Here is a 57,286-nt window from a genome sequence, read left to right on the forward strand (position 1 = left end):
CTCCTCCGCCTTGCGATCCGTCCCCTCGGCCCTGGCGGGCCTGGGGAGACCCCATGCACCAGACCCCGCTCCCTGATCCGGCCTGATCCAAACGACAGACCCTAGAGCCAGCCGTTGCGCTTGAGGGTGCGGTGGATGGTGAAACAGATCGCCGTGATGCCGAGTAGCACCATCGGGTAGCCGTACCTCCAGTGCAGCTCGGGCATGTGGTCGAAGTTCATGCCGTACACCCCGCACACCGCCGTCGGGACGGCCACGATCGCCGCCCAGGAGGTGATCTTGCGCATGTCCTCGTTCTGCGCGACGGTCGCCTGCGCCAGGTTGGCCTGGAGGATGGAGTTCAGCAGCTCGTCGAAGCCGACGACCTGCTCCTGCACGCGCGCGAGGTGGTCGGCGACGTCCCGGAAGTACTTCTGGATGTCGGGGTCGACCAGCCGCATGGGGCGCTCGCTCAGCAGCTGCATCGGACGCAGCAGCGGGGAGACGGCCCGCTTGAACTCCAGTACCTCGCGCTTGAGCTGGTAGATCCGGCCGGTGTCCGCACCCCGCGTGGAGCCCTTGGCGGGCGGCGAGAAGACATCGATCTCGATCTGGTCGATGTCGAGCTCGACGGCGTCGGCGACCGCGATGTAGCCGTCGACGACATGGTCGGCGATGGCGTGCAGGACGGCCGAGGGGCCCTTGCGGAGCAGCTCCGGCTCGCCCTGGAGGCGGTGGCGGAGGTTGCGCAGCGAGCCCTGCCCGCCGTGCCGGACGGTGATGACGAAGTCGGGGCCGGTGAAGCACATCACCTCGCCGGTCTCGACGACCTCGCTGGTGGCGGTGAGTTCGGTGTGCTCCACGTAGTGGATGGTCTTGAAGACCGTGAAGAGGGTGTCGTCGTACCGCTCCAGCTTGGGCCGCTGGTGGGCGTGGACGGCGTCCTCGACGGCGAGCGGGTGGAGCCCGAACTCGGCCGCGATACCGGCGAATTCGTCCTCGGTCGGCTCGTGCAGGCCGATCCAGGCGAAGCCCCCGCCCTCCCGCACCTCACGCATCGCGCCGCGCGGGGTCAGACAGGTGAGGTCGTCCACGCGGCGGCCGTCGCGGTAGACGGCGCAGTCGACCACGGCGCTGGAGGCCGAGGGGTCGCGGGTCGAGTCGTACGCCGCGTAGGTGGTGCTGGGCTTGCGCAGGGAGGGCCGCAGGGAGGGGCGGACCGCGGCGCGCAGGTCACGGATCATCGACATGGCTTGCTCCTTCACGTCGGAGCCGCCGGCGAGGCGTGGCACAGCCCGGAATGGGGGCGTGGACCTGATGTCCTACGTCCGCAAAGCGGGCGGCACCGCGGGATCGCGGTGACGGCGTTCGCTACAGACAGGCAAAGGCGAAGTGCTCTTCCGTCGTGCGCGATGCCGGGTGACCGGGCCGCGGCAACGGGCCTCGAATCACCGGAAACGGGAGAAACGCACCGGGCTCGGGTGCGGGGCGGAAGAGCGGTTGGTACTGCCCGATCGACTTCGATCCACCGCAGCCCCACCTCCTCCGGCCGGTCCCCCGTGGGGGATGACGTGTGACGTGTAGTCGGGAGTCCCGACCAGCGGCCAAGACTATCAGCCGACTGAGGGTCAATCCCTTCCTCTGCCCGTCGTGTACGCGCTTTATGCTCGCAACATGGGAGAAGTTCTTGCTCTGGTCGAGGCCAGGTTGCGTACGGCGCTCGGGGAACCGGACGCGCGGGCCGCGGTGACGTTCCTCGGGACGGACCGCGTCGAGGTGCTGCGCTTCATCGACGGTGACGTGGTGCGGTACGCGACCCTCGGCATGTCCGCGCAGCCGATGGCCGACCCCACGGCCGCGCTCGCGGACCCGGTGAAGGGCCCGCGCGCGGAACTCGTCCTCTCGGTACGGGCAGGGGTCGCCGACACCGACAAGGTGCTGCGCCCGCTCGCGGTCCTCGCCTCCACCCCGCAGGTCGAAGGGGTGATCGTGGCCGCCGGCGCCTCGCTCGACGTCGGTGAACCCCTCTGGCCCGGCGCCCCGTTCAGCTCGGTGCTCGTGGCGGAGCCGGGCGGGCTGGTGGAGGACCTGGATCTGAACGAGGCGATGTCGCGAAGCGACTCCCTGAGGGGTGGCGGCCGGGCGACGGGCGGGAGTATGGACCCCGTGCGCTTCCTGCCGCTGCTGCCGATGACGCCGAACGAGGCCGCCTGGAAGCGGGTCCACGGGGCGAAGGCGCTGGAGGAGCGCTGGCTGACGCACGGCACGGACCTGCGCGACCCGCTGCGCAGGTCGGTACCGCTGGACTGACGTAGAAGTCCGGGCCCTTTCTCGGCGTGGCCGCCGGCCCGCCTCGCGGACCCGGCTCGCGCCCATGACCAGGGGTGAACCGGCCGGGCCGGACGGGTGATCGCCCTTGACGCGGGGTGAACCGGTCCAGCCGGACGGGTGATCGTCCTTGACGCGGGCGCGCAGGGGTAGGACCGTTGGGCCCTATGAGGGGCGAACCCAGTTGCCCGAAGTGCGGTGGCCGGGTCAGGGCGCCCGGACTTTTTGCCGACTCCTGGCAGTGCGACGTGCATGGCTTCGTGCACCCGCTGCAACCCGTGATCCCGCCCAGCGTCGAGGCCCTCGGTGTCGTCGTGCACCGGGCCGAGGTACCGGTGTGGATGCCGTGGCCCTTGCCGGTCGGCTGGCTCTTCACCGGGGTGGCGTACGCGGGTGACGACCGCAGCGGCGGACGCGCCACGGCGGTCGCCTGCTCCGGCCCCGGGCCGCTCGGCGGACTCGGGGAGCTGCTGCTGATCGCCGAGGAGCTCGGCGTCGGCCTCGGGGCCCGGTACGCCGGGATCGACGGGCCCGACCCCGGACCGGGCATGTCCATCGACAAACCGGCCCAGACGAAGGTCCTCGCCGCCGGCCGTCCGACCCCGCTGTGGCATGTGAACGGCGCCCCGCACGACCGCGCGGTCTTCGCCGGGGAGGCGCGCGGGCTGTGGCTGTGGGCGATCGTCTGGCCGGAGCAGTCGGGACTGCTGATGTACGACGAGCTGGTGCTCACGGACCTGCGGGACGCGGGCGCGGAGGTGGAGCTCCTGCCGTGCGGCGCGCTGACACCGAGGCTGCTCACGTAGCGGCGTACCAGGGGCGGCGGCCGAGGGCGGTGCGGGGGCCCGTCCGCGCACCTCGGCTTGGTGGAGCCAGGAAGGCCCGCGGGCCCGGGTGTTCGATTCGCCCGTTATGCTGAAGCGTCCCCCTCGTCCGCCCCGAGCCCTCCGGAGTACCGCGTCGTGCGCATCGACCTGCACACCCACTCCACGGCGTCGGACGGTACGGACACCCCCGCCGAGCTGGTCCGCCACGCGGCCGCCGCCGGGCTCGATGTCGTCGCTCTCACCGACCACGACACCACCCGCGGACACGCCGAGGCGATCGCCGCGCTCCCCGAGGGCCTGACCCTGATCACAGGCGCCGAGCTGTCGTGCCGGCTCGACGGTGTCGGTCTGCACATGCTGGCGTACCTCTTCGATCCCGACGAGCCCGAGCTGGCAGCAGAGCGGGAGCTCGTCCGCGACGACCGGGTGCCGCGCGCTCGGGCCATGGTCGGCAAGCTCCAGGACCTGGGCGTCCCCGTCACCTGGGAGCAGGTGGCCCGGATCGCCGGGGACGGCTCGGTCGGCCGCCCGCACGTCGCGGAGGCGCTGGTCGCGCTCGGCGTCGTACCGGACGTGTCCGGAGCGTTCACGCCGCAGTGGCTCGCCGACGGCGGACGGGCGTACGTCGAGAAGCACGAACTCGACCCGTTCAACGCGATCCGCCTGGTCAAGGCGGCCGGCGGCGTCACCGTCTTCGCCCACCCGCTCGCCGTCAAGCGCGGCGAGGTCGTGCCGGAGGCCGCGATAGCCCGGCTCGCGGAGGCGGGTCTCGACGGCATCGAGGTCGACCACATGGACCACGACGAGGCGACGCGGGCGCGGCTGCGCGGGCTGGCGAAGGAACTGGGACTGCTCACCACGGGCTCCAGCGACTACCACGGCACCCGCAAGACGTGCCGGCTCGGCGAGTACACCACCGACCCCGAGATCTACGGCGAGATCACCCGCCGTGCCACCGGAGCCTTCCCGGTCCCGGGCACGGGCGGACCCGCGTAGCGCCTGTCCCGCGGATCGCGGCCGGGGGCGCGCCCCCCGGCACGGCACCTCGCCGGGTCGCCAGGCGCGCTGCCGGCCCCGCACGGTCCGGCGCCCTTGTGACGCGTCCCCTCGGCCCCGCGGGCTGGGGAGACCCGCTGCGCCGGATGCCGCGTCCTCTCCGCTCCTGATCGGTCCGACAGACCTGGGCCGGTCCGGACAGAGGCGCGTGGAACCGTTCGGCGCCCGGACGACCCGCCGTGCCCGCCCGTCCTCCGCGGGGACATCGATTTCCCCCGCCCCGGGGGCGCCCCGCGAAGGCGCCCCACACCCCTACGTACACCCCATACGCAAGGCTCACCGTGTTCGACGTCGCCGTCTTCGGCTCGCTGTTTCTGACCCTTTTTGTGATCATGGATCCCCCCGGGATCACCCCGATCTTCCTCGCCCTCACCTCCGGACGCCCGGCCAAGGTCCAGCGCCGCATGGCCTGGCAGGCCGTCGCCGTCGCCTTCGGTGTCATCACCGTCTTCGGCATCCTGGGGCAGCAGATCCTCGCGTACCTCCATGTCTCCGTCCCCGCCCTGATGATCGCGGGCGGTCTCCTGCTGCTGCTCATCGCGCTCGATCTGCTCACCGGCAAGACCGACGAGCCCAAGCAGACCAAGGACGTCAACGTCGCCCTCGTCCCCCTCGGCATGCCGCTGCTCGCCGGGCCCGGAGCGATCGTGTCCGTGATCCTCGCCGTCCAGCACGCCGAAGGCGTCGGCGGGCAGGTCTCCGTCTGGTCGGCGATCGTCGCCATGCACGTCGTGCTGTGGCTGACCATGCGCTACTCGCTGCTGATCATCCGTGTCATCAAGGACGGCGGTGTCGTGCTCGTGACCCGGCTCGCCGGCATGATGCTGTCGGCCATCGCCGTGCAACAGATCATCAACGGCGTCACCCAGGTCATCCAGGGCGCCTGAGCCCACCCCCCGTACACCCGTACACCACTGCGCCCCCGTACGGATTCCGTTCCACGGAGTCCATGCGGGGGCGCGGTGCGTGAGTGAGTGCCCTACGGCATTACGAGGCCGAGGTCTCGGCCGGGCGGATCCAGATGCGCTGGCCGATCGACGCGGCCTGCTGCACGATCCGGTTGACGGAGGCGGCGTCCACAACGGTCCGGTCGACGGGCGTGCCGTCGATGTCGTCGAGTCGCAGGATTTCGAAGCGCATGGGCTTCTCCCTTCGTCTGAGTTGATCCTCCTGATGGAGAACTGGGGTGACGTACGGTTCAACGGCGATGCATCCTGCAAATATTCCCTACGCTAAGGAAATTTTTCGGATGCCTAACTACTGACGGGTAAGGGACAATGGCGGGTGACCGGTGACCGGCGGACAATGAGGCCCGTATGAACGACACAGACATCCCTCAGACGCCGCCGGACGAGCCGGTCCACGCACTCGGTGCCCGCCTGGAGCGCACCAATGAGCTCCTCGTGCGGATGCTGGCCGAAGTGGCCAAGACACCTTCTACCCACGCCATCTTCGTCGACGCGGGTTACGTCTATGCTTCGGCCGGGTTGCTGGTCGCGGGCACCGAGGACCGGCGCTCCTTCGACCTCGACGCCGAGGGCCTGATCGAGGCCTTCATCGACAAGGCCCGCACGATCTTCGCGGACAGCCGGCTGCTGCGCGTGTACTGGTACGACGGCGCCCGACGCCGCATCCACACGCCCGAGCAGCAGTCGATCGCCGAGCTTCCGGACGTCAAGGTCCGCCTCGGCAACCTCAACTCCAACAACCAGCAGAAGGGCGTCGACTCCCTCATCCGCTCCGACCTGGAGTCGCTGGCCCGCCACCGCGCCATCAGCGACGCCGCCCTCGTCGGCGGCGACGAGGACCTCGTCTCGGCCGTGGAGGCCGCCCAGGGCTACGGCGCCCGGGTCCACCTCTGGGGCATCGAGGCCGCCGAAGGACGCAACCAGGCTGAGCCGCTGCTCTGGGAGGTCGACAGCCGGCGCACCTTCGACCTGGATTTCTGCCGCCCCTACGTGACCCGCCGACCGGTCACGACGTACGAGAACGAGGGCGAGCCGCCGCCCTCACGCGACGAGGTCCGCTTCATCGGCGCGCAGATCGCCGCCACCTGGCTCGGCGAGCGGGGCCGCGACGCGATGGCCGAGCTGCTGCCCGGACAGCCGTACCTCCCCGGCCCCGTCGACCAGGACCTCCTGATCGAGGCGGAGAAGCTGCTCAGCCGCTCCCTGCGCGGGCACGCCGCCCTGCGCAGGGCGCTGCGCGACGGGTTCTGGCAGCACCTCCAGGGCCAGTACTGACCGCCGGGTCGCGTTCCTAGCCGCAGCGCTCCCAGAACGCGGTCAGCCGGTCGGCCAGCTCCTGGGGGTGCGACACGTTGGGGGAGTGGCCCGCGCCCACCACGACCGTGTGCTGGGCGCCGGTCGTGCGTGCGGCGGCCGCGAGTTCGGCCACCGACCAGACCATCTCCCCGTCGCCGTACGCGATGTGCAACGGGACCGTGAGCCGCGCCAGCTGGGCCGTACCGTCCCGCTCACGGCGCAACAGCCGCCCTGCCGACGAGAGTTGGATGATCCGCGTGCGCATCCAGCGGCGCCGCAGGAACAGCACGATCTCCGGGGGGTCGGTGAAGCCGGGCGCCTCACCGCGGCTGTCCAGCCACCGCGTGGCCAGCCACACCCGCTCCTTGGGCAGCAGCGCGAGCGCGCCCCGCAGCATCCGCACCCGGACGCGCTGGGGCCGGGCGACCCGGCCGGGCCCCGAGGAGAGCAGCGTGAGCGACCGGAACACCTCCGGCGCCAGCCAGGCCGCCGAGCGGGCGACCAGACCGCCGAACGAGTGCCCGAGCAGATGCACCGGACCGTCGCCGAGCGCCACCGCCTGAGCGACGGCGTCCAGCGCCAGCGCCCGCCTGCTGTACGCGGACCGGTGCCGCGGCCCGGGAGTCTCGTGCTGCCCCCGCCCGTCCACGGCCACCGCGCGGTAGCCGGCCTCGCTCAGCGGTCCCAGCAGCGCGAGGAAGTCCTCCTTGCTGCCGGTGTAGCCGGGCAGCAGCAGCACCGTCCCGCGCACTTCACCGGCGGGCGCGGTGTCCAGTACGGCGAAGCCGCCACGTGCCGTCACCAGCTGGTAGGCGCGGGTGCGGGGCGGCAGCTCCAGGGACCGGGGCTTGCTCATGGAAGGACTGTAACCGCAGATCGGGGCGGTCGGCCGGGCCCCCGGCGCCGTACGGAGAACGACGCGGCGGCCCGGTCCCTGGGGAGGGACCGGGCCGCCGCGTCACGGTACGGCGAAGCCGTCAGCTCTCGGGCTGGGCGGCCGCGGCCTTCTTCGTCGTGCGGCGGCGCGGGGCGGTCTTCGGCTCCGAGGCGTCGGGCGCCTCGGCGACGACGGCCTTCTTGGCCGCACGGCGACGCGGAGCCTTGGGGGCCTCCTCGACGGCTTCGGCGACCTCGGCGACCGCAGCGGTCTCGACCGGCGCGGCGGCCTTCCTCGTCACGCGGCGACGGGGGGCCTTGGGGGCCTCCTCGACGGCCTCGACGGCCACGGGGGCCGACTCGACGGTCTCCGCCGTCACCTCGGCGACGGCCTTCTTCGCCGTGCGACGGCGGGGAGCCTTCTTCGGCTCCTCGACCGGCTCGACCGTCTCGGCCACCGGGGCGGTGGCCGCAGCGGCAGCGGCGGCCGCCGCCGTCTCCACGGTCTGGAAGGTCACCGTCTCGGCCTCGGGCCTGGCGATGCGGGTGCGACGGCGACGCGGCTTGGGCGCCTCCTCGACCACGGGAGCCGCCGGAGCGGCCGTGGCCACGGGAGCGGCGGGGGCCGAGGGGGCCTCCGCCACGGCCTGCGCGGTCGGCGCGGCGCCCGTACGGGTGCGGCGACGGCGGCGCGGGGTGCGCGGCTCGGCCGCGGCGTCGGCCGGGGCCTCCTCCGCCACCGGCGCGGCGACGGCGGCCGTCTCCTCCAGCACGGCTCCACCGCGCGTACGACGACGCTGACGCGGCGTCCGCGTACGGGCCGGGCGCTCCTCGGCGGGGGCGGCGGCCGGGGCCGCCTTCTTCCGGCCGCGGCCACCGGGCTCGCCCAGGTCCTCCAGCTCCTCCGCGCCCAGACCCGCACGGGTCCGCTCGGCACGCGGCAGGACACCCTTGGTGCCGGCCGGGATGTCCAGCTCCTCGAAGAGGTGCGGGGACGTGGAGTACGTCTCCGGCGGGTCCGGGAAGCCGAGGTCCAGCGTCTTGTTGATCAGCTGCCAGCGCGGGATGTCGTCCCAGTCGACGAGGGTGACGGCGATGCCCTTCGCCCCCGCGCGGCCGGTGCGGCCGATGCGGTGGAGGTAGGTCTTCTCGTCCTCGGGCGACTGGTAGTTGATGACGTGCGTGACGCCCTCGACGTCGATGCCGCGCGCGGCGACGTCGGTGCAGACGAGCACGTCCACCTTGCCGTTGCGGAACGCCCGCAGGGCCTGCTCGCGCGCGCCCTGGCCGAGGTCGCCGTGGACCGCGCCCGAGGCGAAGCCGCGCTGGGCGAGCTGGTCGGCGATGTCGGCCGCCGTCCGCTTCGTACGGCAGAAGATCATCGCGAGCCCGCGGCCGTTGGCCTGCAGGATGCGGGAGACCATCTCCGGCTTGTCCATGGAGTGCGCGCGGTAGACGCGCTGCGTGGTGTTGCGCACGGTCGCGCCCTCGTCGTCCGGCGAGGTGGCGTTGATGTGCGTGGGCTGCGACATGTAGCGACGGGCCAGCCCGATGACCGCGCCCGGCATGGTCGCCGAGAACAGCATGGTCTGGCGCTTCGCCGGAAGCATGTTGATGATCTTCTCGACGTCGGGCAGGAAGCCCAGGTCGAGCATCTCGTCCGCCTCGTCCAGGACCAGCGCCTTGACGTGGGACAGGTCGAGCTTGCGCTGCCCTGCCAGGTCGAGCAGTCGGCCCGGGGTGCCGACGATCACGTCGACGCCCTTCTTCAGGGCCTCGACCTGCGGCTCGTAGGCCCGGCCGCCGTAGATGGCGAGCACGCGGACGTTACGGACCTTGCCGGCGGTCAACAGGTCGTTGGTGACCTGCGTGCACAGCTCACGGGTGGGCACGACCACCAAGGCCTGCGGCGCGTCGGTCAGCTGCTCGGGCCGCGCCCGGCCGGCCTCGACGTCCGCGGGGACGGTGACGCGCTGCAGGAGGGGCAGACCGAAGCCGAGCGTCTTGCCGGTGCCGGTCTTGGCCTGGCCGATGACGTCGCTGCCGGAGAGTGCGACCGGAAGGGTCATCTCCTGGATGGGGAAGGCGGTGACGATGCCGACGGCTTCGAGCGCCTCGGCCGTCTCGGGAAGGATCCCGAGCTCTCGGAAAGTCGTAGTCAGGGTGCTGCCTCTTCTGTGAGACGCGACATGAGGCGAACGAAGGGGGTCGTACCGTGCCAGATTCGCTTCCGGCCGGATCGGACACATCCCGGATCGGATCGATCCTGGATCGTGAAGACCACAACCGGGGTGGCGCGGGACCACTGCCGTCGCTCGAGCGTCATGCCGCTGAGGGACCCTTCCGCGGTGCGCGGGGAGGGCTGTCGGGTCGGAGCCAGTCGGGCCACCGACCGGGCATCCTCATTCATGAGATGGCCCACCGGGTACGTCCGAACACGCGAAAGCATGTCCGCATACTCAGCAGGCGCTTTATCACTGTACCCCGGAATCGCGCAGGTGTGTCGGGAGAATTCGTAATGAGTGCGCGGTCACAGTGACTGACCAGGGCCTTCCTCGTCCCGGCGAGCGGGCTATTGTGCGCTTCATGGAGACGCCTGACAACGCCACACCGGCCGAGGAAACCACCGGGATCGCCGCCCAGGACTGGGCCACGGCATCCGCAGAGCCGCAGTACCGCGCCGCGGTCGTCGACCTTCTGGGCGCCCTCGCCTACGGCGAACTGGCGGCGTTCGAGCGGCTCGCCGAGGACGCCAAGCTGGCGCCCACCCTCGCCGACAAGGCCGAGCTGGCGAAGATGGCCACCGCCGAGTTCCACCACTTCGAGCAGCTGCGGGACCGCCTCACCGCCGTGGACGCCGAGCCGACGGCCGCGATGGAGCCGTTCGCCAAGGCGCTCGACGACTTCCACCGCCAGACCGCACCTTCCGACTGGCTGGAGGGCCTGGTCAAGGCGTACGTCGGCGACTCGATCGCCAGCGACTTCTACCGCGAGGTGGCGGCCCGGCTGGACTCCGACACGCGTCGGCTGGTGCTCTCCGTGCTCGACGACACGGGTCACGGCAACTTCGCCGTGGAGAAGGTCCGCGCCGCGATCGACGCCGACCCGCGGGTCGGCGGACGGCTCGCGCTGTGGGCGCGCCGGCTGATGGGCGAGGCGCTCTCCCAGGCCCAGCGGGTGGTCGCCGAGCGCGACGCCCTGTCGACGATGCTGGTCGGCGGCGTGGCCGACGGCTTCGATCTGGCGGAGGTCGGCCGGATGTTCTCCCGCATCACCGAAGCCCACACCAAGCGCATGGCGGCCCTCGGCCTGGCCGCGTAGCCGAGCGCCCGGAGGCGGCGGCGGGGGCGGTGCGTGGTGCGGCGCTGCTCACGCCGCCGCTGATCGGCGCAGCCGGCGCGACGCCGGACGGATCAGCAGCGAGAGCAGTACGGCCGAGACGGCGAGCGCGCCAATCAGGGTGGCCAGGACATGGCCCGGCCCCAGCGCCCCATGGGTGACGAGGGCGCCGAACACGGCGCCGAGCGAGCCCGTGGTGAGGACGACCCCACGTGCGGGGAGGCGGTCGGGCAGCCGGTGCACGGCGGCCCAGGCCAGGGCGAGTCCGAGCAGAGCGGAGCCGAGGGCTTCCAGGAACACGGGATCACCTCGCGTGCGGAGCGTGGCCGGGCAATTCGGTCGTAGGCGGTCCTACCCGGGCCGCGCGGAAAACAACCCTCCCTCGCCCCCCTCACCAGCGCATTCGGCCCACACGCAACGGGACACGCCGATACCCGGCGAGACGGGGCACGGCGAGACGGGGCGCGGAGAGGCGCGGTGGGGCGGCGCGCGAAGAGGCGCGCGACCTTCTGTGGCATGGCAGACGAAAGGCCCGGCGGACCTGGTCCGCCGGGCCTTTCGTCGTATGGACGTACGTCTCAGAGCGCGCCGAAGCCCACCCGGCGCACCGCCGGCTCGCCGATCTCCACGTACGCGATCTTCTCGGCCGGGATCAGGACCCTGCGGCCCTTCTCGTCCGCGAGGCTGAGCAGCTGCGCCTTGCCGGCCAGCGCGTCGGCCACGGCGCGCTCGACCTCCTCGGCGGACTGCCCGCTCTCCAGAACGATCTCCCGGGGTGCGTGCTGCACGCCGATCTTGACCTCCACGGCTATGTCCCTCCGAACGGTCAGCGTTGCGCGTATCCCCGCGCCGTACGCTGCACACATTAGCCCGGTGAGGGGACACCCACGGCGCAGCCGCTCAACGCCAGGAGCGAACAGCGGCGACCCGGAGCGGCGGGCCGGACCGGAGCGTCAGTGGCCCTCGGCGCTCAGCTGGCCGTCCGCCGGGTGCAGCGGGAACCCGGCGATACCGCGCCAGGCCAGCGAGGTCAGCAGCGCCACCGCCTTGTCGCGCGGGATGGCCGACTCGCTGGAGAGCCAGTAGCGCGCGACGACCTGCGAGACCCCGCCGAGGCCCACGGCCAGCAGCATCGACTCGTCCTTGGACAGACCGGTGTCCTCCGCGATGACGTCGGAGATGGCCTCCGCGCACTGCAGGCTGACCCGGTCCACGCGCTCGCGCACGGCCGGTTCGTTGGTCAGGTCCGACTCGAAGACGAGCCGGAACGCGCCACCCTCGTCCTCGACGTACGCGAAGTACGCGTCCATGGTCGCCGCCACCCGGAGTTTGTTGTCCGTGGTGGACGCGAGGGCCGTGCGCACGGCCTGGAGGAGCGCCTCGCAGTGCTGGTCGAGAAGGGCGAGGTAGAGCTCCAGCTTGCCGGGGAAGTGCTGGTACAGCACCGGCTTGCTGACACCCGCGCGCTCGGCGATGTCGTCCATCGCGGCGGAGTGGTAGCCCTGTGCGACGAACACCTCCTGGGCTGCCCCGAGGAGCTGGTTCCGTCGGGCTCGGCGCGGCAGGCGCGTGCCCCGAGGGCGTGCTGCCTCTGTCTGCTCGATGGCTGTCACGCCGCCTCCCAAAAATCGATCCATGCGCGCTCTGGCGCCGCGCCCGCCATCGTACTTTTGGGTAACCCGGCTGTGCGCGGTGCGGACGCAGAATTTCACGGACCGGACGCCCGGAGCGATCGGCAATTCAACGTTAAACAGAACAAATCAGCGGTAGTCGTCTTCGTCCAGCGTGACCACGCGTGCCTGTTCCGAGGCGTCGGCCTCGTTCGCCGACTCCTGTTCCAGATGCGTGGGCGGCTCGTCCTCACGCTGCTGAAGTTCGGTGTGCTGCTCGGCCGCGTCGGCCTCGGGGGTCTCCTCGTCCAGCACGACGGCCTCTTCCTCGGCGAAAGTGTCCGGCTCATTGGGATCGACAGTCATACGGTTCCTCTCCGGCGCGCGGTTCCTCTCCGATGACCCTGTCCTTCGAGACTAGAAGCACACTCCGCTCGGCGCACCCGATCCTGTGACACCCCACACACACGCCACCGCGTGATCGTCTCGTAATATTGCGGCCATGTCGTCGACCGAGCTGCCGGAGACCCGGACCGCCGCCGCACCGCCCGCGTCGCGGAACCGCACCGTGCGGGTGGCCAACGGAGAGGAGCTGCGCTCCGTCGCGCTCCCCGGCCTCACGCTCACCGTGCGCGCCCGCCCGGGCAACCGCCCCGGCCTCGCGCCCGCGCTCTACGTCCACGGCCTCGGCGGCTCGTCCCAGAACTGGTCGGCCATGATGCCGCTGCTCGCGGACCACGTCGACGGCGAGGCGGTCGACCTTCCGGGCTTCGGCGACTCCCCGCCGCCCGACGACGGCAACTACTCGGTCACCGGGCACGCCCGCGCCGTCATCCGCCTGCTCGACGCGGGCGGCCGCGGCCCGGTCCACCTCATCGGCAACTCCCTCGGCGGCTCCGTCGCCACCCGGGTCGCCGCCGTCCGGCCCGACCTCGTGCGCACTCTGACCCTGATCTCCCCGGCGCTGCCCGAGCTGCGCGCCCAGCGCAACGCCTGGCCGACCGCGTTCCTCGCCCTGCCGGGCGTCGCCTCCCTCTTCTCCCGGCTGACCCGGGACTGGACGCCGGAGCAGCGGGTCCGCGGTGTCATGGCCCTCTGTTACGGAGACCCCGGCCGGGTCACCGACGAGGGCGTCCAGCACGCGGTGGAGGAGATGGAACGGCGCCTGGAGCTGCCGTACTTCTGGGACGCCATGGCCCGCTCCTCGCGCGGCATCGTCGACGCGTACACCCTCGGCGGCCAGCACGGACTCTGGCGGCAGGCGGAGCGGGTGCTCGCCCCGACGCTGCTCGTCTACGGCGGCCGCGACCAGCTCGTCTCCTTCCGGATGGCGCGCAAGGCGGCCGCGGCGTTCCGCGGCTCGCGGCTCCTGACCCTTCCGGACGCCGGACATGTGGCGATGATGGAGTACCCCGAAACGGTCGCGCAGGCCGTACGGGAACTCATCGAGGACAACCGGGAAAACGAAGCAGACGAAGAAGCCGGCACGACAGACGACAGCGGCGGGAGCTGATCCGGGGCGTGGGACGACATAGTCGGAGGGGCGCCGCGCCCTCTCCCGCCGCCGAAACGGGCCGGCAGGAGGCCGCGGGGCCCGGGGCGGGGACGGGACGCCGCAGGCGGGCGCCCGGCCCGGAGATGTACGAACAAGAGATGTACGGGCAGGACACGTACGGTCGCGAGACGTACGGACAAGCGGCGCGCGGCGAAGAGGCGCGCGGCGAAGAGGCGTACGGGCGCGGACGGCGTGGCCGCTCGCCCCAGGGGCAGACGCGCGGCCGGACGGCGACCGCCTACGGGCAGGGCGCCTGGGACACGCCGGCGCACGGCACCCCGGAGTACGCCACCCCCACCGATTCGCGCGTACGGGGAGGGCATCCCGATCGCGGTGACGGGACCCCCCGGGCCGAGCGGTACGGCGACCGGCAGGACGCTCCCCGTACCGCCCCACGACCGACGGGCCCGCAGGCGCCGTTCATCCCCGGCCAACGGCGTGAAGACCCCGCCGTGGCCCCGGTGGCGACGCCCGCCGAGGCGCCCACCGGCGACCGGCCCGGACCGCGCCCGGAGGAGGAGCCCCGGCCCGCCAGGAGCGGCGGTCTGGGACGCACCCTGACCGGTATCGCGGCCGCCGCCGTCACCACCGTCCTCGCCGTCGTCGTCGCCGGTCAGGTCGCCGAAGGGCAGTCCCGCAACCCCCTCGCCCGAGCGGCCGAAGACCCCGCCGGGCGGGCCGCCGACGGCACCGCCTCGCGCTCCGACGACCGCCTGACCCCCACCAGACCCGTACCGCGCGAACAGGCCCCGCCGGCCGCCCAGCCGACGTACGAGCAGTTGATGACCCGTCAGTTCCCCATCGACCCCCGACTCCGGGGATCGGGCGACTTCGAGGCCGTCCCCGGCTTCGACAAGGCCCCCGGCAAGGGGCGGAAGATCCGCTACCGGGTCGATGTCGAGAAGGGGCTTCCGCTCGACGCGAAGCTTTTCGCGAGGGCCGTGCAGACCACCCTCAACGACGAGCGGAGCTGGGCCGGAAAGGGTGCGATGACCTTCGAGCGGATCTCCAGCGGAGAACCGGAGTTCGTGGTCACCCTCGCCAGCCCCGGCACCACCGCCACCTGGTGCGCGAAGTCCGGTCTGGACACCACCGTCGACAACGTCTCCTGCGACTCCGCCTCCACCTCCCGCGTGATGATCAACGCCTTCCGCTGGGCGCGGGGCGCGGAGACCTTCGGGGACCGGGCGATGCCGGCCTACCGCCAGATGCTCATCAACCACGAGGTGGGCCACCGACTCGGCTACGGCCATGTGACCTGCCGTACGCCCGGCGCGCTCGCACCCGTGATGCAGCAGCAGACCAAGTCCCTGGAGATCGACGGCATCAAGTGCCGCCCCAACCCCTGGGTGCACCCCGGCGACTGACGGCGGATCTGAGGCGGGCCGCAGCCTGACCCAGCGTGACCCCGCCACCGCATAGCGCGACAGAACGCGCCCGTGGTGTGAAAGTTACGTGCATTCACCCCTTCCGGTGGCGCGATGGACAACCGTCCGTCGCGCCACCGGCATATCCGCTTACGTTCTTCCCGCTGAAGCGTCGCCGGACCGAAGGCGGCGGCCGTCAAGGGAGATCGGGGGTGTACTGATGCGGATCGGACTGCTCACGGAGGGTGGCTACCCGTACGCCACGGGTGATTACAGGCTCTGGTGCGACCGGCTCGTTCGCGGGCTCGCCCCGCACGAGTTCGACCTCTACGCCCTCAGCCGCAGCGCCCGCCAGGAGGACGGCGGCTGGGTCGACCTGCCCCCGCACGTCCGGCGCGTCCGCACGGCGCCCCTGTGGGCGCCCGAGGACGACGGCCACACCTACGGACGGCGCGACCGGCGGCTGTTCGCCGGACACTTCCGCGCCCTCGCCACCGGCCTCTGCGCCGAGCCGGACCGCGCGCACGGCGGCGGCGAGGAGAGCGCGGACGCCTTCGCCGAAGGGCTCTACGGCCTCGCCGGACTCGCCCGCGAGCGCGGCGGACTCCACGCCGCCCTCCGCTCCGAACTCGCCGTCCGCACCCTCGAGTCCGCCTGCCGAGCCCCCGGCGCACGCCGGGGCGTGGCCGCCGCCACCGTCCCCGACCACCTCGCCGTCGTCGACCAGCTGGAGCGCGCCCTGCGCCCGCTCTCGCTCGACTGGTACGACGACGACGGGCTCGGCGCCGTCGACCTCTGCCACGCCGCCTCCGGCGGTTCCGCGGCGCTGCCCGGCCTGTTGGCCAAACGCTTCTTCGGCACCCCGTTCCTGGTCACGGAGTACGGCGTACACCTGCGCGCCCACTACCTCACGGCCCCCGACGCGCCGCTCTCCGCGCCCGTACGCGCCCTGCTCGCCGCCTTCCAGGGCCGGCTCGCCTCCGAGATCTACCGCCAGGCCGCACTGCTCACCCCCGGCAACACCCACGCCCGCCGCTGGCAGGAGAGGTGCGGGGCGGACCGGGCCAGGATCCGCACGGTCTACCCCGGCATGGAGGCGGAGCGGTTCGCCGAGGTCGGCGAGGACGAGGAGAGCGGCGACCCGACCACGCTCGTCTGGGTCGGCCGGGTCGAACCCGCCAAGGACCTGATCGCGCTGCTGCACGCCTTCGCCGAGGTGCGCAGGGCGCAGCCGGACGCCCGGCTGAGGATCATCGCCGCTCCCGTGCGGGAAGCGGGCGCCGAGGCGTATCTCGCGCACTGCAGGGCGCTCGCGGCCCAGCTCTTCCCCGACGAGGCCGCCGGGGCGCACGCCGTCGGCGAGAACCCGGTCGCCTTCGAGGAGATCGGCGGCCCGGAGGCGCCCACGCTCGCCGAGGCGTACGGGGCGGGCGCGGTCGTGGTGCTCTCCAGCGTCGTCGAGGGCTTCCCGATCAGCCTGGTCGAGGCGATGTTCTGCGCCCGGGCCACGGTCTCGACGGACGTCGGCGCGGTCGTCGAGGTCATCGGCGGCACAGGGCTCGTCGTACCCCCGCGCAATCCGCGGGCGCTCGCCGACGCCTGCCTCGCGCTGCTGCGCGACCCGGAGCGCCGCTACCGCCTGGGCGCCGCCGCGCGCGCCCGCGCGCTCGAACTCTTCACGGTCGAGCAGAACCTGACGGCGTTCCGCGGCATGTACCTGGAACTCCTCTCCCGCGCGCCGGTGCGCCGCCGCGCCGACGAGGGCGTTCCCTTCGGCCACCCGGCGGAGGCCTACGTCCCCGGTGCCTGGGCGGATCAGCCGATGACCGCTACCGCCGGCGCGGGAGACCACGATGCCTGAAGGAGGCACCCCCATGCGCGGCCCCGCCGCCCCCACGAGCCCCGGACCCTGGGACTCCCACTCCGAGGCGCTGCTCCGGACGAAGGCCCTGACGACCGAGGAGCCCGCCGCCCCGCCGGCCGACGGGCTCTCCGGGGGCCCGGCGGACTCCGGTGCCCGCCCGCGGCCCGATGCCGCTCCCAGGCCCGTCCGGCGCGGGCCCGCCGACCCCGTCAAGGCGCTCATGCACCGGCACCGGGAGCTGTGCGAGCGGGCCGTCGACGCCCTGGAGATCGCGGCCGGGCTGGAGGCCCACGGAGTCACCGACCGGACCGCCGCGCGGTTCCGGCACCGGGACGTCTTCTCGCTCGCCGAGGAGCTGTACGCACGCGTGCCCCGGGGCGACGAGCCCCCCGCGCCCCCCGCGCGGGAGACGGGCGTGCGCGCCGGCTGGGCGGGGTGGACGCTGCGCGCCCTCGCGCCCGGGGCCGTCGCCGCCCTCGCCGCCGCAGGACTCGCTCTCACCGAAGGACCCGTGCGCCTCGCCGTCGGCGCGGCCGGGGTCCTCGGCCTGGCCGTCGCGCTCGCCGTCGCCGCCCGGCGCGGCCCCCTGCGCGCCGCCGGCCGCACCGTCCCCGCCGCCCGCGTCTGGACCCTCTGGCTCCTCGCGTACGCCGTCGGCGGGGACGGTCTTCTCCACGAGACGCTGACCGGCGGGCCCGACGAGACCTGGGAGCTCACCACCGGCCCGCTCGTCGGCCTCGCCCTCGCCGTCGCCCCCGCCGCCTGGTGCGCGCACCTCTTCGCCACGCGGGCCCGCCGCAGGCTCGCCGCTAGCCGGGGCCTGGAGGACTTCACCGCCGGCACCCGCCCGCTCCTGGTCGTCACCGTCGCGCTCCACACGGCCGTCGTGGCCGCCCTGCTGAGCCTGACCGGCTTCACCTACGGCGCCCTCGCCCTCGGCACCCTGCTGCTGCTCGCCCGGCTGCTCACCGTGCACGGCTTCCCCGAGACCGCGGCGAACGGTCTCGCCGCCGCCTGCGCCGCCGAGGCGCTCGCCGTCGCGACCGTCCTGGCCGCGCGGATCCCCGGCCTCGACATCCTCGCGGAGCCCGTCCGCACCCTCGTCGACCACGGGGGCCCCGGCGCCCTCCCCGCCCTCGTCTGCGGCGCCGCGGCCGCCGGCCTCCTGGCCCGCGCCACCGTCGCTCTCTCCCGGGCCTCGGCCCACGCCACCCCCTAGGGAGCGTCTGCCCCCGTACGCCGGTCCGCCCGATCGGCACGACCCCCGAACCCCGGCGCACCCGCGGAGCCGACGCCGCGGGCGCGCCCACCGCGCAGGACCCCCATCCCAAGGAGACGAAAGAGACATGACCTCCCTACACCCAGCAACGGCCGGTCGGCGCGAAGGGGCCGCACGATGAGGGTGCTGCTGCTCGGAGCCAATGGATTCATCGGCCGTTTCGTCGCCGACCGGCTGCTCGCCGACCCGGCCGTCCACCTCACCGCCCTCGGGCGCGGCGACGACGCCGACGTACGGTTCGACCTCGCCGGCGGCAGCCCCGGCGCCCTGACCCGGTTCCTGGACGCCGTCCACCCGGGCGTCGTCGTCAACTGCGCCGGTGCCACCCGCGGCGGCGCCCGCGACCTGACCCGGCACAACACCGTCGCCGTCGCCACCGTCTGCGAGGCCCTGCGCCGCAGCGGCTGCGGCGCCCGGCTGGTCCAGCTCGGCTGCGCCTCGGAGTACGGGCCCTCCCAGCCCGGCTCCTCCACCGCCGAGGACGCCGCGCCGCGCCCCGGCGGCCCGTACGGCGTCTCCAAGCTCGCCGCGACCGAGCTGGTCCTCGGTTCCGGACTCGACGCCGTGGTGCTGCGGGTGTTCTCCCCGGTGGGGCCGGGCACCCCCGCCGGCTCCCCGCTCGGCCGCCTCGCCGAGGCGATGCGCCGGGCCATGCAGGCGGGCGACGGCGAGCTCAAGCTCAGCGGCCTCGGCGTGCAGCGCGACTTCGTCGACGTACGGGACGTGGCCCGCGCCGTCCACGCCGCCTCGCTCTCCGCCGCCCAGGGCGTCGTCAACATCGGCACCGGACGGGCGGTCAAGCTCCGCGACGCCGCCGCCGTCCTCGCCCGGGTCGCCGGATACGCCGGGACCCTGCACGAACTGGACGGACCGCCGCAGCGGCCGGTCATCGGCGCGCCGCGCACCGAGACCATCGCCGAGCAGCTGGCCGCCGCGCCCCACCCGTACCCCGACGGCTGCGGCGGCTGGCAGCAGGCCGACGTCCGCACCGCTCGCGACCGGCTCGGCTGGCGGCCGCGGATCAACCTCGAGGAATCCCTCGCCGACATCTGGATGGAGGCGGCATGCCGCATCTGACGACGGGCACGACCGGGGCCGTCCAGGAGATGGGCTTCGGCGTCCCCGGCTACGCCCACCCCCTGGTGGCCCCCGTCGAGTGGGCCGAACTCACCCGTCCCGGGACCCCTCTGCACTGGGCGGTCCTCAACGTCGCCGAGGGCCCCGGGGCCCGCCCCGACCCGCACTGTCTGGAGGCGGCCGGAAAGCTGCGGAACGCCGGGGTCACGGTGCTCGGGCATCTGGACCTCCACCACGGCTCCCGGGCCTTCGGCGAGATCGTCTCGGACGCCCACCGCTTCCTCGAGTGGTACAAGGTCGACGGCTTCTTCCTGGACCGCTGTCCCACGGACCGGGCGGACCTGCCCGAGCTGCGGCGGATCGCGGCCACGCTGGAGACGGTGCTCGACGGAGAGGCCCATCTCGTCCTGGGCCATGGCGCCCACCCGTACCCCGGCTACGCCGAAGTCGCCGACCAGCTGGTCACCTTCTCCGGTCCCTGGACGGATTACCGCTGGTCACAGGTGGCCGAGTGGACCGCCGAGTATCCGCCGGAGAAGTTCGTCCATCTCGTCCACGGGGTGCCGCGCAGCCATCTCGACGAGGCGATGCGGATCGCCCGCTGGCAGGGCGCGGGGACGATCTTCTTCACCGACCGCGGAGGCCGGTCGGGACAAACCGACCCATTCCACACCCTGCCCGGCTACTGGGACGAAATCGTCTCGCGCATTGGACCAGGTGTCTCGGAATGAGAAGGGGCGTGGCAGTGTTACGGGGAGAACAACCGTACTGACATACCGACCAACGGAGCCCCCGTGTCGCTGCCACCCCTGGTCGAGCCGGCTGCCGAGCTCACCGTAGACGAGGTCCGCAGGTACTCCCGCCACCTGATCATCCCTGATGTCGGGATGGACGGGCAGAAGCGGCTGAAGAACGCCAAGGTGCTGTGTGTGGGCGCCGGTGGCCTCGGTTCGCCGGCCCTGATGTACCTCGCGGCGGCCGGCGTCGGCACGCTCGGCATCGTGGAGTTCGACGAGGTCGACGAGTCGAACCTGCAGCGTCAGATCATCCACAGCCAGGCGGACATCGGCCGCTCCAAGGCCGCGTCCGCGAAGGACTCGGTCCTCGGCATCAACCCGTACGTGAACGTGATCCTCCACGAAGAGCGGCTCGAGGCCGAGAACGTGATGGACATCTTCAGCCAGTACGACCTGATCGTCGACGGCACCGACAACTTCGCCACGCGCTACCTGGTCAACGACGCCTGCGTGCTGCTCAACAAGCCGTACGTCTGGGGTTCGATCTACCGCTTCGACGGCCAGGCCTCCGTCTTCTGGTCCGAGTACGGCCCCTGCTACCGCTGCCTCTACCCCGAGCCCCCGCCGCCGGGCATGGTCCCGTCCTGCGCCGAGGGCGGCGTCCTGGGCGTGCTCTGCGCGTCCATCGGCTCCATCCAGGTCACCGAGGCCATCAAGGTCCTCGCCGGTGTCGGCGACCCGCTGGTCGGCCGGCTGATGATCTACGACGCCCTGGAGATGCAGTACCGCCAGGTCAAGGTCCGCAAGGACCCGAACTGCGCGGTCTGCGGCGAGAACCCGACCGTCACCGAGCTCATCGACTACGAAGCCTTCTGCGGCGTCGTGTCCGAGGAGGCCCAGGAGGCGGCGCTCGGCTCGACGATCACTCCCAAGCAGCTCAAGGAGTGGATCGACGAGGGCGAGAACATCGACATCATCGATGTCCGCGAGGTCAACGAGTACGAGATCGTCTCGATCCCCGGCGCGCGTCTGATCCCGAAGAACGAGTTCCTGATGGGCACCGCCCTCCAGGACCTGCCGCAGGACAAGCGGATCGTCCTGCATTGCAAGACGGGTGTCCGCAGTGCGGAAGTCCTCGCGGTGCTCAAGTCCGCGGGCTTCGCCGACGCGGTGCACGTCGGCGGCGGCGTGATCGGCTGGGTCCACCAGATCGAGCCCGAGAAGCCGGTCTACTAGACCCGGAGACGTCCACTGGACCTGGAGACGGGTCTGCTGGACCCCGAGATGTGAGAAGGGCCCGGACCTCAGGTCCGGGCCCTTCTTTCCGTCCATCGGTACGCGCGTCTCCTACGAGCAGGTCTTGCCGTACGCCGGGACCTTGCCGTCCAGCAGATACGCGTCGATCGTCTTCGTCACGCAGGACGCCGTGCCGTAGGCCCCGTGCCCCTCGCCCTTGTTGGTGACGAGGACGCCCACGCCCTTCCCCAGCTCCTTCGCCATCCGCTCGGCCCCCTCGTACGGCGTCGCCGGGTCACCGGTCGTACCGACCACGAGGATCGGGCCCGCGCCGGGCGCGCTCACGTCCATGTCGGCCACCTCGCCCTTCACCGGCCAGTTCGCGCACCAGCCGGCCGTGTCCCAGGCCAGGAGCGGTCCGAACACCGGCGACACCTCGCGGAACTCCGGAAGCAGCGCCCGCGCCTGTGCGGCGGTCGGCCGCGCGGAGGAGTCGGCGCACGAGATCGCGCGCTGGGAGTGCGACTGGGTGGAGTAGTGCCCGGACTCGTCGCGGTCGTTGTACCAGTCCGCGAGCTGGAGGAGTTCGCCGCCCGAGCCCTTCTCCGCCTGCTTCAGCGCCGACGTGAGCATGGGCCAGTTGCCTTTGGAGTACAGCGTGATCGCGATGCCGGTGACCGCGAGCCCCTCGGTCAGCTTGCGCTCACCGACCGGCAGCGGGCGGGCGTCGAGCCTCTTCAGCAGAGCGGCGATCCGCCGGGTGCCGGCCTTCGGGTCCTCACCCGTGCTCTTCAGGTAGTTGTTCAGCGCCCGCTGGAAGCCCATCGCCTGGTTGCGCGCGTGGCCCGCGGTGTCGGCGGTCGGGTCGACGACGGCGTCCAGGACGGTCCGGCCAACGTTCGACGGGAACAGGTGCGCGTAGGCGCCGCCGAGCTGCGTCCCGTACGAGATGCCGAAGTAGTGGAGCTTGTCGTCCCCCAGGACCTGCCGGATCAGATCGAGGTCGCGGGCCGTGTTGGAGGTCGTGGTGTGCCCGATGACCTTGCCCGAGCGGCGGGCACAGCCGGCCCCGAAGTCGGCGCCGTCCCGCAGGTAGGCGGCCTCCTCGGCCCCGGTGTCCGGAGACGGGTCCCATCGGGTCTCCGCCTCGGCCTGCTCCTTGTCGTCCCGGCACACGACACCGGCGCTGCGCCCGACGCCGCGCGGGTCGAAGCCGACCAGGTCGTACCTCCGGTTGAGCCCGCCGTACTCGGCGGCCGCCCGGGGGAGGATGTCGACCCCGGAGGCCCCCGGACCGCCGAAGTTGAAGAGGAGCGAGCCGATCCGGTCGCCCTTGGAGCGGGCCTCCTTGCGGATCAGCGCGATGGGGATCGTCTCGCCGGAGGGCTTCGCGTAGTCGAGCGGGACCTTCACGGTCGCGCAGCGCCAGTCGGAGCCGGGCCTCTCGCCGCCCTCGGGGGCGGCGCAGCTCTTCCAGTCGGGGCGCTGGGAGGTGAGCGAGGCGGGCAGGGCGGAGGACGAGTCCGGGGACGTGGCGCCGTCGGCGGACGGGGTCGTACCGGGGGTGTCGGTGGCGGCGCCGGGGCTCGTGCAGCCGGCGACCAGCAGCCCGGCGACGGCGAGGACCGCCACCCGTATCCGAATGGACATGATCAACAACCCCCGCGATCCGGACCGGAAAACCGCCATCCTAGGCGGCGGTCCGTGGGCTACTTGCAGACGGTCCCCGAGGCCGGGACCTTGCCCCGAAGGAAGTACGCGTCGACGGCGGCCTGCACGCACTTGTTGCCGCTGTTGTAGGCGCCGTGGCGGGTGCCCTCGTACGTCAGCTCCACGCCGACGCCCTTGCCCAGCGCGTCCACCATCGCGCGGGCGCCCGCGTACGGCGTCGCCGGGTCGCCGGTGGTGCCCAGCACCAGGATGGGGGCCGAGCCGGGGGCGGAGACGTCCGGGTGGTCCCAGGTGCCGGGGACCGGCCACTGCGAGCAGCTCGCCAGGGCCCAGCCCATGGAATCGCCGAAGACGGGCGAAGCCTCGCGGAACTCCGGGAGCCGCTCCTTGGCCTGCCCCAGGGTGTAGCGCTCCTTGAAGTCCACGCAGTTGATGGCCGTGTTCGCCGCCTGGATGTTGCTGTAGCGGCCGTTCTGGTCCCGCCCGTTCATCGAGTCGGCGAGAGCGAGCAGCAGGCCGCCGTCGCCGCCGTCGGCCGCGTCCAGACCCTGTTCCAGGTACTGCCAGTACTCCTCGGTGTACAGCGCCTGCACGATGCCGCCGGTGGCGAGGGTCTGGGTGAGCTTGCGCTCCCCGATGCCCCGGATCGGCTTCTTGTCGAGTTCGGCGAGGAGCCCGGTGATGAACGACTGGATCTCGGCCACGTTCGAGCCGGGCAGGGTGCACGCGTCGCCGCGGTCCACGCAGTCCTTCGCGAAGTTGTCGAGCGCGAGCTGGAAGCCTTCGGCCTGGGCGAGGGCGCCTTCCTCGGTGCCGGCGCCGGGGTCGACGACGGCGTCGAACAGGGCGCGGCCGACGTTCCCGGGGAACAGATGGGCGTACACCCCGCCCAGTTCCGTTCCGTAGGAGATGCCGAAGTAGTGGAGCTTGTCGTCGCCGAGCACCTGGCGCATGAGGTCCATGTCCCGGGCGGCGTTCGCGGTGCCGACATGGGGGAGCAGGGCGCCGGACTCCCGCTCGCAGCCGCTCGCGTACTTCTTCTGCGCGTCGGAGAGGACCCGTTCCTCGGCTGTGTCGTCGGGCGTGAAGTCCAGGGAGTAGTAGGTGTCCAGCTCCCGGTCGGTCGCGCACTCGACGCCCTCGCTCCGGCCGACGCCCCGGGGGTCGAAGGAGACCAGGTCGTAGCGGGAGCGGAGGTTCTCGTAGGCCGGGGCGAAGGACGGCAGACCGGTGAGGCCGGAGCCGCCGGGGCCGCCGAAGTTGTAGACGAGCGAGCCGATCCGGTTGCTCCGGTCGCGCGCCCGGGCGCGGATCAGGGCGAGCTCGATGGTCTCGCCGTCGGGCTCGGCGTAGTCGAGGGGCGCGTCCATGAACGCGCACTCCCAGGAGGCGCCCCCGGGGAGCGGCGAGGGGCTGGCGGCGCCGCCCGCGGTGGGAGGTCGGCAGGGCCCCCACTCCAGCTGCTGCGAGGCGAACCTGGCGAGCCCGGTGGCGGTGGGCGTCTCCGGCGCGGCGGCCTCGTCCCCGCCGTCCGTGCAGCCGGCGGCGAGCAGCACGGCGGAGACGGTGAACAGGGCGGCACGCTGCGCGGCGGAGATCGGCATAGAGCCATCGTGTGCCGGGCTCGTCCGCCCCGCGCGGGCGCATGGGCCACGCGGGTGGCGGTACGGCAGGGGGCGGCGGCTCCCGGACGGGGCGGCGGTTCCGGGGCCGAACCAGCCGCCCCTAGAGCGCGCCCTGCTTCGTCAGCCAGTTGAAGCAGAGCCAGCCCGGCAGGACGGGCAGCCACAGCGTCAGCAGGCGGTAGAGCAGCACCGCGGGGGTCGCGACCTCCAGCGGGAGGCCGACCGCCACCAGGCCGAACGTCAGCGCGCCCTCGACGGCGCCGACACCGCCCGGCGTCGGCGCCGCCGAACCGAGCGCGTTGCCGGCGAGGAAGACGACAGCCACGCTCGCGTAGCTGATCCCCTGGCTGTCGTGACCGAACGCGCGGATCGAGGCGTCGAGGCAGAGCACGAAGAAACCGGTCAGGAGCAGCATGCCGCCGATGCCCGTGATCAGCTTCATCGGCCGCTGGAGCACGTCCAGCATGCGCGGCACCACACCCGCGAAGAGCGACCGCAGCCGGGTCGACACGAACTTGCGCATGAACGGGATCGCGGTGACCACGAGGACCAGCACCGCCACCGTCAGCAGACCGGCGATGACCGTCCTCGACGGGGTGAAGGACTGCGACTTCTCCGTACCGGTCAGATAGCCGAAGGCGAGCAGCAGCATGATGTGCGCGCCCAGCCCGAACAGCTGCGAGGCGCCGACACTCGCCACCGCGAGCCCCGGCCGCACTCCCGAGCGCTGGAGGAACCGGGTGTTCAGCGCGACACCGCCCACCGCCGCCGGGGCGACGATCTTCACGAACGACCCGGCGACCTGCGCGACCACCGTCCGCCAGAACCCGACCCGCTCCGGTACGAAGCCGAGCAGGCTCATCGCCGCCGCCACATAGCTCAGCGCCGAGAACAGCACCGCCGCCGCCACCCAGCGCCAGTCGGCCTGGCTGATGGTGGACAGCGGTGTGCGGGCGATCTGCGAGAGCAGGAAGTACGCCGCGACGGCGCCGGCGATCAGGCTCACCAGGGTGCGCGGCTTGATCCGCTCCAGGCGGACCGGCTCGACGGGTGCCTGCGGCCGGATCAGCAGCACCTGCTGGCGGATCTGGGCGAGGAGGTCCTCGTCGCGGGCCTCGTCGAGCGCCTCGTCGAGGGCCCGCTTCTCGGCCTGCTTCTCGGCCTTCTCGATCCTCCGGTCCGACCTGCGGTCGAGTTTCGCCTCGCCCTCGGCGGTGGCGGCCTCCACCCTGGCCCGCTTCGCCGCCTCCGAGGCTTCGAGGACGGCCTCGCGCTCCCGCTTCGACCGCTCCCTGGCCATTTTCCGGAGCGTCGCGCGCGTGGAGCGGCTCAGCGCGATCGGCTGGAGGAGGGGGAGACAGTCGGCGATGGCGTCCGGACCGAGAACCTCCACGGCGGCGGCCACCGCCCGCTCGGCGCCGACCCGCAGACCGAGGGTGGTGAGCAGCTGGGCGATGTCCATCCGCAGCACCAGGTCGCCCGCGGCGATCTCACCGCCCCGCAGATCCGTCAGGATCACCTTGCCGGAACGATCCACCAGGATCGCGTCCCCCGTGAGCCTCCGGTGCGCGATCCGGCGCGACTGCAGGGCCCGCACCTGATGCCAGGCGCTGCGCACCAGCTCGTCGGTGATCTCCTTGTCCTCCAGCGAGTCCAGGGTCCGGCCGCCCAGGTGCTCGTACACGAGCATCACGGCGTCGGGTCCCAGCTCGGAGGTGGCGATCAGCTTCGGCGCGTTGGCGCCGGCGGCGATCGCCGCGTACGCGAGGAGGGCCTCCTGCTCCAGCGCCTGGCGCAGCGAGACGATCGAGCGGCGGGTGGTGATCGCGCGCAGGGTCAGCCGGCGCCACGCGCGGTAGAAGAAGCCGTGCGCCTGCTGCTCCCGGTCGACGACCGTGACGTCGAGGGGCGGCCCGTCCTCCAGCGTCACGATGTAGCGGCGGCCCCGGTCGCCGGTGTCAGCGGAGTCCGGCACGCCCTCCGCGCGCATGGCCGTGACCGGCCGGAAGCCGACCCTGCGCAGGCCGGCGAGGAGTGTCTGCCCGGTGGGCCGGACGTTGGGGGAGCCGACCGCGTACAGCGTTCCGTACGCCACGGTCCAGCCGATGAGGACGGTCAGGATGACGGAGAAGGCGGTGGTGTAGCCGGCCACCAGCATCGTGAACGCGTCGAGCAGCAGGACCGCCCAGAGCACCACCCGCCAGCGGGGCCTGCGGGCCATGCCGACGGCCGTCATGTACGCGATGACGGGCGCAAGGTAGTTGTGCACCGGGTCGGTGAGACCGCCACCGGCCTGCGGCTGGGTCAGCGCGTCCTGGATGGTGCCGGGCGCGGCCTTGGCGACCCAGAGGTCCGTGGCGAGGGTGACACCGTGGGCGAGGACGGCGGCGAGGACGCCGTCGGCGATCCGCAGCCCGTCGCGTTTGATCAGCCGCTCGATGGCGAAGGCGACCGGTACGAGCAGCACGGCGATGCTGGAGACCAGGCCGGCGATATTGACGAAGAGGTCGGGGGCGCCGCCCGCGCCCTTGTTGATGTCCTGCTCGAGGCCGGAGGTGGTGCCGTGGGCGAAGGCGGCGATGGCGATGACGACGGCGATCGCGAGGACACCGACGAGGAGCCGCATGAGGTCGGAGGGCCGGTGCACACGGGCGGCGAGCAGGGGCTCGTCGACGGAGACGCGTTCGCTGGGTTCCCCGTCGGAGGCGGGCACGCCGGGGTGAGCCCCCTCCTCCGGAGGCTGAGCGTCGTGCCCCATCACCATGTCCGTCTCTGCTTGTGCCACTTTTACCACTTGCGTGGATTGTCCGTCTTGTTCGTTCCAGGCGTCTTGTTCGAAGTGCTCGACCCGGTGCTCCGGTCGCCCTCGGTCTCGTCTCACCCGTCACCGCCCGCACGATGGTGGCACGAAGCGGGGCCCGACGGAGGCATCAGGGGGTTGTCGGTGCGGTGAGGCAGGATGGTCCGGATGAGCGCCGAGGAACCTGAGGATCTTCCCGCCGAGCCTCCCGCGGAACCCGCCGATGATTCCGCGGCGGATCCCGCCGCGGAGCTTCCCCCGTACGCGGAGCGGGTGCTGGACGTCGCCGAGCTGATCCCGCCGGGCCGCGTGATGACCTACGGCGACGTGGCCGAATGGCTGGACGAGGGCGGGCCGCGCCAGGTCGGCCGTGTGATGGCCCTGTACGGCGGCGCGGTGCCGTGGTGGCGCGTGGTGCGCGCCGACGGCACGCTGCTGCCCGGCCACGAGCTGCGCGCGCTTCGCCACTACCGCGCGGAGGGCACGCCGCTGCGCGAGGCCGGGCGCGCCGCCGAAGGACATCTGCCGAAGCTCGACATGCGGCGGGCACGGTGGGATGGCGGACCTCACACGTGACAGCTTCCGCCATGGCACGACGGGGCGGGCGGTCGCAGCACCGTACGGAGTACGACTCGGACGCCGTTCGTATCCCGTAACGTCGTCGTTCGTCCCGTACGGGTCTCCCCTCAGCACCAGCACACCATCCACCAGGACCGGCGATCCACGTGAGTACCTCCTCCACCACCCGACGTACGCGGCGGGCCCCCGGCGCGTACCGGCTGGTGCGTACCGCGCCGGCCCCGGTGGATCCCCCTCTGCTGGACGCAGCACAACGTGAAGTGGTTGACCACGCCGGCGGACCACTGCTCGTCCTGGCCGGACCGGGCACCGGAAAGACGACGACCCTCGTGGAGGCGGTCGCGGCCCGTATCGAGAAGGGGGCGGACCCGGAGCGGATCCTGGTCCTCACCTTCAGCCGCAAGGCGGCGGTGGAACTGCGCGACCGGATGGCGGCGCGACTCGGCGGCGCGAGGCCGCCACAGGCGACGACCTTCCACTCGTACTGCTACGCCCTGATCCGCGCCCACCAGGACGCCGACCTGTTCGCGGAGCCGCTGCGCCTGCTGTCGGGACCCGAGCAGGACCTCGCGGTCCGCGAGCTGCTCGCGGGCCAGATCGACCTGGAGAAGGCGGGCCTGGGCCGGGTCCGGTGGCCCGACGAACTGCGGGCCTGCCTGACGACACGCGGTTTCGCCGACGAGGTACGGGCCGTCCTCGCGCGCTCCCGGGAGCTGGGGCTCTCCCCCGGGGCGCTCGCCGAGTTCGCCCAGCGGGTGGGGCGGCCGGACTGGAAGGCGGCGGCCGGGTTCCTCGCGGAGTACCTGGACGTCCTGGACCTGCAGGGGGTTCTCGACTACACGGAGCTGGTGCACCGGGCGGTCCTCCTCGCGGAGCGCGTGACGCTGCCCGAGTACGACGCGGTCTTCGTCGACGAGTACCAGGACACGGATCCGGCACAGGTCCGTCTCCTCGCGGCCCTGACGGGCAATGCGACAGGGACCGCCGGGAGGACGTCCGTGCGGGGCGGTGGCCGGGCGACCGGCGGGCGCACGGTGGTCGCCTTCGGCGACCCCGACCAGTCGATCTACGCGTTCCGGGGGGCCGACGTCAACGGCATCCTGGACTTCCCCGACACCTTCCGCGGCCCGGACGGCCGACCCGCGGCCGTCCGGGTCCTGACGACCTCCCGCCGCTCGGGCGCGGGCCTGCTGGCGGCGACCCGGCTCCTCACCCAGCGCATGCCCCTGCCCCGGCTGCCCGCCGACAAGGTGCGCGCCCACCGCGACCTGGCGGCGGTGCGGGGCGGGGGGCGCGTGGAGGCGTACACCTACCCGACCGCCTCCACCGAACTCGACAACATCGCCGACCTCCTGCGCCGGGCCCACCTCGAAGACGGCGTCCCCTGGCACGCCATGGCCGTCCTGGTCCGCGCCCGTACGCCGATCCCGGCACTGCGCCGCGCCCTGACGTCGGCGGGCGTCCCCCTCGAAACCGACACCGCCGACACTCCGCTCCGCCACGAACCGGCGGTCGCCCCCCTCCTCCTCGCCCTTCGCGCGGCGGCGGCGGCGACCCCGCCGGAGCAGACGAGGCCGGACGGTGTCCCCGAAGGGGACGGGGAGGCCGAGTCGGGCTCGCAGAGCGGTGCGGGCGCCGAGGCGGGCGATGGGCGTGGGGCGGCCGGGGCATCCGGGGCTGCCGCGACCGGTGGGGTCACCGAGACCCGCGAGGCAGCCCAGGCCGACCGTGGCGGGCCGGGTGCCACCGGTTGGCTCGACACCGAGACCGCGCTCGCCCTGCTCGCGTCGCCCCTCGCGGGGATGGACCCCGCCGACCTCCGGCGGCTCGGGCGGGCCCTGCGCGACGAGGAGCGGGCCGGCGGCAACAACGTGCCGCCCCCCTCCGACGTGCTGCTCACCCGCGCCCTCGCCGAGCCCGAACGCCTCGTCGCCCACGACCAGTCCTACGCCCGGGGCGCCAAGCGCCTCGGTGACCTCCTGCGGCAGACCCGCGACCGCCTCGCCACCGGCGGCACCGCCGAAGAGGCCCTCTGGATCCTGTGGAACGGTACGCCCTGGCCCGGCCGCCTGGAGCGCGCCGCCCTGCGCGGCGGCGCCGCCGGGCGCAACGCCGACCGCGACCTCGACGCCGTCTGCGCCCTCTTCGAGACCGCCGCACGCGCCGAGGACCGCGTCGGCGGCCGCGGCGCCCTCAACTTCCTCGAAGAGCTCGACGCCCAGGACATCGCCGCCGACACGCTCTCCAAGCGCCAGGCCCGCCCCGACGCCGTCCGTCTCATGACCGCCCACCGCTCCAAGGGCCTGGAGTGGAGCCTGGTCGTCGTCCCGGGCGTCCAGGAGGGCCTCTGGCCCGACCTGCGCCGCCGCGGCTCCCTCCTGGAAGCCGACCGCATCGGCCGCGACGGCCTCGCCGAGCCCCTCACCCCCGGCGCCCTCCTCGCCGAGGAGCGCCGCCTCTTCTACGTCGCCGCGACCCGCGCCCGCGACCGCCTCGTCGTCACTGCCGTCAAGGCCCCCGCCGAGGACGGCGACCAGCCCTCCCGCTTCCTCACCGAACTCGGCACCGAACCCAAGGACGTCCCCGGCCGCCCCCGCCGCCCCCTCGCCGTCGCCGCCCTCGTCGCCGAACTGCGCGCCACCACCGTCGACCCGGCCGCCTCCGACGCGCTCCGCGCCGCCGCCGCCGAACGCCTCGCCCACCTCGCCGCCCTCACCGACGACGACGGGCAGCCCCTGGTGCCGGCCGCGCACCCGGACCGCTGGTGGGGCCTGTTCGAGCCGACGCACAGCACCGTCCCGCTCCGCGACCGGGACCGCCCCGTCACTCTCTCCGGTTCCGCCCTCGACCAGCTCGCCAACACCTGCTCCCTCCAGTGGTTCCTCGGCCGGGAGGTCAAGGCGGACGCACCCGCCACCGCCGCCCAGGGCTTCGGCAACGTCGTCCACGTCCTCGCCGACGAGGTCGCCTCCGGCCGCACCCCCGCCGACCTCGACGTCCTGATGGCCCGCCTCGACTCCGTCTGGGACGGCCTCGCCTTCGACGCCCCCTGGAAGTCCGCCCAGGAGAAGGAGCACGCGCGCGTGGCGCTGGAAAGGTTCCTGCGCTGGCACGTCATGGACCGCGGCGGCCGCACCCCGGCCGCCACCGAGCACGACTTCGACGTCACCCTCGAAGCCGGTGAGTACGAGGTCCGGATCCGCGGCTCCATGGACCGTGTCGAGGCCGACGAGCACGGCCGCGCCTACGTCGTCGACTTCAAGACCGGCAAGTCCGCCCCCACCCGCGACGAGGTGGCCCACCACCCCCAGCTCGCCGTCTACCAGCTCGCGGTACGCGAAGGAGCCGTCGACGAGGTCTTCGGCGGCCGTCGCCCGGACCCGGGAGGCGCCGAACTCGTACAGCTGCGCCAGCCGGCCCCCAAGAAGGAGGGCGGGGACGCGCTCCCGAAGGTCCAGGCGCAGGAGCCTCTGGCGGGGGAGTGGGTCGGCGACCTGCTGGCCACCGCGGCCGGCCGCGTCCTGGACGAGCGCTTCACCCCCTCCACCGGCCAGCACTGCACCCACTGCGCCTTCCGCGCCTCGTGCAGCGCCCAGCCGGAGGGCCGCCACATCGTCGAATGAGCCACGGCACGGCACCACCCCGCGGACCGGCGGACCGGCAGACCGGCGGACATGGCCTGAGCGGAGTCTCCAAGCTGAACCCGAACGCCCCCAGCTGACCCGCGCCTGAGCCCGACCACTGACAGCCCGGGCGGGGCTGTCAGTGGTCCCCGTTAGCCTCTCTGGGGTGACCGCACGCATCACCGACCCCGAGCAGCTCAAGGAGCTCCTCGGCATCCCGTTCACCCCGGAGCAGACGGCCTGCATCATCGCGCCGCCCGCCCCGCAGGTCATCGTGGCCGGAGCCGGTTCCGGCAAGACGACGGTGATGGCCGCCCGGGTGGTCTGGCTGGTCGGCACGGGCCAGGTCGCCCCCGAACAGGTCCTCGGGCTCACCTTCACCAACAAGGCCGCCGGCGAACTCGCCGAACGCGTCCGCACCGCCCTCGTCCGCGCCGGCGTCACCGACCCGGACGTCATCTCCCTGTCCCACCTGTCGCCCGACCACCACCCCTCAACGACGGCGGTGCCCGCCGACCCCTACTATTCGCCCGGCGAGCCCCGCATCTCCACGTACCACGCCTTCGCCGGGCAGCTGCTGACCGACCACGGTCTCCGGCTCGGCCTGGAGCCCACCTCCCGGCTGCTCGCCGACGCCACCCGCTACCAGCTCGCCGCGCGCGTACTGCGCGAAGCCCCCGGCCCGTACCCCGCCCTGACCAAGTCGTTCCCGACCCTCGTCAGCGATCTCCTCGCCCTCGACGCCGAGCTGTCCGAGCACCTCGTCCGTCCGCAGGACCTGGAGGCGTACGACTCCGAGCTCCTCGACGACCTCGCCCGCGCCAAGCTCTCCAACGCCGACCTGCGCAAGGTCCCGGAGACCGCCGCCGCCCGCCGCGAACTGCTCGACCTCGTCGTCCGCTACCGCACCGCCAAACGCTCCCGCGACCTGCTCGACTTCGGCGACCAGATCGCCCTCTCCGCCCAGCTCGCCACCACCCGCCCCGAGGTCGGCGCCATCCTCCGGGACGAGTTCCGGGTGGTGCTCCTCGACGAGTACCAGGACACCTCCGTCGCCCAGCGGCTGCTGCTCTCCGGCCTCTTCGGCGGAGGCACCGGACACGCCGTGACCGCCGTCGGCGACCCCTGCCAGGCGATCTACGGCTGGCGCGGAGCGTCCGTCGCCAACCTCGACGACTTCCCCGCCCACTTCCCGTACGCGGACGGCACCCCCGCCACCCGCCACGCCCTCTCCGAGAACCGGCGCAGCGGCGGCCGTCTGCTCGACCTCGCCAACAGGCTCGCCGCGCCCCTGCGCGCCCTGCACGCGGGCGTGGAGGCGCTGCGCCCGGCACCCGGCGCGGAGGGCGACGGCACGGTGCGCGTCGCGCTGCTGCCCACGCACGCCGAGGAGATCGACTGGCTCGCCGACTCGCTCGCCCACCTCGTCCGCACCGGCAGGGAACCGGGCGAGATCGCCGTCCTGTGCCGTACGGCGACCGACTTCCCTGCCATCCAGGCCGCCCTGGTCGCCCGCGACGTCCCCGTCGAGGTCGTCGGCCTCTCCGGGCTCCTGCACCTGCCCGAGATCGCAGACCTGGTCGCCGTGTGCGAAGTCCTCCAGGACCCGGGCGCCAACGCCTCCCTCGTCCGCCTCCTCACCGGCCCCCGCTGGCGCATCGGCCCGCGCGACCTGGCCCTCCTCGGCCGCCGCGCCCGGCTCCTCGTGCACCGCGAACGCGCCGGCGCCGCCGCCGACGACGACCGGCGGCTCGCCGCCGCCGTCGAGGGCGTCGACCCGGCCGAGGTCATCTCGCTCGCCGACGCGCTCGACACCTTCCTGGACTCCGGTGGCGAGGACGACGGCCTGCCGTTCTCCGCCGAGGCCCGGGTGCGCTTCGCCCGCCTCGCCACCGAGCTGCGCCAGCTGCGCTCCTCGCTCGCCGACCCCCTGATGGACGTCCTGCACCGGATCCTCGCCACCACCGGCCTGGAGGTGGAACTCTCCGCCTCCCCGCACGCGCTCGCCGCCCGCCGCCGAGAGACCCTCTCCAACTTCCTCGACATAGCGGCGGGCTTCGCCTCCCTGGACGGCGAGGCGACCCTGCTGGCCTTCCTCGGCTTCCTGCGTACCGCCGCGCAGTACGAGAAGGGCCTCGACAACGCCCTCCCGGGTGGCGAGAACACGGTCAAGGTCCTCACGGCGCACAAGTCGAAGGGCCTCGAATGGGACGTGGTGGCGGTTCCCGGCCTGGTCGCCTCCCAGTTCCCCAGCGGCAGGTCCCGCGAGTCGTGGACCTCGCAGCCGCAGGTCCTGCCGCACGCCCTGCGCGGCGACGCCGCCACCCTGCCGGACGTGGACAGCTGGGACGCCGCCTCCCTCAAGACCTTCAAGGAGCGGATGCGGGACCACCAGCACACCGAGGAGCTCCGCCTCGGCTATGTGACCTTCACCCGCCCCCGCTCCCTGCTGCTCGGCTCCGCCCACTGGTGGGGCCCCGCCCAGAAGAAGCCGCGCGGCCCTTCGGAGTTCCTCACGGCCCTCCACGACCACTGCGCGGCCGGCTTCGGCGAGATCGAGGCCTGGGCCGACGAACCGGAACCGGACGCCGAGAACCCCTCGCTGAAGGAGGCGACCGCGGACCAGGCCTGGCCCCTGCCTCTGGACCCCGCGTCCTTCTCCCGCCGCCGCGCGGCGGCGGCGGCGGTCGAGGCGGCGCTGCGGGCACACGTTCGGCCCGGGCGCTCGGAGCGAGACCGGGATACCTCCGGGGGAGGGTGGGCGCACACCGCGAACACGCTGCCCGCGCAAGCGCGAGCACTCCAGGGCCCACAGGGCCCACAGGTCCCCGAGGACCTCTGGCCCGAAGAGGAGCCTCTCTGGGACGACGAGCCTCCATGGGACGACGAGGGGCTGCCGGCCGACGAGGCGCCCTCGGCCTCCGGCAAACCCCCGGCCGACGACGCGCCACCGGCCGACGAGGTCCCCGCGCCCCGAGCGCCCAGGGACGACGCGCCGGAGCCGGTCCTCACCCCGGAGGAGGTCAGAACCCTCGCCTCCTGGGACCGCGACCTCACCGCGCTCACCACCGAGCTCCGCCGCGCCCGCGCCACCACCCGCGACGTCCTCCTGCCCGCCTACCTCTCCGCCTCCCAGGTCCTCCGCCTCGCCGCCGACCCCGACGGCTTCGCCCAGGACCTGGCCCGGCCCATGCCCCGCCCGCCGCAGCCCGCGGCCCGCCGCGGCACCCGGTTCCACGCGTGGGTGGAGTCCCGGTTCGAGGAACTGCCGCTCCCCATGCTCGGCCCCGACGAACTCCCCGGCGGAGAGGACTTCGCCGGCGAACCCGAGATCGTCGACGAGCGGGACCTCGACGCCCTCAAGGAGGCCTTCGCCCGCACGCCGTACGCCCGCCGCACCCCGTACCGCGTCGAGGTCCCCGTCCATCTCTCCCTCGCCGGACGGGTGATCCGGGGCAGGATCGACGCCGTCTACCAGGACCCGGAGTCCGGTGCGTACGAGATCGTCGACTGGAAGACCAGCCACCTCCGCACCGCCGACCCGCTTCAGCTGGCGATCTACCGTCTCGCCTGGGCCGAGCAGCACGGCCTGCCCGTCGAGGAGGTGGAGGCCGCCTTCGTCTACGTGCGCAGCGGAGAGGTCGTACGGCCCCGGCGCCTGCCCGGCCGCGCCGAGCTCGAGGACATCCTGCTCGGCGGAGAGGAGCCCGCTGCGGAGGGCGGTCCGGAGGGCGGACCGCCGGACCGCCCGGCCCGGGGCGCCGGATAGGCTCGGGACCATGAGCTACACCCCGGACAGCGCCGTCCAGACCGCACGTACCCAGGCCGTACGCACGTACATCGAGCAGCACCGCGCCGCCTTCCTCGACGACCTCGCCGAGTGGCTGCGCATCCCCTCCGTGTCGGCGCGGCCCGACCACGCGGCGGACGTACGGCGCAGCGCCGGCTGGCTCGCGGCCAAGCTGGCGGAGACGGGGTTCCCGGCGGTCGAGGTCTGGGAGACCGACGGCGCGCCCGCCGTCTTCGCCGAGTGGCCGTCCGGGGACGCCGGCGCTCCCACCGTGCTCGTCTACGGCCACCACGACGTCCAGCCCGCCGCCCGCGAGGACGGCTGGAACACCGACCCGTTCGAGCCGTACATCACCGACGGCCGGATGTACGCGCGCGGTGCCGCCGACGACAAGGGCCAGGTCTTCTTCCACACCCTCGGCGTCCGTGCCCACCTCGCGGCCACCGGCCGCACAGCCCCCGCCGTCAACCTCAAGCTGATCGTCGAGGGCGAGGAGGAGTCCGGCTCCCCGCACTTCCGCGACCTCGTCGAGTCCCACGCGGACCGGCTCGCCGCCGATGTCGTGATCGTCTCCGACACCGGCATGTGGTCCGAGGACACCCCGACCGTCTGCACCGGCATGCGCGGCGTCGCGGACTGCGAGATCCAGCTGTACGGCCCCGACCAGGACATCCACTCCGGATCCTTCGGCGGAGCCGTGCCGAACCCGGCCACCGTCGCCGGCCGGATCGTCGCCGCGCTCCACGACGAGAACGAGCGCGTCGCCGTGCCGGGCTTCTACGACGGCGTCACCGAGCTCTCCGACGCCGAGCGCGCCCTCATCGCCGAGCTGCCCTTCGACGAGGCCGAGTGGCTGCGCACGGCCACGTCGCACGGCACCCTCGGCGAGGCCGGCTTCACCACCCTGGAGCGGGTCTGGGCCCGCCCCACCGCCGAGGTCAACGGCATCGGCGGCGGCTACCAGGGCCCCGGCGGCAAGACGATCGTCCCCGCCTCCGCCCAGCTGAAGCTCTCCTTCCGGCTGGTCGCGGGCCAGGACCCGGCCAAGATCGAGCTCGCCGTGCGCGACTGGCTCGCCGCCCAGGTCCCCCAGGGCATCCGGTACGAGATCGTCTTCGGCGCCCCGACCCGGCCCTGCCTGACCCCGCTCGACCACCCGGCCCTGCGGGCGGTCGCCCGGGCCATGAGCCTGGCGTTCGACGGAGCCAAGATCCGTTACACCCGAGAGGGCGGATCGGGCCCGGCCGCCGACCTCCAGGACGTCCTGGACGCTCCGGTGCTGTTCCTCGGCATCTCCGTACCGTCCGACGGCTGGCACGCCCCCAACGAGAAGGTCGAGCTCGACCTCCTCCTCAAGGGAGTCGAGACCACCGCTCATCTGTGGGGCGACCTGCCCGCTGCCCTCCCGGCAGCCGTCCCGCAGCGCTGAACGCTGAACCCACACATCGAACCGGGGGAGTTGGAAGCACCTGTGAGCAGCATGAACAACGAGACCGTGGACCGTCCGATCGGGCTCACCGCCCCGAGCGGCATCGACCGCGCGGCCCACCACCGCCTCGACGAGGCATGGCTGGCCGCCGCCTGGAGCCACCCCAGGACCCGCGTCTTCGTCGTCTCGGGCGGCCAGGTGCTGATCGACGACACCCCCGAGGGGCGCACCGAGCTCGTCATGACCCCGGCCTTCGAGGCCCCGGTCACCGAGACCCACCGCTACTTCCTGGGCACCGACGCCGAGGGCGTCTCCTACTTCGCGCTCCAGAAGGACTCCCTGCCCGGCCGCATGGACCAGTCCGCCCGCCCGGCCGGTCTGCGCGAGGCCGGTCTGCTGCTCTCACCCCGCGACGCGGGCCTCATGGTGCACGCCGTCGCCCTGGAGAACTGGCAGCGCCTCCACCGCTTCTGCTCCCGCTGCGGCGAGCGCACGGTCATCGCGGCCGCCGGTCACATCCGCCGCTGCCAGGCCTGCGGCGCCGAGCACTACCCGCGCACCGACCCCGCCGTGATCATGCTGGTCACGGACGAGCAGGACCGCGCGCTCCTCGGCCGCCAGGTCCACTGGCCCGAGGGCCGCTTCTCGACCCTCGCGGGCTTCGTCGAGCCCGGCGAGTCCATCGAGCAGTCGGTGGCGCGCGAGGTCTTCGAGGAGGCCGGCGTGACGGTCGGCGAGGTCGAGTACATCGCCAGCCAGCCGTGGCCCTTCCCGTCCAGCCTGATGCTGGGCTTCTTCGCGCGCGCCACCTCCTCGGAGATCACCGTGGACGGCGAGGAGATCCAGGAGGCCCGCTGGTTCTCCCGCGAGGACCTGACCGCCGCCTTCGAGTCGGGCGAGGTCCTGCCTCCGTACGGCATCTCGATCGCGTCGCGGCTCATCGAGCTCTGGTACGGCAAGCCGCTGCCGAAGCCCGGCGACGTGGTCTGACCGGCTCCCATGGCCGAAAGAAGCCCCCTGCCGGCAGTGCCGGAGGGGGCTCTTCCACGCGGTCGCGCAGCCGGTCGGCTCAGACGCCGACCTTCTGCTTGACCTGAGCGAGCGACGGGTTCGTCAGCGTCGTGCCGTCCGGGAACAGGACGGTCGGCACCGTCTGGTTGCCCCCGTTGGCCTTCTCCACGAACGCGGCCGATTCCGGGTCCTGCTCGATGTTGATCTCCGTGTACGCGATGCCTTCGCGGTCCATCTGGCTCTTCAGCCGACGGCAGTAGCCGCACCACGTGGTGCTGTACATCGTCACAGTGCCCTGCATGGCCTGGCGCTCCTCTGTTCGCGGGTGGGTCCGAGGAGAGGAACGTACGCGCCCCCTCGCCCATTCCCGCATTCGTACGACCGGTGGCCTCCGCCTGTGGACAACCCGCCGCACCCACCCCACAGAACCTGGCAGCATGGCGGGGTGACAGCAGCAACGCACTCCTCTCTCTTCCCGCGGGTCCCCGAGTCGGCCGACGCGGTGCTCGACGGGCTCGACCCCGAGCAGCGCGAGGTCGCCCTCGCCCTGCACGGCCCGGTGTGCGTGCTGGCGGGAGCCGGCACGGGCAAGACGCGGGCCATCACGCACCGCATCGCCTACGGCGTGCGGGCGGGGATACTCCAGCCCGGCAGTGTGCTGGCCGTCACGTTCACCAACCGGGCCGCCGGCGAGATGCGCGGCCGCCTGCGCGAGCTCGGCGCGGGCGGCGTCCAGGCCCGCACGTTCCACTCCGCCGCGTTGCGCCAGCTCCAGTACTTCTGGCCGAAAGTCGTCGGTGGTGATCTTCCCCGGCTCCTGGAGCGCAAGATCCAGCTCGTCGCCGAGGCCGCCGCCCGCTGCCGTGTCCGGCTCGACCGCAACGAGCTGCGCGATGTCACGGGCGAGATCGAGTGGGCCAAGGTCACGCAGACCGTCCCCGCCGACTATCCGGCGGCCGTCGCCAAGTCGGTCCGCGACGCACCCCGGGACCCGGCCGAGATCGGCCAGATCTACGCCATGTACGAGCAGCTCAAGCGCGACCGCTCGGTGATCGACTTCGAGGACGTGCTGCTGCTCACCGTCGGCATCCTCCAGGACCGCCACGACATCGCCGACCAGATCCGCAGCCAGTACCAGCACTTCGTCGTGGACGAGTACCAGGACGTCTCCCCGCTCCAGCAGCGGCTGCTCGACCTCTGGCTCGGCGACCGCGACAGCCTCTGTGTCGTCGGCGACGCCAGCCAGACCATCTACTCCTTCACCGGCGCCACCCCCGACCACCTGCTGAACTTCCGCACCCGGCACCCGAACGCCACCGTGGTGAAGCTGGTCCGCGACTACCGCTCCACCCCTCAGGTGGTCCACCTCGCCAACGGACTGCTCAGCCAGGCCCGCGGCCGCGCCGCCGAGCACCGCCTGGAGCTGATCTCCCAGCGCGACCCCGGCCCCGAGCCCGCCTACACGGAGTACGCCGACGAGCCCGCGGAGGCGGAGGGCACCGCCCGCCGTATCCGCGACCTGATCGCCGCGGGCGTCCCGGCCGGCGAGATCGCCGTGCTGTACCGCATCAACGCCCAGTCGGAGGTCTACGAACAGGCCCTCGCCGACGCCGGAGTGCCCTACCAGTTGCGTGGCGCCGAGCGCTTCTTCGACCGGGAGGAGGTGCGCAAGGCGGGCATCGCCCTGCGCGGCGCCGCCCGCGCCGGGGGCAACGACTCCCTTCTCGACGACGCCGAGGACCTGCCCTCCCAGGTCCGCGCCGTGCTCTCCAGCAACGGCTGGACCACCGAGCCGCCCGCGGGCTCCGGTGCCGTCCGCGACCGCTGGGAATCGCTCGCCGCCCTGGTCCGCCTCGCCGAGGACTTCGCCCGCGCCAAGCCCGGCGCCACCCTCTCCGACCTGGTCGCCGAGCTCGACGAGCGGGCCGCCGCCCAGCACGCCCCCACCGTCCAGGGCGTCACCCTCGCCTCCCTGCACGCCGCCAAGGGCCTGGAGTGGGACGCCGTCTTCCTGGTCGGCCTCACCGAGGGCATGATGCCGATCACGTACGCCAAGACCGACGAGCAGATCGAGGAGGAGCGCCGGCTCCTGTACGTCGGGGTCACCCGCGCCCGGCTCCACCTCTCGCTGTCCTGGGCGCTCTCCCGTTCCCCGGGCGGCCGCGCCTCCCGGCGCCCCACCCGCTTCCTCAAGGGGCTGCGACCCGGCTCCGGCCCCCTCGGGGCCGGAGGCGCGGGCGGCGGCGGCTCCGTCGAACGGGGGAGCGGCGGCGGTCGGCGCAAGCGCCGGGGCCCGGTGCAGTGCCGGGTCTGCGGTGCCACGCTCACCGAGGCCGGCGAGATGAAGCTGATGCGCTGCGAGGACTGCCCCTCCGACATGGACGAGGCCCTGTACGAGCGGCTGCGCGAGTGGCGCTCCGACCAGGCCAAGCAGCTCGGGCAGCCCGCGTACTGCGTCTTCACCGACAAGACGCTGATGGCGATCGCCGAGTGCGTCCCCGCCACCGACGGCGAGCTGGCCTCGATCTCGGGGGTCGGCGCGCGCAAGCTGGACCGGTTCGGTGCCGATGTCCTGGCCCTCTGCGCGGGCGAAGAGCCAGGTGAGAGGCCGGGAGGAGACGACGAGGAGCAGTGACGAAAACTCGTCGGAAAAATAGTTTGCGCCCGCCCCGTCAAGCCCCATAGGTTCTTAACCACGGAAACAGCGGCTTCTTCGAAGCCCTGTCTTCGTGCTGTACTTATCCGAATACACGAGGGCCCGGTTCACCCCGAGCGCTCCGAGACGCCGAGAGGAGGCGATTCCAGTGATCAGCATCAACCGCAACATCAGCGGCAACGTCAGCTTCGTCAGCACCGACAAAATGATCGATCGCTCGGTCGTCTCCGCATGCTCGCTCGGCCTCTCCGGTTCGGCGTTCATGGGCAGCGGTCTCCCGGGCACCGGTCTGTCCGGTGCCGGCGTGGCCGGCGCCCCGGCCCTCCGGCCGGCGGCCGCCCTGACGGGTCTTCCCGTCATGGAGCGCATCGAGCGACCGACCGAGGCACTGGAAGCAGGAGTAGCAGCCGCCCAGGCGAAGGCCTATGGCTTTGCGGCGACCGGTGCCGAAACCAAGCAGCAGACGACGCAGCACCACACGATGTGGGCCTTCCGTGGGCTCGAACCCTGGAGTGATCCAGCCTGATCCTCGATCAGGCCGGCGCCTTCAGGGCCGCGGAACCCCACCCGGGATCCGCGGCCCTTCTGTTTGTCCCCGAACGGGGATGACGGAGCGAAGGGGCCTCGGGACAGCAAGACCCGGTACCAGCCGAAACCCCGGCCAACAGGCCGGAACAACAGACGAGGAAAAAACAACCGTGCAACTCGAAGCGCACGCCCCGTCCGTACCGCCTTCCGAAACGATCCCCCCGCCCGGCCTCACGGAGGACTCCACCTTGACCCCCCTCACCGCGCTCTCCGCGCTCGACGACGCCATCGAGAACCTCGGCGTACCCGTCCCCTGCCGCTCGTACGACCCGGAGGTCTTCTTCGCCGAGTCCCCGGCCGACGTCGAGTACGCCAAGTCCCTCTGCCGCACCTGCCCGCTGATGGAGGCCTGCCTCGCCGGCGCGAAGGAGCGGCGTGAGCCGTGGGGCGTCTGGGGTGGAGAGCTCTTCGTCCAGGGTGTGGTCGTCGCCCGCAAGCGGCCGCGTGGCCGCCCGCGCAAGAACCCGGTCGCCGCATGAACGTCACCGGAACCATCGACCGACCCCTCACGCACGATCCCCAGAAGCAGGCCCCGATGACCTCTTCCACGAGCGAGCCGTCCGGCTCCGCCACCCCAGACGTTTCCACCACCGGCGCGAACGCCTCGCGTCAGAACAGGACCCGTGAGATGCAACTCATCCCAGAAGCCCTGGCTCGTGCTCATATGCACGACCTCATGCGCGAAGCCGAGGCGGAACGCCAGGCCCTGCGCCTGGTCGCCGCTCGGCGGATGCAGCGGCGAGCCGAGCGCGTCTCGCTGCGCGCCCGGCGCGCGCTGGCCATGGCCGTCATGCACTGACCAGAAGAACCCTCGCGGGGGCCGGTCCGAACGGACCGGCCCCCGCGGTGCGTTGCCCTGCGACCGGCTCCCCGTACGACTATCGTCACCAGCGTGAACGACGCCCCGACTCCCGAGGAGCCCATCGTGTGCGCCCGCTGCGGCAAGACCGCCGAGGAGCCCCCGGTGACCTGGTCCTCCTCCCTGGAGAACGGCGCACGTCGCTACCTCTGCGACAGCTGCGCCCGCGAGAACATCCGGTCCATCGAAGGCCGTCTCGACTCCACCTGGTGGTGACGGCCCGTCACTCACTCCTCCGCGAGGAAGCCGGGCAGCCACTCCTCCAGCTCGTCACGCATCCGGACCGTCGCGTTCAGTTGGCAGAGCACACCGATCGTGCTCAGGGTCACACGGTGAATCAGCAGGTACGACGGCGGCAGATTGAGCTGCTTGCCCAACTGGTGCGCGGGGGACCGCAGATCGGCGATGCGCGCGGCCTGCGCCCTCATCCAGCCCCGGGAGAAGCCGAAGGCGTCCGCCTCCGCGGGCTCGATGATCGGCAGGAGGTACTCGAGCACGGCGTCCGGGTCGAGCTCGATGGACTCCTTCACGAACCCCTCCCCACGGAGCAGTTCGTAGACGCCCTCGGCATCGCCCTCCAGCGCCATCCGCAGACACGCGCCGATCGTCACCGGGAGCCCGCCCGGCAGCCGGTCCACCGTGCCGAAGTCCAGGACCCCGAGCCGCCAGCCCTCCGGACCGGCGTCGTCCTCCCCGTCCGTCCCGCCGGGCAGCAGCCGGAAGTTGCCCGGATGCGGATCCGCGTGGAGCAGCCCCGTGCGAGCCGGCCCCGAGAAGAGGAAGCGGGCCAGGAGCTGCCCGGCCCGGTCGCGCTGCTCCCGCGTGCCGTCCGCGATCACCTCGGACAGCGGGATCCCGTCGATCCACTCCGTCACCAGGACTTGCTCCGACTGGTGCACCACCCCGGGCACGACCACGTCCGGATCGTCGGCGAACTCCTCCGCGTGCTCCTGCTGGGCCCTCGCCTCCAGGCCGTAGTCCAGCTCCTCGGACACCCGGTCGCGCATCTCCGTGATCAACGGCTTGATGTCCATGCCGGGGACCAGCGGGCCCAGCATCCGCGCGAACCGGCTCAGCTGCGCCAGATCGGAGAGCAGCGCCTCGCCCGCCCCCGGATACTGCACCTTCACCGCGACCTCACGGCCGTCGTGCCACACCGCCCGGTGCACCTGCCCGATCGAGGCGGCCGCCGCCGGCTTGTCCTCGAACTCCAGGAACAGCTCCCGCCACTCCTCGCCGAGCCGTTCCTCCAGCACCCCGTGCACCGTCCGGGTCGGCATCGGAGGCGCGGCCTCCTGAAGCTTGGTGAGCGCCGCGCGGTAAGGCCCCGCCACCTCCTCGGGGAGCGCCGACTCGAAGACGGAGAGCGCCTGCCCGAGCTTCATGGCCCCTCCCTTCAGCTCGCCCAGGACCTTGAACAGCTGGTCGGCCGTGCGCTGTTGCAGCTCGCGGGCGACGATCTCCGCGGACTTGCCGCCGATCCGCTTGCCCAGGCCCCACGTGGCCCGTCCGGCGAAGCCCAGGGGCAACGCGGCCAACTTGGCGGTCCGGGTGACCGCCTTCCGGGGAAGATCAGACATGCGCCCCTCCAAATCCCAGACCGCCGTGCCGCGCAGGGCGGTTACCCCGCCATTGTGTCCTGTGGCATCCCGGCCGCCGAGGCGCGCACCCCCTCTCCGTTGCGTACGGCCCCGCAGGGGCACGACGGGTGCGGTCCCCACCGCTCCACGCGCCACTCGAGAAGCGGCAGTGAGACCTCCCATCGCGCCCCCGTGCTCGCCGGCAGCTCGCCGTCCAGGAAGGCCAGCGCGTGGGCGGCGGCCAGCCCCGCCACAGCCGTCGCCAGTGAGAGGTCGCAGGCCGGCAGCGGATGGGGCGCGCCCGAGCGCCACTGCGCCAGCATCCGGGGCCAGACCGGTTCACGGTCCGTCCGTTCTTCCTGTACGCACCGCGCGCATGCCGTGCCGCCCGGCAGCACCAGCGGCCCGACCACACCGGTGGCCTCCAGGACGCCGGCGTAGAGATGAGGAGTGCCGGTGGCGATCCAGTCCTCGGCGGGCAGCGGGTCGGGGACGTAGGCGCCGAGGCCGTCCCGGGGCGCCACCACGACGAGGGAGAGGCCGGGCTCGCTCCCGCTGTCCTCCGGCGCGGGGGCCGCGGCTCGTGTCGCCCGGCCGCCCCGGGCCCAGCTCCGCACGAGCCGGCGGGCCGCCACCGCCCGGCGCTCGCCGACCGCCTCGGCGGACAACCCGGCGGGCGACACCTCCCACGGCTCCACCGACCCGGAGTCCAGTACCTCCACCCGGCCCACTCCGGACGCCGAGAGCAGCGCCGCGACCGCCGCGCCGACCCGGCCCGCGCCCCGGACCTGGACGCGCTGGGCCCGTCGCGCGGCCAACCGCCGTGCCGCCCCGTCCGGCGCCGGATCGACCACGGAGAGCGACGCGAGGTCGGCCCGCAGCGGATCGAGCGCGGGCTCCGTCCGCCCGGGCGCGCCGGGTCTGCCCGGCCGGCTCGCCGAGGCGTCCGCGATCAGCCCGGCGTCCGACAGCCGGGCGAGCAGGGCCTCCAACTGCCCGTCCGGCAAACCGAGCGCCCGGGCCTCCGCCCGCAGCAGCTCCATGCCCCGGGTGCCGTCGAGGAGCCCGAGCAGGCTGCCGGTGGTCGTGTCGAGCGGCCCCACCAGCACCGCGTGCGCGGATGTGGTCCCGAACTGCACGCACTGCAGATTCCGCCAGGCGCGTCGCAGCGCCGGTTTCACCATCGGATGCATATCCGCCCCCGTGATCACGTGCTCCGTGATCCTGCTCGTGATTCTGTTCCGTGATCGTGTTTCGTGATCTCGACGTCAGAATGCCCGCGAGCCGGAGCGGACGCGGAAAGTTGTCCACAGGGCCGGTGTGTCAATCATTCGAATAGGGCACGGTGCGACAGGATCACGGCCGAACCGACCCGAGGCGGGACTTCCCCCGCTGACAGCGGGTAACGTCGGGCGCGTGCCCGCCGACCCACAGCGCAGCGTGACAAGCAAACCGCCCCGCGGCTCGGGGACCAGTGCGGTCGAGGTCCGCAGAAGCTCCCGGCGGAACAGAACCGTCTCCGCCTACCGCGAGGGCGACCGGACCATCGTGCTCATCCCGGCCCGGATGTCCGAGGCCGAGGAGCAGCGCTGGGTGTCGGTCATGCTGGACAAACTCGCCGCGCAGGAGAGCAAGCGCGTCCTGGGCGACGCGGAACTGAACGAGCGCGCCGAGCGGTTGTCGGAGCAGTACTTCGACGGCAGGGCGCGCCCCGCGTCCGTGCGCTGGGTGACCAACCAGAACACCCGCTGGGGCTCCTGCACCCCTTCGGAAGGAAGCATCCGGCTGTCGCACCGGCTGCAGGGCATGCCGGAGTACGTCGTCGACTACGTCCTCGTCCACGAGCTGGCCCATCTCCTCGTGCCCGGTCACGGACCCCGCTTCTGGCGGCTCCTGGAGGCGTATCCGCGCACCGAGCGGGCCCGCGGCTACCTCGAAGGCGTCGTCGCCGCCGAACGCCTGCCGCATCTGCCGACCGCTCGCGAGGAGTGACCGCTCCGAGTCTGTACCGAATGTGTCCCGACATGGCTCAATGTCGGATACAGCCGTTAGCCTGGCGCGACGCATTGACATTCGGGATGGGGGACGGTCGTTACGCATGGCCAGGGAATTCCAACGCGGCCACAAGGCCAAGATCAGTGATCTGACACCGGGGACCGATCTGTACGTGGGCGTGCAGATCGCGGGGCCCGGGTTGACCTTCGACATCAGCTGCTTCGGCCTCGACGCGAACGAGCAGCTCTCGGACGACCGGTACTTCATCTTCTTCAACCAGCCGAAGTCTCCCGAGGAGTCCATCCAGCTCCTCGGCGCGCAGTCCGGCGACACCGAGTCCTTCCGCGTCACGCTCGACCGGCTCCCGGCCAACATCCACAAGCTCTCGTTCACCGCGACGATCGACGGCGCCGGCCAGATGTCGCAGATCGGCCCCGGTCACATCCGCATCGTGGCGGGCGGCGAAGAGGTCGTCCGGTACGCCTTCACGGGCGCGGAGTTCTCCACCGAGCGTGCGGTGATGCTCGGTGACTTCTACCTCAAGGACGTATGGCGGTTCGCCGCGGTCGGCCAGGGCTTCGACGGCGGTCTGGAGGCGCTGCTGAAGAACTTCGGCGGTGAGGTCGCCGAGGAGGAGCCCGCCGCCCCGCAGCCGCAGGGCGCGGCCCCCGGCTTCGCCCCTCCGCCGCAGGCCGCCGCCCCGCCCGCCTTCGGCGCGCCCACGGCACCGTCCGCGCCCCAGGTACCCCAGCCCGCCCCGGCGTTCGGCGCGCCCGCGCCCGCTCCGGCCCCCGTGCCTGCTCCGGCTCCGGTCCAGCCGGTGTACGCCGCCCCCGCGGCGGCGCCGCCCGCCGCCCCGCCGCCCGCACCCTCGCCGTACGGTCAGCCGCACCCGCCGCAGTTCGGACAGGTCCCGGGCCAGCCCGTGCCGCCCGGCGCTCCGGCCCCGTACGGCCAGCCCGCACCCGTCGCTCCCGCCGCGTACGGCCGGCCCGCACCCGGCGCGTACGGTCAGCCCGCCTTCGGCCAGCAGCCGCCCATGGGCATGCCCCCGGCCGGCATGGGCGTCCCCCAAGGGGCCCCGGCCGCCGGTGCCGGACTCGCCGCCGCGCTCCAGCCGTACAAGGAGACGGCCACCGGCGCGCGGTGGACCCCGCAGAACCAGCAGCTGATGCGGGTCGACCTGGGCATGGGCGGCGTGCCCGTCCTCGCCCGGCAGGGCAGCATGGTCATGTACCAGGGCAAGGTCGAGTTCAGCCACAAGGGAGCCGGTTTCACCGGCCGGATCGTCGGCAACGCCACCGGCCAGGAGATGCAGCTGATGCGCTGCACCGGGCGCGGCCAGGTCTTCCTCGCCGAGGAAGGCGCCCATCTGCACCCGATCGAGCTCCAGGGCGACGGCATCTGCGTCTCCGCGGAGAACGTCCTCGCGTTCGACGAGTCGCTGCAGTACGAGGTCCGCCGGATCGAGGGCCACGGCATTCCCGGCGGCGCCCTGTTCACCATGCAGTTCCAGGGCACCGGCACGGTCGTCGTGAAGACCCACGGCATCCCGGTGGTGTTGCCCGTCACGCCGACCACCTTCGCCGACTGCAACGCCGTCGTCGCCTGGTCGTCCGCGTCGCAGGTGATCCTCTCCAGCCAGGTCCGGCTGCGCCGCAACGCGTACCCGGGTCACAGCGGGGAGACCGTGAACCTCCAGTTCCGGGGTGCCCCCGGCAACTTCATCGTCGTCCAGCCGTACGAGGTCTGAGGGAGCCCGAAGAATGAACCAGCAACTCGCGGGCTTCGCCCCGACCCCGATGGCGGCCCGGATGGAGAACCACGGCCGCACCATGCTCAAGGTCGCCATGGGCTCCGGCCAGGACCTGTACGCCCGCACCGGCTCGATGGTCGCCTACGAGGGCTTCATCACCTACGAGCCCAACCCGCCCGCCGTCCGCCAGGTCGCGCAGCAGTGGGCGACCGGCGAGGGCGCGCCCATCATGAAGTGCTCCGGCGACGGACTGCTCTACCTCGCCGACTACGGCGCGGACGTCGTCGTGATCAACCTTCAGAACGACTCGCTCTCCGTCAACGGCACCAACGTCCTCGCCTTCGACGCCCACCTTCAGTGGAGCGTGGAGAAGGTCAAGGGACTGGCCAAGTTCGCCGGACAGGGCCTGTTCAACGTCGAGATCGCCGGAACCGGCTGGGTCGCCCTGACCTCGCGCGGCACCCCGATCGTCGTCGACTGCGGCCGCGGCGAGGACGAGACGTACGTCGACCCCGACGCGCTCGTCGCCTGGTCGCCCGCGCTCAAGGTCAAGGGCAAGCGCAGCTTCAAGGCCTCCTCCCTCATCGGGCGGGGCAGCGGCGAGGCATTCCAGATGGCCTTCTCCGGCCAGGGCATCGTCGTCGTACAGCCGAGCGAGGACAGCACCGACCGCCTGCGGATCCGGGGCTGAGGGGGAGCGAGAACACACCATGCAGAGCCCGCTTTTCAACTACGCCGAGCAGCAGAGCCAGGAACGGTACGTCGTCCAGAACCCGCAGCTGCTGCGGGTCGCCCTCAACGGCCAGGACGACATCCTCGCCCGCAAGGGCGCCATGGTCGCCTACCAGGGGCTCGTCGACTTCGACGGCGAGTACCAGACCCCCACCCAGCGCCGAGCCCACGCCAGGACCGGTGAGGGCCTCGACCTGATGCGCTGCTCCGGTCAGGGCACGGTCTACTTCGCCAACCTCGCCCAGTACATCCACGTCGTGGAGGTCGAGCAGGAGGGCATGACCGTCGACAGCGCCTATGTGCTGGCCCTGGACTCGACCCTGCACACCGAGGTCATCGCCGTGGACAGCCAGTACGGCATCTCCGGCTCGGGCAAGTACCAGCTCAACATCTCCGGGCGCGGCAAGGTCGCCCTGATGACCTCCGGTCAGCCGCTGATGATGCAGATCACACCCGAGAAGTACGTCAACGTCGACGCGGACGCGATCGTCGCCTGGTCCACCGGGCTGCGGGTGCAGATGCAGGCGCAGACGACGAACTCCAACGTCCGCCGCCGCCGCGGCAACACGGGCGAGGGCTGGGAACTCAGCTTCCTCGGCCAGGGATACGCCCTGGTCCAGCCCAGCGAGGTCATGCCGCCGCAGAACGCCGCCATCGGACAGGGCCTCGCGGCCCAGTTCGGCGCCGGGCAGCACGGCGCCCACGCGCAGAACCAGAACAACGCCTGGAACTGAGGCAGTGCAATGGGTGAGGGGCGGTCACCCTGGTGACCGCCCCTCACCGCTGCCCTACGAGAGTCTGGCGCGGGTCCGCTCCGTCAGCCGGACCACCGACTCGTCGGCCACGCCCGCCACCTCGTCGTAGGCGTACCAGCGCAGGTCCAGCGACTCGTCGCTGATCGCCTCCACCGCGTCGGCCGGAGCCAGCGCCGCGTACTGCACGTCCATGTGCCAGTGGCAGGGTGCCGGGATCGGATGCCGGTCCAGACGCACCGGACCGCCCGGGAGCAGCGTCAGACCGGCGATCCCCGACTCCTCGGTCGCCTCGCGCAGCGCCGCCGCCGCGACCGTCGCGTCCCCCGGCTCGCAGTGGCCGCCCATCTGGAGCCACATGCCGAGCTTCCTGTGCAGCGTCAGGAGGACCCGGCCGCGCTCCGGGTCGACGACCAGCGCGCTGGCCGTCAGATGCCCGGCGCCGCACGCCTTCCACATACCGTCCGGATGGGCGTCCAGGTGGTCCAGATAGATCTGGCGCAGCTCTCCCTGGTCGCCGTTCCCTTCGTACGCCTTCAGTACGAGAACGGCGTCGTCGCGCAGACTCACTTGTCGTCGTCGCCCTCGTCGTCGCCGTCACGCCTGTCGGCCGCTTCGCCCAGCATCTTGTCCAGCTCGGAGAAGTCCAGCTGCTCGCGGTGGACGAAGCCGTCGGGGTCGTCCAGGTCGGACGCCGTCGGCAGCATGTCCGGGTGCTCCCACAGGCCGTCGCGGCCGTCGACACCCCGCGCGTCCGTGAGCGAGGCCCACAACCGGGAGGCGTCCCGCAGCCGGCGCGGACGCAGTTCGAGCCCGATCAGCGTGGCGAAGGTCTGCTCGGCGGGGCCACCGCTCGCCCGGCGCCGGCGCAGCGTCTCGCGCAGCGCGTCCGCCGACGTCAGCCGGGGCTTGGCGGCCTCGTGGACCACCGCGTCGACCCAGCCCTCGACCAACGCGAGCGCCGTCTCCAGACGGGCCAGGGCGGCCTTCTGCTCAGGGGTGTCCTCGGGCTGGAACATGCCCTGCTGGAGAGCCTCCTGCAGCTGCTCCGGGTGCGTCGGGTCCAGCTGGCCGACCGCGTCCTCCAGCTTGGAGGTGTCGACCTTGATCCCGCGGGCGTACCCCTCGACCGCGCCGAACAGATGCGACCGCAGCCACGGCACATGGGCGAAGAGCCGCTGGTGGGCCGCCTCGCGCAGCGCCAGATACAGCCGCACCTCGTCCTTCGGCACGCCCAGGTCCTTGCCGAGCGCCTCGATGTTCAGCGGCAGCAGCGCCGCCTTGCCGGCCGGACCCAGCGGCAGACCGACGTCCGTCGACCCGACGACCTCGCCCGCGAGCGCGCCCACGGCCTGACCGATCTGCTGGCCGAACATGGCGCCGCCCATGGAGCGCATCATGCCGATCAGCGGGCCCGCCATGGCCTGCATCTCCTCGGGCAGCACATCGCCCATCGCCGCGCCGACCCGCTCGGCGACCGGGTCCACCAGCTGCTGCCACGCGGGCAGCGTCGCCTCGACCCACTCCGCACGGCTCCACGCGACGGCCGTGCTCGCCCCGGACGGCAGCGACGTCACACCGTCCAGCCACAGGTCGGCCAGGCGCACCGCCTCCTCGACCGAGGCCTTCTCGGCGGGGCCGACACTGGCGTCCTTGGTGCCGTCGGACGTGCCCTGCGCGACCACTTGGCGGGCGATCTGCTTGGCCATGTCCCAGTTGACGGGACCGCCCTCGTAGCTGAGCATCTGGCCGAGCTGCTGGAAGGCCGCGCCCAGGTCATTGGGGTTCAGCGAGCCGAACATCGCCGCGAACGGATTGTCGCCGCCCGGGCCGCCGGGAAGACCGCCGAAGCCGAGAGGATTGGCACCGAACGGGTTGCCGCCGCCCTGGCCACCGGACCCCTGGCCACCTCCGGCGGGGTCCTTCTTCTTGCCCTCGTCGCCGTTCTCCGGCTCCTCCGGCGGAAGGCCGAATCCGAATGGGGTGTCACTCACAGGTTTCCTCGGCTCGTAGGGCCACCGGCTTCCTGCCGGCGGCGACTGCCCGTCTCTCCACACCACCAGCGTAGACATCCGGGCCGGATATGGGCTCGGTGCTCCGCCGGACCGTGGCCTGCGGCAGGATGGACGCCACCTGGTACGTACGCGTCATTCGGGTACGTACTGAAGACAACCGCTGGAGACGCCCGGTGAGTTCCCCAGATCCTCAGGTTCGCGGAGCGCGAAACCACTCAACCCGGTCCGCCGGACGTGGCCCCGTCGTGGCGGTCACCGGTGCCGCCTCCGGGGTCGGTGACCTGCTGACCAGACGTCTGGCCGCGTCCGACGAGATCAAGCGGGTCGTCGCGATCGACGAGCGGCGCGGCGAGGTCCCCGAGGCGCAGTGGCACATCCTCGACGTCCGCGACCCGGCCATCGCCGAGAAGCTGAGGGGCGCCGACGTGGTCGTGCACCTCGCGGTCGACCTCGACCTGGAGTCGGACGCCGCCGCCCGTACCGCCTACAACGTGCGCGGCGCGCAGACCGTCCTCACGGCCGCCGCGGCCGCGGGCGTCCACCGGGTGGTGCTGTGCACCTCCGCCATGGTCTACGGCGCCCTGCCCGACAACGACATCCCGCTCTCCGAGGACGCCGAGCTGCGGGCGACCGCCGAGGCAACCGGCGTCGGCGACATGCTGGAGATCGAGCGGCTCGGCCGCCGCGCGCCCCGCGCCCACCCCGGCCTCAACGTCACGGTCGTCAGGCCCGCCGTCCTGGTCGGCGGTACGGACACGGCGCTGACCCGCTACTTCGAGTCGCCCCGGCTGCTCGTCGTCGCCGGATCCCGCCCCACCTGGCAGTTCTGCCATGTCGAGGACCTGGTCAGCGCGCTGGAGTACGCGGCGCTCGGCAAGGTCGACGGGGAGCTCGCGGTCGGCTGCGACGGCTGGCTGGAACAGGAGGAGGTCGAGGAGCTCTCCGGGATCCGGCGCATGGAGCTGCCCTCCGCCGTCGCCCTGGGCGCCGCCGCCCGGCTCCACCGGATCGGGCTCACCCCGTCCCCTGCCGGGGACCTGGCGTACACCATGCATCCGTGGGTGGTGAGCGTCGGCAGGCTGCACGACGCGGGCTGGCGGCCGAAGTGGACCAACGAGGAGGTGCTCGCCGCGCTCCTGGAGGAGGTCGAGGGCCGGCACACGGTCGCCGGGCGGCGGCTCGGCCGGAAGGACGCGACGGCGGCGGGCGCGGCGGGCGCGACGGTGGCGCTGCTCGGCACGGCGGCACTCGTACGGCAGATGCGGAAGCGGCGGGGCCTGTAGGACCCTCCGAGGGAGGGGCCGGACAGCCGGTCGAAACCGCTATTCCGGGATGTCCGTGCCGTACGGCACCATGGGCACCATGGCACGCACCCCTGACCACCCCGGCGAGCAGGCCGCCGCCGACCCGATCAAGCTGCTCGCGATCCGCGACACCCCGCTCTCGGTCGACGAGGTCTTCCGGGCCGTCGGCGACGACGCGGCCGGGGGCACCACCCTGTTCGTGGGCACCGTGCGCAACCACGACAGCGGCGCGGACGTCGACGCCCTGGGCTATTCCTGCCACCCCACGGCCGAGGCCGAGATGCGCCGGATCGCCGAGAAGGTCGTGGCCGACTACCCGGTCCGCGCCCTCGCCGCCGTGCACCGCGTGGGGGATCTGCGCATCGGCGACCTCGCGGTCGTCGTCGCCGTCTCCTGCCCCCACCGCGGCGAGGCCTTCGAGGCCTGCCGCAAGCTGATCGACGACCTCAAGCACGAGGTCCCGATCTGGAAGCACCAGAAGTTCTCCGACGGCACCGAGGAGTGGGTGGGCGCCTGCTAGGTCCTGCCCTCCTCGGTCCTGTCCGGCCGTCGCACAGGAACGAGCCCCTGGCAAAGCGACGCGCCGACGGCCTGTAGTCGAAGGCCCGATTTGCGTAACCGGCCCCCCGGCGGCAGCGTTGAAGCAGCAGATCGTTAATCTGCTGATCGGCCGTCGGCCGGTCTGCGGTCGCTCATGGGGATGGGAGGTCGGGATGGCAGCGCTCGCCTGGTTGCTGATTCCGCTGTTCGCAGTCGTCGGCGCGGCGATATGGGGAAGCTGGGCCCAGAGGAACAAGACCATCGGGGACGTCGCCGAGCTCGCCGGGTACGCACGGTTCAGGGACGCCATGGAGCGGTCCCGCTCCGCCGCGGAGCGCGAGCTGACCGAGATGGCGTCGACGTCGGCGTCGCCCCCTTCACCCGTACGCAGCAGCCGCGTCTCCGGCTGACCCCCTCCCCGCCGGCCGCCTCGTACGGACCCGCCCCACAGGTGCACTCACAGGCCGGTCCCGTACTGTCGTTCCATGCCACGCCGCACTGCGACGATGCTCGCCTCCACCCTCGTCCTGATCACCCTGCTCTGTGTGGGCGTCTTCGTCCGGGTGCCGTACGCGGAGATGAGTCCGGGCCCCACGGTGAACACCCTCGGCGACGCCCGCGGAGAGCCCGTGCTGCAGATCTCGGGTCATCAGACGTACCCCACCACCGGGCACCTCAACATGACGACGGTCCGCGTCACCAGTGCGGACTACCGGATGAACGTGGTCGAGGCGGTCTACGGCTGGCTGGCCCACGACAACGTCGTGGTGCCCAAGGAGACCCTCTACCCGGACGGCAAGACCGAGGAGGAGTCGAGCCAGGAGAACGCCGAGGAGTTCAGCCAGTCCCAGGAGAGCGCGAAGGTCGCCGCCCTCCGCGAGCGGGGCATCCGGGTGACCACCCGGGTCGTCGTCGCCTCCGTCGTCAAGGACAGCCCCGCGCAGGGGGTGCTGCACGCCGGCGACGTCATCACGTCCGTCGACGGCGTGCCGGTGAAGGAGCCCGGGGACGTCGCCGAGCAGGTGACCAAGCGCAAGCCGGGCGAGAAGGTCGAGTTCACGATCGTCCCCGTCAAGGAGGCGGCCGCGGCCGAGAAGGCGGGGAAGGAGCCGACCGCCACCCGGAAGGCCACCATCACCACCGTGAAGTCGAAGGAGGGCGACCGGGCCATCGTCGGCATCCAGGCCGGCACCGACCACGTCTTCCCGTTCACCATCGACATCAAGCTCGCCGACGTCGGCGGCCCCAGCGCGGGACTGATGTTCGCGCTCGGCATCGTCGACAAGCTCACGCCCGGGAGCCTGACCGGCGGCAAGTTCGTCGCCGGCACCGGCACCATCGACGAGAAGGGCAAGGTCGGCCCGATCGGCGGCATCGACATGAAGCTGGTCGGAGCCCGCAAGGCCGGCGCCCAGTACTTCCTCACCCCGGCCGACAACTGCGAGTCCGCCGCCTCCGACACCCCCGACGGCCTCACCCTGATCAAGGTGAACACCATCGACGACGCCACGGCGTCCCTGGAGAAGCTCCGCAAGGGCGACACCCGGAACCTGCCCAGCTGCTCCAGGAGCTGAGCGGCACTCCACGCGCGCGGGGGCGTCACGGTCGACGACCGGAGCGCCCCCACCCGTACGGGGCTCAGCCCTCGAAGGTCGCCGCCAGCGCGTCCGCGAGTCCGGGCACCAGGTCCGCGCCGGTCAGCACCTCGTTCGGCGAGTCCTTCTCGCGCAGCCGGATCGCCGCCTCGCGCGCTCCGTCGCGCAGCACCGCCACGGTCATCCGGACCTCCTGACGGTCGGGGTGCCGGGCCACCCACTTCGCCAGCCCGGCCTCGTCGAGGCCGTCCGGCACGGACGCCTCGGCCGACGGCGGCAGCATCAGGCGCTCCACGGTCAGCGCGCAGCCGACCACGGCGTCGGGCCAGGCGATCGTGCCGAGGAACTCGTCGAGGGGCTTCCCGGCGGGCAGCTCCTCCTGCTCGATAGGGGTGTACGCGGCGACTTCGCCGGCTTCGAGGCCGAGCTGGGAGGCGAGCCCCGGCTCCTGGGCGCGCAGCTTGGCGGTGTCGACGAGGGCGAAGAGCCGGGCGGGCCGGTCCCAGCCGAGGCCGGAGGCGTACTCGTCGATCTCGAGCACCGCGCGGGTGAGGGGGCTCGCGGCCATGGGGGTACCGGAGGGGGAAACGTTGGACATGGATGACATCCTGCCTCCTCGTGCCCCGAAGACGGGAACTAGGTAAAGCTTCAGTAAGTTGCATCAGTGGGCTCTACGATCGCGGGGCCTGCTTATCGACGCATCAACCTCGAGGGGCGCACGTTGGCTTTCCAGATGCCGGACCGCGGAGGCGGCGGAGGCCCGTCCGGGCCAAGGATCAGAGTCGGCCGGCCGTCCCGGCGGGCCCGCACCCTGCTCATGACACTGGGCGTGCTGGCCGTGCTGGCCATGGCGTTCGTCATGTTCGCCGGGTTCTGGACGGACTGGCTCTGGTACCGCTCCGTCGCGTACTCGTCCGTGTTCACCACCACCCTGTGGACCAAGATCGGCCTGTTCGTGGTCTTCGGTCTGCTCATGAGCCTCGCCGTCGGCCTGAACATCTGGCTGGCGCACCGGCTGCGGCCGCCGCTCAGCGCCATGTCGCTGGAGCAGCAGAGCCTCGACCGGTACCGGATGGGCCTGGCTCCCTACAAGAAGTGGGTGCTCCTCGCGATCGCGGCCCTGGTGGGCCTGATCGCCGGCGCCTCGGCCTCCGGACAGTGGCGGACCTGGCTGCTGTGGGTGAACGGCGTCCCGTTCGGGCAGAAGGACCCGCAGTTCCGGCTGGACGTGTCGTTCTTCGCCTTCGACCTGCCCTGGTACCGCTTCCTGCTCGCCTTCGGCTTCGCCGCGACCGTGCTCTCGCTGGTCGCCGCCGCGCTGACCCACTATCTGTACGGCGGACTGCGCGTCACCAGCCCCGGCGCCCGCGCCACCGCCGCCGCGACCGGCCACCTGTCGGTGCTGCTCGGCGTCTTCGTGTCGCTGAAGGCCGTGGCGTACTGGCTCGACCGGTACGGCCTCGCCGTGAAGTCCAGCGACTTCAAGGCGGCCGGCAACTGGACGGGGCTGCGGTACGTCGACGCCAACGCCTATCTGCCGGCGAAGACGATCCTCTTCTGCATCGCGGCCATCTGCGCCGTGCTGTTCTTCGCGACGCTCTGGCGGCGCACCTGGCAGCTGCCGGTGATCGGCTTCGGCCTGATGGTGCTCTCGGCGATCCTGATCGGCGGCCTGTACCCGGCCATCGTGCAGAAGTTCCAGGTCCAGCCGAACGAGCAGGCCAAGGAAGCGCCGTACATCCAGAAGAACATCGACGCGACGCGCAAGGCGTACGACATCGACCAGACGAAGCCGGAGAACTACTCCGGCAAGTCCACGGTCAAGGACAAGGGCACGCTCCGCTCGGACTCCGAGACGGCGGCGAGCTACCGCGTCCTCGACCCGAACATCGTGTCGCCGACGTTCCAGCAGCTGGAGCAGAAGCGGAAGTACTACCAGTTCCCGACCACGCTCGACATCGACCGCTACAAGGGCAAGGACACCGTCGTCGGCCTGCGTGAGCTGAACATCAAGGGCATCCCGAAGCGGAACTGGATCAACGACCACTTCACGTACACCCACGGCTTCGGCGCCATCATGGCCACGGGCACGCAGACGGACGCCAACGGCTCCCCGATCTTCACCGAGTCCGGGCTGCCGACCACGGGCGAGATCGGCACGTACGAGCAGCGGATCTACTACGGCGAGAAGACGGACCAGTACTCGATCGTCGGCGGCCCGCAGAAGGAGCTGGACTACGAGGAGAACGGCGAGAAGACCACCAGCTACGAAGGCAGGAGCGGGGTCAACCTCTCCAACGCCTTCAACCGCGCCGCCTACGCCGTCGCGTTCAGCGAGCCGCAGATCCTCTACTCGGGAGCCATCGGCGAGGGCTCGCGGATCCTGTACAACCGCACGCCCAAGGAGCGCGTCGAGGCGGTCGCGCCGTGGCTGACCATCGACGGTGACGCCTACCCGGCGGTCGTCGGGGGCCGGATCCAGTGGATCGTCGACGCGTACACGACCACCAACGGATACCCGTACGCGTCCCGCACGACGCTCGGCGAGACCACGGCCGACGCGCTGACGGTCGGCAACCAGCAGCGCGCGGTGGTCGCCCAGCAGAACCAGGTCAACTACATCCGCAACTCGGTGAAGGCCACCGTCGACGCGTACGACGGCTCGGTGACCCTCTACCAGTGGGACAAGGAGGACCCGGTCCTCAAGACCTGGATGAAGGCGTTCCCGGACACCGTGGAGCCGCGTGAGGCGATCAAGCCCGACCTGATGCAGCACCTGCGCTACCCGCAGGACATGTTCAAGGTCCAGCGCGAGCTGCTCACCCGGTACCACGTCACCAACCCGGCGCAGTTCTACAGCGGCTCGGACGCCTGGCAGGTGCCGGACGACCCGACCACCAAGGAGGGCAACGCCGTCCCGCCGTACTACCTGAGCATGAAGATGCCCGGGGAGACGGACCAGCGGTTCTCGCTCACCACGACGTTCACCCCG

At 72.4% G+C, this 57,286-nt stretch carries 49 protein-coding genes (1 of these 49 cut by a window edge); 32 read left to right on the top strand and 17 right to left on the bottom strand.

The annotated features are described in order from the left end of the window. Window positions 1-101: 101 nt before the first annotated feature. Window positions 102-1,229 carry a magnesium and cobalt transport protein CorA gene (locus ACWDX6_RS17495; RefSeq protein WP_451485787.1) on the bottom strand — a complete coding sequence of 376 codons (1,128 nt, stop codon included), beginning with the start codon at window positions 1,227-1,229 and terminating at the stop codon, window positions 102-104. Window positions 1,230-1,653: 424 nt separating this feature from the next. On the opposite strand from ACWDX6_RS17495, the gene ACWDX6_RS17500 reads away from it, so the two are divergent. The 4 genes from ACWDX6_RS17500 to ACWDX6_RS17515 all read left to right on the top strand — a co-directional run bounded on the left by ACWDX6_RS17500 (window position 1,654) and on the right by ACWDX6_RS17515 (window position 5,077). Further along, window positions 1,654-2,289, top strand: coding sequence for a suppressor of fused domain protein (locus ACWDX6_RS17500; RefSeq protein ID WP_451485788.1), 636 nt, complete (start codon window positions 1,654-1,656; stop codon window positions 2,287-2,289). Window positions 2,290-2,474: 185 nt separating this feature from the next. Continuing rightward, window positions 2,475-3,113 carry a DUF6758 family protein gene (locus ACWDX6_RS17505; protein WP_451485789.1) on the top strand — a complete coding sequence of 213 codons (639 nt, stop codon included), beginning with the start codon at window positions 2,475-2,477 and terminating at the stop codon, window positions 3,111-3,113. Between the two features lie 156 nt (window positions 3,114-3,269). Further along, window positions 3,270-4,130, top strand: coding sequence for a PHP domain-containing protein (locus tag ACWDX6_RS17510; protein WP_451485790.1), 861 nt, complete (start codon window positions 3,270-3,272; stop codon window positions 4,128-4,130). 341 nt (window positions 4,131-4,471) lie between these two features. Beyond that, window positions 4,472-5,077 carry a MarC family protein gene (locus tag ACWDX6_RS17515; protein ID WP_356896601.1) on the top strand — a complete coding sequence of 202 codons (606 nt, stop codon included), beginning with the start codon at window positions 4,472-4,474 and terminating at the stop codon, window positions 5,075-5,077. A gap of 100 nt (window positions 5,078-5,177) precedes the next feature. On the opposite strand, the gene ACWDX6_RS17520 is transcribed toward ACWDX6_RS17515, so the two are convergent. Continuing rightward, window positions 5,178-5,330, bottom strand: coding sequence for a hypothetical protein (locus ACWDX6_RS17520; protein WP_086024648.1), 153 nt, complete (start codon window positions 5,328-5,330; stop codon window positions 5,178-5,180). A gap of 176 nt (window positions 5,331-5,506) precedes the next feature. Between ACWDX6_RS17520 and ACWDX6_RS17525 the strand changes: the two genes are divergently transcribed. Then, entirely contained in the window at window positions 5,507-6,433 is a 927-nt protein-coding gene (locus ACWDX6_RS17525; protein WP_451485791.1) for an NYN domain-containing protein, read from the top strand. Window positions 6,434-6,449: 16 nt separating this feature from the next. Here ACWDX6_RS17525 and ACWDX6_RS17530 read toward each other — a convergent pair whose 3' ends face one another. Together ACWDX6_RS17530 and ACWDX6_RS17535 are read right to left on the bottom strand one after the other, a co-directional pair. Continuing rightward, window positions 6,450-7,310, bottom strand: coding sequence for an alpha/beta fold hydrolase (locus ACWDX6_RS17530; RefSeq protein WP_451485792.1), 861 nt, complete (start codon window positions 7,308-7,310; stop codon window positions 6,450-6,452). Window positions 7,311-7,431: 121 nt separating this feature from the next. After that, window positions 7,432-9,579, bottom strand: coding sequence for a DEAD/DEAH box helicase (locus ACWDX6_RS17535; RefSeq protein ID WP_451485793.1), 2,148 nt, complete (start codon window positions 9,577-9,579; stop codon window positions 7,432-7,434). A gap of 337 nt (window positions 9,580-9,916) precedes the next feature. Between ACWDX6_RS17535 and ACWDX6_RS17540 the strand changes: the two genes are divergently transcribed. Next, a complete protein-coding gene (locus tag ACWDX6_RS17540) occupies window positions 9,917-10,651 on the top strand; it encodes a ferritin-like fold-containing protein (RefSeq protein WP_403288338.1) in 735 nt (244 codons plus the stop codon). 48 nt (window positions 10,652-10,699) lie between these two features. On the opposite strand, the gene ACWDX6_RS17545 is transcribed toward ACWDX6_RS17540, so the two are convergent. The 4 genes from ACWDX6_RS17545 to ACWDX6_RS17560 all read right to left on the bottom strand — a co-directional run bounded on the left by ACWDX6_RS17545 (window position 10,700) and on the right by ACWDX6_RS17560 (window position 12,645). Beyond that, window positions 10,700-10,969, bottom strand: a complete 270-nt coding sequence (locus tag ACWDX6_RS17545; RefSeq protein ID WP_403288339.1) for a hypothetical protein — start codon at window positions 10,967-10,969, stop codon at window positions 10,700-10,702. A 278-nt stretch (window positions 10,970-11,247) separates the two neighbouring features. Next, window positions 11,248-11,475 (bottom strand): DUF3107 domain-containing protein, encoded by a 228-nt coding sequence (locus tag ACWDX6_RS17550; protein WP_451485794.1) that lies wholly within the window; start codon window positions 11,473-11,475, stop codon window positions 11,248-11,250. 147 nt (window positions 11,476-11,622) lie between these two features. Further along, a complete protein-coding gene (locus ACWDX6_RS17555) occupies window positions 11,623-12,282 on the bottom strand; it encodes a TetR/AcrR family transcriptional regulator (protein WP_356897296.1) in 660 nt (219 codons plus the stop codon). 147 nt (window positions 12,283-12,429) lie between these two features. Beyond that, complete coding sequence (locus ACWDX6_RS17560) at window positions 12,430-12,645, bottom strand: hypothetical protein (protein WP_403288340.1); 216 nt, start codon at window positions 12,643-12,645, stop codon at window positions 12,430-12,432. 136 nt (window positions 12,646-12,781) lie between these two features. Here ACWDX6_RS17560 and ACWDX6_RS17565 point away from each other — a divergent pair, with 136 nt between their 5' ends. The 7 genes from ACWDX6_RS17565 (at window position 12,782) to moeZ (ending at window position 21,394) form a co-directional block, all read left to right on the top strand. Beyond that, window positions 12,782-13,792 (top strand): alpha/beta fold hydrolase, encoded by a 1,011-nt coding sequence (locus ACWDX6_RS17565; RefSeq protein WP_451485795.1) that lies wholly within the window; start codon window positions 12,782-12,784, stop codon window positions 13,790-13,792. A gap of 140 nt (window positions 13,793-13,932) precedes the next feature. Next, on the top strand, window positions 13,933-15,201 hold the full coding sequence (locus ACWDX6_RS17570; protein ID WP_451485796.1) for a DUF3152 domain-containing protein: 1,269 nt from the start codon (window positions 13,933-13,935) through the stop codon (window positions 15,199-15,201). Between the two features lie 220 nt (window positions 15,202-15,421). Then, the gene (locus ACWDX6_RS17575; RefSeq protein WP_451485797.1) at window positions 15,422-17,062 is read left to right on the top strand and encodes a DUF3492 domain-containing protein; all 1,641 of its coding nucleotides are present in this window, start codon (window positions 15,422-15,424) and stop codon (window positions 17,060-17,062) included. Window positions 17,063-17,075: 13 nt separating this feature from the next. Beyond that, a complete protein-coding gene (locus ACWDX6_RS17580; RefSeq protein ID WP_451485798.1) occupies window positions 17,076-18,284 on the top strand; it encodes a hypothetical protein in 1,209 nt (402 codons plus the stop codon). Window positions 18,285-18,461: 177 nt separating this feature from the next. Then, a complete protein-coding gene (locus tag ACWDX6_RS17585) occupies window positions 18,462-19,421 on the top strand; it encodes an NAD-dependent epimerase/dehydratase family protein (RefSeq protein ID WP_451485799.1) in 960 nt (319 codons plus the stop codon). Then, entirely contained in the window at window positions 19,409-20,152 is a 744-nt protein-coding gene (locus ACWDX6_RS17590) for a spherulation-specific family 4 protein (RefSeq protein ID WP_451485800.1), read from the top strand. The genes ACWDX6_RS17585 and ACWDX6_RS17590 overlap by 13 nt, the downstream gene beginning before the upstream one ends. Window positions 20,153-20,215: 63 nt before the next feature. Further along, the gene (moeZ, locus tag ACWDX6_RS17595; RefSeq protein WP_451485801.1) at window positions 20,216-21,394 is read left to right on the top strand and encodes an adenylyltransferase/sulfurtransferase MoeZ; all 1,179 of its coding nucleotides are present in this window, start codon (window positions 20,216-20,218) and stop codon (window positions 21,392-21,394) included. Window positions 21,395-21,505: 111 nt separating this feature from the next. Here moeZ and ACWDX6_RS17600 read toward each other — a convergent pair whose 3' ends face one another. The 3 genes from ACWDX6_RS17600 to ACWDX6_RS17610 form a co-directional block, all read right to left on the bottom strand. Continuing rightward, window positions 21,506-23,044: an alpha/beta hydrolase gene (locus ACWDX6_RS17600; protein ID WP_451485802.1), complete on the bottom strand. Its 1,539-nt coding sequence runs from the start codon at window positions 23,042-23,044 to the stop codon at window positions 21,506-21,508. 59 nt (window positions 23,045-23,103) lie between these two features. Beyond that, a complete protein-coding gene (locus ACWDX6_RS17605) occupies window positions 23,104-24,669 on the bottom strand; it encodes an alpha/beta hydrolase (protein ID WP_451485803.1) in 1,566 nt (521 codons plus the stop codon). A gap of 121 nt (window positions 24,670-24,790) precedes the next feature. Further along, window positions 24,791-27,454 carry a flippase-like domain-containing protein gene (locus ACWDX6_RS17610; RefSeq protein ID WP_451485866.1) on the bottom strand — a complete coding sequence of 888 codons (2,664 nt, stop codon included), beginning with the start codon at window positions 27,452-27,454 and terminating at the stop codon, window positions 24,791-24,793. Window positions 27,455-27,649: 195 nt separating this feature from the next. Between ACWDX6_RS17610 and ACWDX6_RS17615 the strand changes: the two genes are divergently transcribed. The 5 genes from ACWDX6_RS17615 (at window position 27,650) to nudC (ending at window position 37,901) form a co-directional block, all read left to right on the top strand. Beyond that, the gene (locus ACWDX6_RS17615) at window positions 27,650-28,066 is read left to right on the top strand and encodes an MGMT family protein (RefSeq protein ID WP_451485804.1); all 417 of its coding nucleotides are present in this window, start codon (window positions 27,650-27,652) and stop codon (window positions 28,064-28,066) included. 149 nt (window positions 28,067-28,215) lie between these two features. After that, complete coding sequence (locus ACWDX6_RS17620) at window positions 28,216-31,692, top strand: ATP-dependent helicase (protein ID WP_451485805.1); 3,477 nt, start codon at window positions 28,216-28,218, stop codon at window positions 31,690-31,692. Between the two features lie 166 nt (window positions 31,693-31,858). After that, complete coding sequence (locus tag ACWDX6_RS17625) at window positions 31,859-35,461, top strand: UvrD-helicase domain-containing protein (RefSeq protein WP_451485806.1); 3,603 nt, start codon at window positions 31,859-31,861, stop codon at window positions 35,459-35,461. Between the two features lie 10 nt (window positions 35,462-35,471). Beyond that, window positions 35,472-36,911, top strand: a complete 1,440-nt coding sequence (locus ACWDX6_RS17630) for a dipeptidase (protein WP_451485807.1) — start codon at window positions 35,472-35,474, stop codon at window positions 36,909-36,911. A gap of 51 nt (window positions 36,912-36,962) precedes the next feature. Beyond that, entirely contained in the window at window positions 36,963-37,901 is a 939-nt protein-coding gene (gene nudC, locus ACWDX6_RS17635) for an NAD(+) diphosphatase (RefSeq protein WP_451485867.1), read from the top strand. Window positions 37,902-37,980: 79 nt separating this feature from the next. Here nudC and ACWDX6_RS17640 read toward each other — a convergent pair whose 3' ends face one another. Beyond that, window positions 37,981-38,223, bottom strand: coding sequence for a mycoredoxin (locus tag ACWDX6_RS17640; protein WP_356896058.1), 243 nt, complete (start codon window positions 38,221-38,223; stop codon window positions 37,981-37,983). Window positions 38,224-38,367: 144 nt separating this feature from the next. Between ACWDX6_RS17640 and ACWDX6_RS17645 the strand changes: the two genes are divergently transcribed. From ACWDX6_RS17645 to ACWDX6_RS17665, 5 genes are all read left to right on the top strand, one after another. Next, window positions 38,368-40,557 (top strand): ATP-dependent DNA helicase UvrD2, encoded by a 2,190-nt coding sequence (locus ACWDX6_RS17645; RefSeq protein WP_451485808.1) that lies wholly within the window; start codon window positions 38,368-38,370, stop codon window positions 40,555-40,557. Between the two features lie 226 nt (window positions 40,558-40,783). Further along, on the top strand, window positions 40,784-41,104 hold the full coding sequence (locus ACWDX6_RS17650; protein ID WP_451485868.1) for a hypothetical protein: 321 nt from the start codon (window positions 40,784-40,786) through the stop codon (window positions 41,102-41,104). A gap of 172 nt (window positions 41,105-41,276) precedes the next feature. Further along, window positions 41,277-41,645: a WhiB family transcriptional regulator gene (locus tag ACWDX6_RS17655; RefSeq protein WP_451485809.1), complete on the top strand. Its 369-nt coding sequence runs from the start codon at window positions 41,277-41,279 to the stop codon at window positions 41,643-41,645. Then, window positions 41,642-41,965 carry a hypothetical protein gene (locus tag ACWDX6_RS17660; protein ID WP_451485810.1) on the top strand — a complete coding sequence of 108 codons (324 nt, stop codon included), beginning with the start codon at window positions 41,642-41,644 and terminating at the stop codon, window positions 41,963-41,965. Before ACWDX6_RS17655 ends, ACWDX6_RS17660 begins: the two co-directional genes overlap by 4 nt. A gap of 93 nt (window positions 41,966-42,058) precedes the next feature. Beyond that, window positions 42,059-42,241, top strand: a complete 183-nt coding sequence (locus ACWDX6_RS17665; protein WP_451485811.1) for a hypothetical protein — start codon at window positions 42,059-42,061, stop codon at window positions 42,239-42,241. Window positions 42,242-42,252: 11 nt separating this feature from the next. Here ACWDX6_RS17665 and ACWDX6_RS17670 read toward each other — a convergent pair whose 3' ends face one another. Both ACWDX6_RS17670 and ACWDX6_RS17675 read right to left on the bottom strand, forming a co-directional pair. Continuing rightward, window positions 42,253-43,605 carry an ABC1 kinase family protein gene (locus ACWDX6_RS17670; protein ID WP_451485812.1) on the bottom strand — a complete coding sequence of 451 codons (1,353 nt, stop codon included), beginning with the start codon at window positions 43,603-43,605 and terminating at the stop codon, window positions 42,253-42,255. 41 nt (window positions 43,606-43,646) lie between these two features. Beyond that, window positions 43,647-44,798 carry a ThiF family adenylyltransferase gene (locus ACWDX6_RS17675; RefSeq protein WP_451485813.1) on the bottom strand — a complete coding sequence of 384 codons (1,152 nt, stop codon included), beginning with the start codon at window positions 44,796-44,798 and terminating at the stop codon, window positions 43,647-43,649. A 223-nt stretch (window positions 44,799-45,021) separates the two neighbouring features. Between ACWDX6_RS17675 and ACWDX6_RS17680 the strand changes: the two genes are divergently transcribed. The 4 genes from ACWDX6_RS17680 (at window position 45,022) to ACWDX6_RS17695 (ending at window position 48,822) form a co-directional block, all read left to right on the top strand. Continuing rightward, complete coding sequence (locus tag ACWDX6_RS17680) at window positions 45,022-45,597, top strand: M48 metallopeptidase family protein (protein ID WP_451485814.1); 576 nt, start codon at window positions 45,022-45,024, stop codon at window positions 45,595-45,597. A gap of 106 nt (window positions 45,598-45,703) precedes the next feature. Then, window positions 45,704-47,353: a TerD family protein gene (locus ACWDX6_RS17685; RefSeq protein WP_451485815.1), complete on the top strand. Its 1,650-nt coding sequence runs from the start codon at window positions 45,704-45,706 to the stop codon at window positions 47,351-47,353. Window positions 47,354-47,366: 13 nt separating this feature from the next. Next, window positions 47,367-48,047, top strand: coding sequence for an AIM24 family protein (locus tag ACWDX6_RS17690; RefSeq protein ID WP_451485816.1), 681 nt, complete (start codon window positions 47,367-47,369; stop codon window positions 48,045-48,047). Window positions 48,048-48,066: 19 nt separating this feature from the next. Next, complete coding sequence (locus ACWDX6_RS17695; protein WP_451485817.1) at window positions 48,067-48,822, top strand: AIM24 family protein; 756 nt, start codon at window positions 48,067-48,069, stop codon at window positions 48,820-48,822. Between the two features lie 54 nt (window positions 48,823-48,876). Here ACWDX6_RS17695 and ACWDX6_RS17700 read toward each other — a convergent pair whose 3' ends face one another. Both ACWDX6_RS17700 and ACWDX6_RS17705 read right to left on the bottom strand, forming a co-directional pair. Beyond that, a complete protein-coding gene (locus tag ACWDX6_RS17700) occupies window positions 48,877-49,410 on the bottom strand; it encodes an NUDIX hydrolase (RefSeq protein ID WP_451485818.1) in 534 nt (177 codons plus the stop codon). Next, window positions 49,407-50,834 (bottom strand): zinc-dependent metalloprotease, encoded by a 1,428-nt coding sequence (locus ACWDX6_RS17705; RefSeq protein WP_451485819.1) that lies wholly within the window; start codon window positions 50,832-50,834, stop codon window positions 49,407-49,409. Before ACWDX6_RS17705 ends, ACWDX6_RS17700 begins: the two co-directional genes overlap by 4 nt. A gap of 194 nt (window positions 50,835-51,028) precedes the next feature. On the opposite strand from ACWDX6_RS17705, the gene ACWDX6_RS17710 reads away from it, so the two are divergent. The 4 genes from ACWDX6_RS17710 to ACWDX6_RS17725 all read left to right on the top strand — a co-directional run bounded on the left by ACWDX6_RS17710 (window position 51,029) and on the right by ACWDX6_RS17725 (window position 54,273). Then, window positions 51,029-52,138, top strand: a complete 1,110-nt coding sequence (locus tag ACWDX6_RS17710; protein ID WP_451485820.1) for an SDR family oxidoreductase — start codon at window positions 51,029-51,031, stop codon at window positions 52,136-52,138. A 79-nt stretch (window positions 52,139-52,217) separates the two neighbouring features. Then, window positions 52,218-52,679 (top strand): molybdenum cofactor biosynthesis protein MoaE, encoded by a 462-nt coding sequence (locus tag ACWDX6_RS17715; protein WP_451485821.1) that lies wholly within the window; start codon window positions 52,218-52,220, stop codon window positions 52,677-52,679. Window positions 52,680-52,872: 193 nt separating this feature from the next. Next, the gene (locus ACWDX6_RS17720) at window positions 52,873-53,109 is read left to right on the top strand and encodes a hypothetical protein (RefSeq protein WP_451485822.1); all 237 of its coding nucleotides are present in this window, start codon (window positions 52,873-52,875) and stop codon (window positions 53,107-53,109) included. 75 nt (window positions 53,110-53,184) lie between these two features. Continuing rightward, window positions 53,185-54,273: a YlbL family protein gene (locus tag ACWDX6_RS17725; protein ID WP_451485823.1), complete on the top strand. Its 1,089-nt coding sequence runs from the start codon at window positions 53,185-53,187 to the stop codon at window positions 54,271-54,273. 64 nt (window positions 54,274-54,337) lie between these two features. Here ACWDX6_RS17725 and ACWDX6_RS17730 read toward each other — a convergent pair whose 3' ends face one another. Next, window positions 54,338-54,892, bottom strand: a complete 555-nt coding sequence (locus tag ACWDX6_RS17730) for a PPA1309 family protein (protein WP_451485824.1) — start codon at window positions 54,890-54,892, stop codon at window positions 54,338-54,340. Between the two features lie 135 nt (window positions 54,893-55,027). On the opposite strand from ACWDX6_RS17730, the gene ACWDX6_RS17735 reads away from it, so the two are divergent. Then, window positions 55,028-57,286 carry the 5' portion of a UPF0182 family membrane protein gene (locus ACWDX6_RS17735; RefSeq protein ID WP_451485825.1) on the top strand. The gene runs 741 nt beyond the window's last position, so only the first 2,259 of its 3,000 coding nucleotides appear in the window; it begins with the start codon at window positions 55,028-55,030; the stop codon falls past the right edge of the window.

The sequence above is a fragment of the Streptomyces sp. NPDC003027 genome, from assembly GCF_053591435.1.

Excerpts from the sequence above, each read along its gene's own strand:
- ACWDX6_RS17500 (WP_451485788.1), top strand. The coding sequence starts at position 1,654 with ATGGGAGAAGTTCTTGCTCTGGTCGAGGCCAGGTTGCGTACGGCGCTC.
- ACWDX6_RS17695 (WP_451485817.1), top strand. The coding sequence starts at position 48,067 with ATGCAGAGCCCGCTTTTCAACTACGCCGAGCAGCAGAGCCAGGAACGG.
- ACWDX6_RS17575 (WP_451485797.1), top strand. The coding sequence starts at position 15,422 with ATGCGGATCGGACTGCTCACGGAGGGTGGCTACCCGTACGCCACGGGT.
- ACWDX6_RS17660 (WP_451485810.1), top strand. The coding sequence starts at position 41,642 with ATGAACGTCACCGGAACCATCGACCGACCCCTCACGCACGATCCCCAG.
- ACWDX6_RS17650 (WP_451485868.1), top strand. The coding sequence starts at position 40,784 with ATGATCGATCGCTCGGTCGTCTCCGCATGCTCGCTCGGCCTCTCCGGT.
- ACWDX6_RS17525 (WP_451485791.1), top strand. The coding sequence starts at position 5,507 with ATGAACGACACAGACATCCCTCAGACGCCGCCGGACGAGCCGGTCCAC.
- ACWDX6_RS17605 (WP_451485803.1), bottom strand. The coding sequence starts at position 24,669 with ATGCCGATCTCCGCCGCGCAGCGTGCCGCCCTGTTCACCGTCTCCGCC.
- ACWDX6_RS17520 (WP_086024648.1), bottom strand. The coding sequence starts at position 5,330 with ATGCGCTTCGAAATCCTGCGACTCGACGACATCGACGGCACGCCCGTC.
- ACWDX6_RS17505 (WP_451485789.1), top strand. The coding sequence starts at position 2,475 with ATGAGGGGCGAACCCAGTTGCCCGAAGTGCGGTGGCCGGGTCAGGGCG.
- nudC (WP_451485867.1), top strand. The coding sequence starts at position 36,963 with ATGAACAACGAGACCGTGGACCGTCCGATCGGGCTCACCGCCCCGAGC.
- ACWDX6_RS17675 (WP_451485813.1), bottom strand. The coding sequence starts at position 44,798 with ATGCATCCGATGGTGAAACCGGCGCTGCGACGCGCCTGGCGGAATCTG.
- ACWDX6_RS17670 (WP_451485812.1), bottom strand. The coding sequence starts at position 43,605 with ATGTCTGATCTTCCCCGGAAGGCGGTCACCCGGACCGCCAAGTTGGCC.
- ACWDX6_RS17730 (WP_451485824.1), bottom strand. The coding sequence starts at position 54,892 with ATGTCCAACGTTTCCCCCTCCGGTACCCCCATGGCCGCGAGCCCCCTC.
- ACWDX6_RS17615 (WP_451485804.1), top strand. The coding sequence starts at position 27,650 with ATGGTCCGGATGAGCGCCGAGGAACCTGAGGATCTTCCCGCCGAGCCT.
- ACWDX6_RS17590 (WP_451485800.1), top strand. The coding sequence starts at position 19,409 with ATGCCGCATCTGACGACGGGCACGACCGGGGCCGTCCAGGAGATGGGC.
- ACWDX6_RS17640 (WP_356896058.1), bottom strand. The coding sequence starts at position 38,223 with ATGCAGGGCACTGTGACGATGTACAGCACCACGTGGTGCGGCTACTGC.
- ACWDX6_RS17725 (WP_451485823.1), top strand. The coding sequence starts at position 53,185 with ATGCCACGCCGCACTGCGACGATGCTCGCCTCCACCCTCGTCCTGATC.
- ACWDX6_RS17720 (WP_451485822.1), top strand. The coding sequence starts at position 52,873 with ATGGCAGCGCTCGCCTGGTTGCTGATTCCGCTGTTCGCAGTCGTCGGC.
- ACWDX6_RS17715 (WP_451485821.1), top strand. The coding sequence starts at position 52,218 with ATGGCACGCACCCCTGACCACCCCGGCGAGCAGGCCGCCGCCGACCCG.
- ACWDX6_RS17540 (WP_403288338.1), top strand. The coding sequence starts at position 9,917 with ATGGAGACGCCTGACAACGCCACACCGGCCGAGGAAACCACCGGGATC.
- ACWDX6_RS17530 (WP_451485792.1), bottom strand. The coding sequence starts at position 7,310 with ATGAGCAAGCCCCGGTCCCTGGAGCTGCCGCCCCGCACCCGCGCCTAC.
- ACWDX6_RS17495 (WP_451485787.1), bottom strand. The coding sequence starts at position 1,229 with ATGTCGATGATCCGTGACCTGCGCGCCGCGGTCCGCCCCTCCCTGCGG.
- ACWDX6_RS17535 (WP_451485793.1), bottom strand. The coding sequence starts at position 9,579 with ATGTGTCCGATCCGGCCGGAAGCGAATCTGGCACGGTACGACCCCCTT.
- ACWDX6_RS17685 (WP_451485815.1), top strand. The coding sequence starts at position 45,704 with ATGGCCAGGGAATTCCAACGCGGCCACAAGGCCAAGATCAGTGATCTG.
- ACWDX6_RS17630 (WP_451485807.1), top strand. The coding sequence starts at position 35,472 with ATGAGCTACACCCCGGACAGCGCCGTCCAGACCGCACGTACCCAGGCC.
- ACWDX6_RS17565 (WP_451485795.1), top strand. The coding sequence starts at position 12,782 with ATGTCGTCGACCGAGCTGCCGGAGACCCGGACCGCCGCCGCACCGCCC.
- ACWDX6_RS17690 (WP_451485816.1), top strand. The coding sequence starts at position 47,367 with ATGAACCAGCAACTCGCGGGCTTCGCCCCGACCCCGATGGCGGCCCGG.
- ACWDX6_RS17600 (WP_451485802.1), bottom strand. The coding sequence starts at position 23,044 with ATGTCCATTCGGATACGGGTGGCGGTCCTCGCCGTCGCCGGGCTGCTG.
- ACWDX6_RS17585 (WP_451485799.1), top strand. The coding sequence starts at position 18,462 with ATGAGGGTGCTGCTGCTCGGAGCCAATGGATTCATCGGCCGTTTCGTC.
- ACWDX6_RS17570 (WP_451485796.1), top strand. The coding sequence starts at position 13,933 with ATGTACGGGCAGGACACGTACGGTCGCGAGACGTACGGACAAGCGGCG.
- ACWDX6_RS17580 (WP_451485798.1), top strand. The coding sequence starts at position 17,076 with ATGCGCGGCCCCGCCGCCCCCACGAGCCCCGGACCCTGGGACTCCCAC.
- ACWDX6_RS17610 (WP_451485866.1), bottom strand. The coding sequence starts at position 27,454 with ATGGTGATGGGGCACGACGCTCAGCCTCCGGAGGAGGGGGCTCACCCC.
- ACWDX6_RS17560 (WP_403288340.1), bottom strand. The coding sequence starts at position 12,645 with ATGACTGTCGATCCCAATGAGCCGGACACTTTCGCCGAGGAAGAGGCC.